Raw genomic sequence first — 57,671 nt, forward strand, 5'->3', positions numbered from 1 at the left:
GGTAGCCCAGAAAAACAGCGTAGTGCATGTATTGTAGTGGGTGTATATGAACCACGTAGGTTATCCCCCATTGGCGAACAACTCGATAAAATAAGCGATGGCTATATTTCTAATTTATTGCGCCGTGGCGACTTAGAAGGTAAGCCTGGCCAAGTTTTATTATTACACCATGTACCTAACGTACTTAGCGAACGTATTTTATTAGTTGGTTGTGGTAAAGAACGTGAGTTAGATGACAAGCAATATAAACAAATTATTTCAAAAACAATCAATACCTTAAATGACACAGGCTCAATGGAAGCGGTGTGCTTTTTAACAGAGCAACATGTTAAAGGTCGTGATACTTACTGGAAAGTACGCCAGGCAGTAGAAACAACACAAGATTGTTTATATACGTTTAATCAATTAAAAAGTAAAAAAGTAGACCCTCGCCGTCCGCTTCGAAAAATTGTATTTAATGTGCCCACTCGCCGCGAATTAACCATTGGCGAAAACGCGATTGAGCATGGTTTAGCAATTGCTGCCGGTAGCAAGTTATGTAAAGACGTTGCCAACATGCCTCCTAACATTTGTAACCCTGCTTATTTGGGCGAGCAAGCACAAACCTTAGAAAGCCAATTCGATAATGTCAGCGTTGATATCATTGGCGAAGAAAAAATGGCTGAGTTAGGTATGAATTCATACTTAGCTGTGGGTCGTGGTAGTGATAACGAATCAGTTATGTCGGTAATTAATTACCAAGGTGGCGCCAGCGATCAGCCCCCTATTGTCTTAGTTGGTAAAGGGTTAACGTTCGACTCGGGCGGTATTTCAATTAAACCTGGTGAAGCCATGGATGAAATGAAATACGATATGGGTGGAGCCGCAGGTGTACTTGGAGCTATGCGCTCATTAGTACAAATGCAATTGCCTATTAATGTGATTGGTGTACTGGCTGGCTGTGAAAATATGCCAAGCTCAAATGCTTACCGCCCGGGTGATATTTTAACAACCATGTCTGGGCAAACGGTTGAAGTACTTAACACCGATGCTGAAGGGCGCTTAGTTTTATGTGATGCACTTACTTATGTTGAACGCTTTGAACCCGATGCAGTTATTGATGTGGCGACTTTAACAGGTGCATGTATTGTGGCTCTTGGCGCTCATGCAACTGGCTTACTATCAAACCATAACCCGTTAGCTCATGACTTACTCAAAGCTTCGGAGCAAAGTGGCGACCGTGCATGGCAGTTACCGCTATGGGATGATTATCAAGACCAACTAGAGAGCCCATTTGCCGATTTCACTAACTTAGGCGGACGCTCTGCGGGCACAATTACGGCGGCCTGCTTTTTATCTAAGTTTACTAAAAAGTATAATTGGGCTCACCTTGACGTAGCTGGTACGGCTTGGCGCAGTGGGGCTAAAAAAGGAGCTACGGGTCGTCCCGTTCCTATGCTAACTCAATATTTGTTAAACCGTGCTGGTATTAATGATACATCACACGATTAACAAAAAAAATAATTGAATAAGGCGCCTTTTGGCGCCTTATTTTTTAGCACATTACACACGTTTAAATTGAAGCAAACCCCGTTGTATGGCAAAATCTCTCCCTTACTTTATGTATCTATACTAACCGCTCATTTTGGGTAATAGGAAACCTCTGTACCATGGCTATGAATGCGCAATTTTTTGTTCTAAAGCAAGAAGATGAGTCTAACGCACGTGCCGACGATCATTTTGCTTTGGCAGCAGACATAGCAGCACAGCAATATCGCCAAGGTCAACGAGTTTTTATATTTGTAGATAACAATGAAGACGCCTTCGCGATAGACGAAACTATTTGGACTTTTGATCCTAACAGTTTTGTTCCACACAATTTACAAGGCGAAGGCCCAAAAGGTGGCGCGCCGGTAGAAATAGGCACCACGCCACCCGTTGGCAATCGTAAAGTTTTAATTAATTTGGCAACAAACTTACCGGATTTCATTCGCAGGTTTCACCAAGTTTTCGATTTTGTACCAGTAGAGCCAAATGCTAAACAAGCAGCTCGCGAGCGTTTTAAAATGCTGCGTCAACTCGGTGCAAATATCAGCACTCAAGATATAAATAACTAACCCCTTAGTGGTGAGTTAATTAACTAATTTAAGTACTTATTTAAGGTTCTGTGTAATGGATAAAACCTACAATCCGCAAGATATTGAACAGTCGCTATACCAAGACTGGGAAGAAAAAGGCTACTTTAAACCAACGGGCAAAGGCGATGCATATTCAATTATGATCCCACCACCAAATGTTACTGGTAGCTTACACATGGGCCACGCGTTCCAAGATACCATTATGGACACTTTAACGCGCTTTAAACGCATGCAAGGTAACAACACCTTATGGCAAGTAGGTACAGATCACGCCGGTATTGCGACTCAAATGCTAGTCGAGCGTAAGCTTGCTGCAGAAGAAGGTAAAACACGTCACGATTTAGGCCGCGACGCATTTATTGATAAAATTTGGGATTGGAAAAACCAATCAGGTGGCACAATTACCAAACAATTACGTCGCTTAGGGGCGTCGGTTGATTGGGATCGCGAACGCTTTACGATGGATGACGGCTTATCTGAAGCTGTGAAAGAAGTGTTTGTTCGTTTACATAAAGAAAACCTAATTTACCGTGGTAAACGCTTAGTAAACTGGGATCCTAAATTACACACCGCAATTTCTGATCTTGAAGTAGAAAACAAAGATAAAAAAGGCCACATGTGGAATTTACGCTACCCACTCGCTGATGGCGTAAAAACGGCCGACGGAAAAGACTACATTATCGTGGCAACGACACGCCCAGAAACCATGCTAGGCGACTCAGGTGTTGCAGTTAATCCAGACGATGAACGCTACCAAAGCTTAATTGGTAAAGAAATTTTACTGCCTATCGTGAATCGCCGTATCCCTATTGTGGCCGATGAACATGCCGATAAAGATAAAGGCACGGGTTGTGTAAAAATCACCCCAGCTCACGACTTTAATGATAATGAAGTCGGCAAACGCCATAAAATGCCGATGATTAATATCTTTGATAAAGACGCAGCAATCTTAACTCAGGGCGAAACTTACACCTTTGATGGTAAAGAACTGGCATTTGATGCGCCCATTCCTGAGCGTTTACACGGCCTTGAGCGTTTTGCTGCACGTAAAGCCATTGTTGCCGAATTTGAACAACTTGGCTTACTTGAAAAAATTGAAGACCACGACTTAACTGTCCCATACGGCGACCGCTCTGGTGTAGTAATAGAACCTTTACTTACCGACCAATGGTACGTACGTGTTGCTCCACTTGCAGAGCCGGCAAAAGATGCAGTTAAAAATGGTGATATTAAATTTGTACCTCAACAGTACGAAAACATGTATTTTTCGTGGATGAATGATGTACAAGATTGGTGTATTTCACGCCAACTTTGGTGGGGACACCGTATCCCTGCTTGGTACGACAACGAAGGCAATGTATTCGTTGGTCGCGATGAAGCTGAAGTGCGTCGTGATAATAATATTGCCGATGACGTTGTATTAAACCAAGACGAAGACGTACTTGATACCTGGTTCTCCTCGGCACTTTGGACGTTCTCAACACAAGGCTGGCCTGCTAATACTAATGACTTAAAAGTATTTCATCCATCGGACGTACTGGTCACTGGTTTTGATATTATCTTTTTCTGGGTTGCGCGCATGATCATGATGACCCTACATTTTGTAAAAGATGATAACGGTAAGCCACAAGTCCCTTTTAAAACAGTGTATGTTACTGGCCTAATTCGTGATGAAAATGGCGACAAAATGTCAAAATCGAAAGGTAATGTACTTGACCCTATCGATATGATTGATGGTATTGATCTTGAAAGCTTAGTCACCAAACGTACTAGCAACTTAATGCAAGAAAAAGTAGCTAAAAAGATTGAAAAAAACACCCGTAAAACATTCGATAATGGCATTGAAGCACATGGTACCGATGCATTACGCTTTACCCTAGCGGCAATGGCAACAACAGGGCGTGATATCAATTGGGATATGAGCCGTCTTGAAGGTTACCGTAACTTCTGTAATAAATTATGGAACGCAAGCCGTTACGTATTAATGAACACAGAAGAACAAGATTGTGGCTTTAACGGTGCTGAAAAAACGCTATCATTAGCTGACCGTTGGGTATTAGGGCAATTTGAATCAACCATTCAAACCTATACTGAGCACTTAGATAATTATCGCTTTGACCTTGCTGCTAATACACTTTACGAATTCACATGGAACCAATTCTGTGATTGGTATTTAGAGCTTACTAAGCCTGTATTATTTAAAGGTACAGAGGCACAACAGCGCGGTACACGTAATACACTAATTACAGTACTTGAAAGCTTACTACGCTTAATGCACCCAATGATGCCATATATTACCGAAACTATTTGGCAACGCGTTGCTCCGCTTGCAGGGCTTAACACCGAAAACACCAGCATTATGGTGCAAGGCTTCCCTGTGTTTAACGATGCCAATGTTGATGCGCAAGCGATGGACGATTTAGAGTGGGTTAAGCAATTTATTTTAGCTATTCGTGTTATTCGTGGTGAAATGGACATTAGTCCGAGTAAGCCGCTTAGTGTATTACTTGCTAATGCATCAAGTGACGATGAGCGCCGCATTGCTGAGAATAAATCATTTTTAGCATCACTGGCTAAAATTGAAGAGTTTACTTTATTAGCAAGTAAAGATGATGCGCCAGCATGTGCAACATCGTATGTTGGCAACCTTGAGATCATGATCCCAATGGCGGGCTTAATTGATGTTGAAGCTGAACTTGCTCGTATTAATAAGCAGCTAGAAAAAGCAGAAAAGGGCTTAGCGCAGGTACAAAACAAACTCGCTAACGAAAAGTTTGTTAACAACGCACCTGAAGCGGTACTTGCTAAAGAGAACGCTAAACTTGCTGAGTTCACTGACGCTAAAACCAAGCTACTAGAGCAAAAGACTAAAATAGAAAGTTTATAAGCTTTCATAAAATGCCTATTAAAACTATTTAATAGGCATTAAAAAAGCCGCTCATATATTAAAATGAGCGGCTTTTTTGTACCTTGCAATTAACTACAAGGTATCACGATATTAAAATCTGTAGTTGTATTGTGCACCAACAAGTACAGCATGGCCTTTAGATTCAAATGACCATTGGCTACCCGCTTCATCTGTTTCAGTGAAGTTTTGTGTTTTACCACGGATAATACTAACACCTAAATCGACATTCGATTGCTTGTCGATGGCGTAATTACCACCAAATGAGAACCAAAAACGATCGGTATCTGGGATAGAAATTGATAAATGCTGTTGCGATACTGGCGACTCATCAAATGCAACGCCGGCACGTAATAATAAGTTTTCGTTGTATTGGTAATCGGTTCCAATTGAATAACGAAATGCATCATCAAAGCTTTCATTTTTATCAAATGCTGAGAACTGAGCGCCAGAAGGTGCTGTAACTTGCGCTTCAAGTGACTCAAAGCTACTCCAACCAGTCCATAAAACACTGTAATGTAGACCTAGTTTTTCATCTAATTGATGTGAACCAGAAAACTCAGCGATCGCTGGTAAGGTAATCTCTACAGAGCCCGGAAGTTGAGTACCTTGTAAGCCACCCACTGCTGCAGGTAGTTCATTAGAGAACTCACCCTCGAAAGTAATGTCTGTTTCGCTGCGGTAGTTAAAACCAAAACGGCTGTTGTCGTCTAATTGGTACATTACACCGACATTTAAACCTAAACCAGTATCATCACCTTGAAGATTTACTGCATCAGTACCAAATGCTAGGCTCTCATTAGCACCCACTTTACGAATTACCGTTGCATCGGCATAGATATAATTTAAGCCAACACCAAAGCTAAACTGTTCGCTAACTTTATAAGCAACACTGGCATTTAAGTTTACGGTAAATATCTCAGTCTCACCCGCAATTAAACCAGCAGCGTAATCATCGTCAAATTTAGTTGATAAGCCAAAGTTAGAAAAAGCACCAAAACCAAGTGATACTTTATCGTTATATGGCATAGTAAAGTATGCAGCAGGTACCACGGCACTTGGGGCAATACTGTCATCATCTAGCGCGCTTGGATCAACACCGTTATTAGTCTCAGTGCCTTCTAAACTAACATCGGGTATTACCGCGATAGCCGCAATACTTAGTTGCTTGTCTTTAAATAAAGTCATTAATGCTGGGTTGCGTGCAACAACCGATGCATCATCGGCAATCGAAGCTTCACCGGCATAAGCTCGGCCTAAGCCCGATGCATTTTGTTCTGCTAATTGAAAAGCTGCAGCAAACGTATCTGCAGAGATAACTGCAAGCGAAGCTGCAATTAACGTTTTTGAAAATTTCATTATGTGTCCTTAGCCCAACGCACTATGTGGGAGGTTGTCTGTTTACTATTTAGTAATACCAATTCAATTTATAAAATAAGTACATTATGGCAATGCCAAGCAAGTTTATTGCGCGGCACTGTGGGTTACACATAGTAGTGACTATTTATTTGTTCTATAACACATGCATTTATGCACTTTTTTAATAGCCAAAAACTTATTTTTATACAATTGGTAATATTTAACTGCGCTACATTACCTTAAAAAAAAATAAAAAACTGTAATAAAACATCAAATAATCGTAAAAAACATGTTTTTTAACTACATTTTAACAACTATTTAATACTCATCGGATGAGAAATGTGTTATTAGAGTATATACTCTAAATGTAATTAATTATCATTTAGATTGACTTGGTTAAAATTGCAAATTACACTCGCTATAAAGTTATAAAGGAAGCTTCATTGTGTTCATTACTTTTATTATTTTTGCACTTTTGTTTTGTGGTGCCAGTGTATATTGCTTTTTTAAGGCCAACTATTGTGCCTGCACTAAAGAAGGTGACTGTGATAATCCCGTCACTCATTACTGGTTGAGTGCAATCACAAGTGCATTTGCATCACTGGCATTATGCTGTATTGCATTACATTCTCAATACGGCACATTATTGTGGCTTACATTAATGATAAGTTGTTTTTTAGGTGGGTATATTTCAGCAAAAACCAATAAAATTAAACGCAAAAAAAACACTAAACCAACAAGTGCTCTTTTAACAAACGAGCTAAATTAATTTGATAATCAAGTGGTTTAATCGTAGTAATAATTTTAATATCCTCTCGCTCATTTAAATGAATGTCTTTTGGCGTAACACTATGATGGTGTTTCGCATTATAAAACTGTTTTACTTTAGGCTTTATAGGGTTATCTAGGTTACCTTCTAATACAATAGCAAGGCGTTCATTAGTTAGTTTTACCAATGTGCCAACCGGGTGTACTCCTAAACACTTAATAAAACGCTGCACTAACTCGCTATCAAACAGTTCTTTGTTTGCTAATAAATAACGTAAGGCATTAATCGGTTCATCACCATCTTGATGCGCTTTATCGGCTGTTAATGCATCGAACACATCAACGATTGCCATAATACGTGCGGGAGTGCTAATTTTGTTTGCATTTAAACCACGAGGATAACCCGAACCATCAAGACGTTCATGATGATTTACAATCATATCTAACATAATGGGGGTAATACCTTCCTCCCCTTTTACAAGCCCCAAACTCAATGCTACATGCTTTTTAATCGTGACCATTTCATTGGCAGTCACTTTACTCGGTTTAGAAAAAATACCTTGAGGCAACTTAGTTTGGCCAATATCATGTAGCAATGCGCCCATAGCAAATTCATAGCATTTGCTTTTATCGTAGCCTAAGAATTTAGAAAAGGCAGATACATAAATTGCGCAATTAATCATATGCCGCCAATTATAGCTCTGCTTATCTTTGATCCGAGTAAGCATACTCATCGCATTTTGATTACGAAATACCGAATCAACAACTTCTTGAGCAATGGCATCAAAACAACTTAGCTTAAGTGCAAGCCCTTTTGTTAAATCGTTGTAGGCGTTATTTAATACGCGTTGATGCAGTTCATGGTCGGCACTTGCTTTGGCAAACTCTTGCTCTATAACCACGGCACTTTTTTCGGCTTTGGTTGCTTTGTTATTTTTTTTAGCTAACTGAGTATCTGCTTTTGCAGAAGGTTGAGCGGTTTTATACTTTGCGGGAATAGCAGTCTTACTTTTATTAAAATCAATAAGCAGCTCAAGTACACCTTCTTTATATAAGCGACTTATCAATGCTTTATCATGGACAAAGCCACGAGTTTTAATTTTTATTCCATTGACGGTTTCTTGCTGTTTAGACACGCTGTCAACATACATTCCTGGTACTAATTCTGATATAGGCAAATTAATTTGCATAACAACGCACTTTAAATATTTTTTAATAATAGATTTAGAACAAATATCACTTTTACCTATAAAAGTCTAATCTATAAATACAAAAGGATTACAATTATTTTGATATGACAGTGAGCACTACCACAAAGGTTTAGTTCAAATGGCGCTCTCGGTAGGGATCGAACCTACAACTCAGCCTCCGGAGGGCCACGTGATATCCATTTCACCACGAGAGCACATTTGTGCCGCCACACCAACTCGCGATATCAGTGCTTTAGCATCGGCAATGATAAAGCTATACAAGACTAAATGCTAGCCTAGCCTGTTTATATGCTTATATTTTCAGCATAAATCTGTTTTTTTTGTACTTTAAGCTAAAATAGATAAACTAATTAATTAAAGTTGCACTTACTCTTGAAACAAATGAGTATTAGCTTACTATGAGAATAAATAAAAAAAGGAAAAAACTATGAGTTTAATGTCGACCGAACAGGTTGCCGATTTTTTAGGTGTAAAAGTAGAACGTGTTAAACGCTTAGCGCGCGAAAGCTTGTTAATAGCGAAATCTAAAGATGAAAATGGCGAACTACAATTTGATGGCGATGAAGTTGCTAAATACAAAGAGCTTGCTGCACGATTTGGTGGCTTATAAAGCCCCTATTTTATTAAGTTGCGCGTGTAATTCTGCTGCCTTGTCAGTAATTCCACGCTCTTCATACCAAGCAATACTAAGTATTAAATAAAATAACTGAAAATACTTAAGCTTTTCTATTGAGCAATAAAAACGGTTTTCGATAGACTTAAAATAACGTGTAAGCAACTGCTCCTGCGCTTCATTATTTAAATTAAAACTCACCGATAACGCCGCTAAATCAAAGTAAACATCGTTACTTTGTGCATATTCAAAATCAATAAAATATGTCCCATTTTCGTTATCAATAATATTTTCTTTTACTAAATCATTGTGACAAAAAGCAATATCAGTAGGCATAACCGACACTTTATATAGTGCTTGTTTGAGCTGACTTTTATATTGCTGATAAACCGCACTCTTGTCGTATGCACTTAATGCTTGAGCAATATCTAACACTTGTGTTTTAACAGGATATAAATGGAGGGAGACTAATTTTTCGAGTAACTCATTCGATACAGTGTGCTTGGTTGTTTCATGGCCTGTAATATAATCAAATACCGCCCATTTATTTATTTCGTCGAACCAAATAGGCGCAGAACAAATATGTGATTCGCTCAGCTGCTGCTGTGCACTGAGCGCAACATAAGGCCAATGCTCTTTATAGCATTTAAGTAAGTATTGCTTATCAGTGCAATTAAGTAAGTAATTGTCATTACTGAGGCCGTTGTTAAGCTTGTTGTAGTTAAGCAGCTTGCTTTCGCCAATAAATTTACTGCATATCGCATTAATACGTTGGCGGGTTAGCATAACTTAAGCTTGCGCCAAACTTGCGTTTTTAGTTTGTGCGTATTCTTCGTACCACGTTTTAAAACCCCACGCGGCCATAATGGTATAAAATATAAATAACGCCAAGGTTGGGTAGTAGCCTTTTTCAAAGTATAAGTACATTGAAGCTGCGTCAATCACTATCCAATAAAGCCAGTTTTCTAGTACTTTTTTAGCCACTAAGTAGGTCGTTACTACAGCAAAACAGGTTGTAAAACTATCTAGGTAAGCAAAATCAGCATGTGTAAATTCAGCCATAAAATAACCAATACTGGCGGCACTAATCGTCGTGAATATAATTAACGTAATATGCTTTTTAATTGGCCAAGAGGTAATTTTTAAATCACTATTAGATTTGTTTTTTCGCCATGCCAGCCAACCGTATACCGCCATGTACATATAATAGAAGTTTAGCAACGACTCCATTAATAACGCCCCATTCCAATACAAAATTGTATAAATAAGCGTGCTAAAAAAAGCGGCTGGCCAACACCACAAACTTTCTTTTATTGCGAGTAGCAAATAAGCCATTGATAAGCCAACGGCTATATACTCCCAATGCGACATGGCTGTAAAGCCACTTAAAGTTTGTGTTAAAAAATCCATAATAATATTTACCGTCAAGTGAGGTGTTATTCAGGTGATAAATCACCACAAAGGAATTTACATACAAAAATAGCTTTACCAAATTCTTCGTACGAGCGCTTTATTTCGGTGTTAATCACTTTCATCACTAAATCATAGTCGCCAAATATTTGCGTAGATAACGTATTTGTTATTACTTTTAAGTTATCGTATTCGTTTAAACGCTCGATAAACCCTTTAATAAATGGAATATAATCTTGGTGAAGTGGGTACTTACTAATCTCTACAGATAATTTCATTATTTTCTCTTTTTACTTATCGTTACAATACAGTGTAAAATCGCTGTATTAGGCAATTTAACTGAGCAAACTATGGCGCGCAGAATAACGTACAAATTTAAAAACCAACCACGTGAAATTAATTTCGCTAAAGACAAATACCACGACATGTATCAAGCAATTGCTGCAGCCGAAGGAATTGATTTAACAAATTATTTAAGCATGATACAACAAATAGAGATGACCTCAAAAGGCTCATCTGCATCGCGTAATTTTCGCGATCAAGAGTTTGCACGCATGGGCTTTAGTGACATCTATTTTATTAAAGAATAAATAACGTTAACGACGTTATATTAACTATAACCCCATTAACGCTGGTACTGATAACTTACGCGCGGTGTAATATTGCACAATAACTCGTAGGGAATTGTATCAGCGCATTTAGCGATTTCTTCTACGGGTAACTCATCACCCCACATAATCACTTCATCTCCGACTCTTACATTATGGAGATTGTTACCAATATCGATACTAATCATATCCATCGAAACACTACCTACTATGGCGTATCGCTGTCCTGCAATCATAACCGGAGTCCCTTCTTTAGCATGACGAGGATAGCCATCACCATAACCCATTGCAACCACAGCTAATTGTGTCGGTTTTTCGCTTTGCCAGCGACCGCCATAACCTACCGCCTCGTGTGCTGCAACCTCACGCACAGCAATCACTTTCGTTGTTAAACGCATCACCGGCTTTAAACCATGCTGTTGACCTACTTGATTCGCCATAGGTGATACACCATACAACATTAAACCTGGGCGTACCCAATCGCCATGTCCGCTTGGCCAAGCAATAATACCCGCTGAGTTAGATAAGCAATGAGCTTGATCAATATTACCAACCAGTGATTGAAATAAGCTAACTTGCTGCGCAGTTTTATGATTATTAATGTCGTCAGCGCACGAAAAATGAGTCATTAAATTAACCGTATTATGGGCATTTTTTGTTGTTTGTAATCGGTTATAAAACGCATTAAATTGCGCTGGTGCAATGCCTAAACGGTGCATCCCTGTATTGACCTTTAACCAGCAGCGTATTGGAGCTTCAAGCTGTGCTGACTCTATCGCTGCGAGTTGGTTTTCATCGTGAATAATCGTTTGAAAATTATTCGCTAATAAAAGAGGTAAATCAGCTTTATTAAAAAAGCCTTCGAGTAAAACAATCGGTTTAGTAAGTCCCCCTGCCCGTAATGCAAGTGCTTCGTCAATTCGCGCGACAGCAAATGCATCAGCATCATTTAAATGCTGAGCAATTTTTACTAATCCATGGCCGTATGCATTCGCTTTTAATACCGCCATTACCTTACATTTTGGCGCAAAAAATTTAACTTGTTTTAAATTATGCGCCAAGGCAGATAAATTTATTTCAGCAGTCGCTAAACGCATTAGTAATCGTCATCTACTGCAGGGCCCGCATAATTATCAAAGCGAGAAAACTGACCTTGGAATGTCAATCTAACTTTACCAATAGGGCCATTACGCTGCTTACCAATGATAATTTCAGCAATCCCTTTTTCGGTACTCTCTTCGTTGTATACTTCATCGCGATAGATAAACATGATTAAATCGGCATCTTGCTCTATCGACCCAGACTCACGCAAATCGGAGTTAATTGGTCGTTTATCAGCACGCTGCTCTAGCGTACGGTTTAGCTGCGAAAGCGCCACAACCGGACACTGTAATTCTTTTGCGAGTGCTTTTAATGAGCGAGAAATTTCTGCAATTTCTAAGGTACGATTATCAGATAAACTCGGTACTCGCATTAATTGAAGATAGTCGACCATGATCATACTAATCCCCCCATGATCCCGAGCTATACGTCGTGCTCGTGAGCGCACATCAGTAGGGGTTAGGCCTGAGGCATCATCAACATACATCTTACCTTTATCCATCAACAAGCCCATAGTAGAAGAAAGGCGAGCCCAATCATCATCATCAAGTTGGCCTGTACGTACTTTAGTTTGATTAATACGCCCAAGTGAGGCCAACATTCTCATCATAATTTGCTCAGAAGGCATCTCTAATGAGTAAATAAGCACAGGCTTATCTTGTGTCATAGCGGCATGCTCGGCAAGGTTCATTGCAAACGTGGTTTTACCCATTGATGGACGCGCGGCAACAATGATTAAATCAGAAGGCTGTAAACCGGTCGTCATTTTATCTAGGTCGGCATAACCGGTACTTACACCCGTAACACCATCTTGTGGTTGCGAGTATAACTCTTCGATTTTATCAATTGTTTTTTCAAGAATATTGTGAATACTTTGCGGGCCTTCGCTACTTTTGGTACGTTGCTCGGCAATTTTAAATACGCGGCTTTCAGCTAAATCCAAAAGTTCGTGGCTCGTACGTCCTTCGGGGTTAAAACCTGCTTCAGCAATTTCATTTGCAACCCCGATCATTTCGCGAACAACGGCGCGTTCACGAACAATGTCGGCATATGCATCAATATTGGCGGCACTTGGGGTATTTTTTGCTATTTCAGCTAAATAAGCAAAACCACCAATACCGGCAAGTTGATCATTTTTTTCTAGGTTTTCAGAAATAGTGATCAAATCGATAGGATCGCCAATTTCGGCAAGCGCTGTCATGGCTTCAAAAATAAGTTTATGCGTGCGAGTATAAAAGTCCTGCGACACCACGCGCTCAGCGACGCGGTCAAACGCTTGATTATCAAGCATTAAGCCACCTAAAACTGATTGTTCAGCTTCGATTGAATGGGGAGGAACTTTAAGAGTATCGACTTGCTTATCTGGTTTGGCCATAACTTCACAGTACTAAATTTGAATGGCTCTATTCTATCGACTTGATGGGGCTGTGAAAATAGCAAAGCAGGAAATCTTTTCCTGCTTTTTAGTGAATATTTATCGGCTACTGCTTGCGAAGTGAAATATGGCCACTAATTGTGTCCATTTCAATATCAGCATGGCCACCATTAACATTAAACTCAAGGTCACTTGACGGTCCGTATTTAGCTTTGTTTACTTTATCGCTAGTAATCTTATTTACAATTTTCCCACCAGCATGCGCCTCGATTTCAAATTTAGCAGACACCTCAGCTGGAAAATAAAAATCGGCATTACCACTTACCGATTCATAACGTACATCACTGCCATTTAGAAGTTCTTTAATATGTATTTCGGCTTCACCGTTTACGGTATTAATACGTAAATTTTTAATACTCGAGAGTTTAAAATCGATATCGCCATTTACATTTTCAAGGCGTACATCGTTTGCAGTCGAACTTGATTTTATATCACCATTGACTGCGCTAAAACGCAGTTCTCCACTTGACTCATTATCGTTAATTTCACCATTTACGGTACTAAACTGTATGTTGCCATTTAAATTAAGCGCATTGACATCACCATTTACAGTGGTCAGTTTAATATTACCTATCAGGTTACCTGCGGTTATTTCACCATTAACAACATCCACTTCAGCACCATTTTCAAGTATTTCTGCAGTGACTGATACATTAACACCTTCAAATTCTAAACGACTTTGCTTAGGCATAAAAATGGTTAAATTAGAGCCATCACCATTGTTACCCCAGCCAAGCTTACGCGGCATTTTTACAATAAATTGCGTGGTATTACCCTCAGTGTTAAGCTCAAACCCTTCAGCTTTATCATCTAACTCGCCCGATACCTTAAGCTCATTTTTATCCCAACCAGTGATACTTACATCACCACGCTGATTTTCAATAAATATGGTACCACCGCTAGGCACTTCTATTTGCTTATCTATTTTTTCACCGGCAAATACGCTCAATGGTAATATGCTTAATCCAAATATAATTACTTTCATGTCATTCCCCTAAATATGCTGCCAACGCGGTGCATGCACCTTGTTAATTAAATCGAGTTGTTGCTGATAAACTTGCGCTAACATGGTTAATAGCGCTTGATTGTGTGGTTCATTCTCAAGTGCTTTATTAATAGCTTGTGCTGCTTGTTCAAGCTCTTGTAATTGAATTTGCCAATTATCGGTTAAAGCATCTTGGCCTTTGTACTGCACTAACAAAGTACTTTTTTGTTTACTAAAGTAGTCATTCATTGCGATAACATCGTTCGTATTTTCATTTAAAACTAATACATTAAATGTTAAAACTGACGCAATAATACACGCTGCCATTGCCGTTAACTTTGGCCATGTTGCCTTGTTTTCACTATCAGAAGAGGTGTTAACAATCGCGTGTTCCACACCACTCCAAAGTACTTTATTAGGTTCTATTTCTTTATCTAAACTCGCTAACGAATCATTTAAATAGTTATCAAAATCGGGCTTATTCATAGTCGTACCACTGTTGTAATAATTGCTTTGCGCGATGGTATTGCGATTTACTAGAGCCAACAGCCATACCTAATTTATTGGCTATTTCTTCATGGCGATAACCTTCAATTGCATATAAAACAAATACCATTCGAGCGCGTTCGGGTAAGCGTACAATTAATTTGTCGAGGCCATTTAACCCTTGGCAAGCCTCTGCCGTTTGCTCATCCATTCCACTTTGTTCAAGGCTGATCACTTTATTTAACCAGTTTTTATGCTTGCGCACATAACTAATCGTAATGTTACTTGCAACACTATATAGCCAAGTAGAAAACTGTGAGCGTTCATCAAACTGTTTAAGTTTATGCCAGACCTGGACAAACACCTCTTGTGTTGCATCTTCTGCATGTGTTTCATCGGCTAATAAACGCAAACATAAGCCATACACCCGCTTTATATGCAGGTCATAAAGTGCCTTATATGCTTTTTGATCACCCGATTTAGCTCGCTCTATTAATGCACTATCGCATAATGGCGTTTGCTCGGGCTTAGTGTGTAACATCCGTGATGTCGCCTTTTAATTATTTTAGTTAGGGGCTGTTTACTTTTAAGGTAAAACAATCAAATCCTAGTGTATTGATTAGTTAGACGCAAAAACAGTAGAGAAAGGTTTAAACAAAATAATAAAAAGTTAAATAATTTTTTACAGGTGTACTTGAGAGGATTTTTGATACAAAAAAGCCGTGCAAATTGCACGGCTTTTTGGGCTTAATTAAAAATTAAGCTTCAGCAATAACGATTACTTTAATAGTAGCTGTTACTTCTGAGTGTACTGCGATTGCAACGTCAAATTCGCCAGTCTCACGGATAGTACCTAGAGGTAAACGAACTTCTGATTTTGCAACTTCAACACCAACAGCTGAGATAGCGTCAGCGATGTCACGAGTACCGATTGAACCGAATAGCTTACCTTCGTCACCAGCTTTAGATACTAATGTAACTTCAGCTAGAGCTTCAAGTTTGTCAGCGCGTGCTTGTGCAGCAGTTAACTGTTCAGCGATTTTCGCTTCTAAGTCTGCGCGACGAGCATCAAACGTTTCAATGTTTGCTTTAGTTGCAGGAACTGCCTTACCTTGCGGGAAAAGGAAGTTACGTGCGAAGCCAGATTTAACATCAACCTGGTCACCTAGGCCACCTAGGTTAGCGATCTTATCTAGTAGAATAACTTGCATGTTTCTACACCTTTTAAAAACTGTTAATCCGCTGCTTACTTATGTAAGTCAGTGTATGGAAGAAGGGCTAAGTAGCGAGCACGCTTAATAGCAGTTGCTAGCTGGCGCTGGTATTTAGCGCTAGTACCTGTAATACGGCTAGGTACGATTTTGCCACTTTCTGTAACATAGTTTCTAAGAGTAGCTAGATCTTTGTAATCGATTTGTTGTACGCCTTCCGCTTTAAAGCGGCAGAACTTACGACGTCTGAAATAACGTGCCATGAGATAAATTCCTCAATTAATTCTTTCTATATGCTGAGCATGCAAAACCAATTGGCTAAGGCCGTTACGACCTTCGTGGCGATTTAAAAAACCACTCACTTGCAATGCCTGCCCAACGTGCAAATGTTGAGTCTGTTGTTGCATTTGCTTACCGCTTGCAACTACTTGAAGCCGAACATAACTATTACGGTTAAGATCTGCTTCAACTTGCATTGATTTATGTTCTACAACAAAAATACAATGCGGGATGCCTGCGGGGCTTTGATTATACTTAGGTGTTTTACATACAACACCCGATATAACCAGCTGATTCATATATGGGCTAACCATTATAGTCATCTGCCATGCTAGGACTCAAAACAATTAAGCAGCTGGTGCTTCTTTCTTCTCTTCTCTTGCAAGAGGAGACGCTTCAGTTACAGCATTTTTAGTACGCATAACTAAGTTACGAAGCACTGCATCGTTGTAGCGGAAAGTAGTTTCTAGCTCGCTGATTACTTCAGTTGGTGCTTCAACGTTCATAAGAACATAATGAGCTTTATGAAGTTTGTTGATTGGGTAAGCCAGTTGACGACGGCCCCAGTCTTCAAGACGGTGGATTGAACCACCTGCTTCAGTGATAGAACCAGTATAACGTTCGATCATACCAGCAACTTGCTCACTCTGATCAGGGTGAACCATGAATACGATTTCGTAATGACGCATGGATATTCCTTACGGTTAATAGAGCCTTCTACCGTTTCGGCCGGTCGGTTTAAGGCAAGGAATTAATAGTATAAAAGCCGAAATGAGCGCGCATTTTACGCTTAGTTTGATAATTAAGCAAGTAAGTTTTATGAAAACAATGTACTTCGCCGTAAATAAAAAAAGGGCCTTAATTAAGGCCCTTTTGATAAACTCGTTAAAAGCTTATTTAATACTCTTTCTTCTTAGCATAACAAGGCTTGCTAGCAGTGCCATTATCCACGCCATAGAGCCTGAACTCTTCGACTCACCAGGACTAACGCTCACAGCATCTTCACTCACATTTACTGTCACATCCATTTCCATGGTTTCAATGTTGTCACTCACTGTTAGTGTAAATACATGCTCTCCAAGGGCTAAGTCACTCACCGACGTTACCGCTTCGTATGGAGATGAAATTGTACCTGGACCAGTCCATTCAAAACTTAACGTATCACCATCTTCATCGAATGTTCCCGATGCATCTAATGTCACGCTAGTCCCTGGTGCTGCACTAATGTTATCGCTTTTTACAATAACAGTTGGTGCATCATTTACATTTTCTACCGTTAACATAAATGAAGTACTTGCTGCATCCGTTGGCGTTTCAATATCAGCCACTGTCACTGTAATTTCAGTGTCACCAACAAAGCCTGCATCAGGTGTAATAACCAATGAATCACCTTCAATGACAATCGCAACATTTTCGCCCATTGCAGTCATTTGATTCGCTGTATTTAGCTCATCAGCATAGGCGACATCAACAGTAATTGCAGTGTCTTCCATCGTGGTTTTATCACCAATAGTACCCACGGTGATATTGCTAGCTACAGATAGCGTATGTGACAGAGTCATATCATCTTGTCCATCCATTGCTGCAACAGCAGTGAATTCAAATGATTTACCTGCACTTGATTGATCAATATCAGCCCATATTGTTACTTCAAATTGCGATGACTCAGGGCCGTTGTAATCCATACAAATAACAAGGTCATCAGTAATTACGTCAGCTAAGTTATCGTATGCAATGCTTTGCCCTAAATATTGCTCAAGTGGTCCATAAATATATAATGCACCTCTATAACCCTGTATACCGATGCTGCCACGGTCGCCCGTTGTACCAAAATCTAAATTGTCATAAGCAAAATAGATTTCATGCTCATTTTCACCAAAACGTGTTTTAGCATTTAAAATGATTTCAAAATCAAAACTATTATCTCGCTTAGTATAATCAAACAGTTTGGTATCTGTATCATAAGTAACATCACCGTAGTCAGCCGCGTTATCCCACTCGATAATCCCCCAGCCACTCTGTGTTGAGGCTAAAGAAATACCTTCAACTGTGCTTAAACCTGTACTCAAGATATCTTTTGATGAATTATCAATAGGTGTACCACGCCAAAGCGGTGCAAGACTTTCGTATGGAAAGCTATTATATGGCATTTTATAGTGCCATGATGCAAACACAGGCCCGTTCATAAGGTCAACTAAACCGTTACCACGAATATTTAATATACCAAAGTTAACATTATTGTTATCTGCATTGTTATACAGTGCATATTCGTCAGTAACGCCACCAAAGAAGGTGCTAACCGGTATTACATTACCATATCGAGATTGAACAGCGCCATTTTCATCCATGCCCGATAAAGCTGGGTAAATACCGAATTCAGATAAATTAATGTATCCTCCAGGATTACTGTTACCTAAATCTGGCGTTCGACACATCTCATCAGTAATGCTATCGGTAACAATGTAGTTAGCGACAATATCAGAGGTATCGGGTTGAATACCTGAAATAGTCAAGGTTTGCCCTTCTAAGCTTATCGACGTTAAATCATTATTTGAAGATAAAACATCCTCAACACCCACGCTCATTCCTTCAGGTAGCTCAGTGGTAATAGTAAAGCTTCTATCTGCACCAGAGTTATTAGCAAGCACTTCAAAAGTGTAAGGGACTGAATCACCTGCATTAGCTTTTTCTTGTGTTACATCTAAATGAATACGGTCACTGCCACGCTCTAACTTTAACGGTGTAGTACCATATACTCCGGCATTCACTTCTGAAGAGCCTAAGTCAACTAAAGTGTAATAAACATCACCTTCTTCCATAGGCATGTCCCAGTTTAGGGTCATACTAACTTCATTTTCACCATCACTAGGGCCTGCTTGTACTGTCATTTCAGTACTAATATCACCTGTAACAACGGCGCTTGTATAAGCAAACGTTTCTTCTTCGCCTTCTAGGCCCGCATCTTTTGAATTGTATATTATTGCCCAATAGGTTCCCGGCTCAGGATTATTTACATTACAGTAATTGTTGTAAATAATATGGTTAGACACACATAAAATCTCTTCTTGTGGATCAGGCTGACCATTTCCATTGTAGTCTTTACCTACGTATACGATCGGGCTACCAACATCTAATGTGCCTGTATAGTCTGACTCTACAACACCTTGAATTTCAACGATTAAGCGTTTCGCGCCCTCTGGCACTTCAATCATCTCAGTATGTGTTGCTTCATCAATACGATCTGCGTAGATATATTCTTCGCTAGACGATGTCCAAGGGAAGTCACTCTCATCATCTTTAGGTAAAGTAATGGTTTTAACTTGTGCATGAACAGGTTGATACACTCGACCATAAGGTGCTTCTGTGGCTGGGAACATTAAACCGTTAACTTGGTAGCTTCCGGTATTTTCATGTGCAGTAACTTCAAGTTTATCTGGCAATGTACCACGATCATATTTAAAGACTATTGGCCAACTTGCATCAGGCACCGTCTCATCTGCTGATTCAAATAATAAGTGAGAGTGTAGCTCTACCTCGGAATTACTAAACCACTCTTGCGTATCCATAATAGATGCAGTAACAACAACTGATTGGGTTTCACCTGCTTTTAAGCTAAATGTGCTTGGAGTAACTTCAATATTGACACCATTTTGAGCATATTGCTGGCGCATATCGTAGTTCCAGTTTAATACATCACCATGGGATACGTTCCAAGTACCATCTTTTGTTGCTTTAACTGTTCTTACCCACTGACACTCTGGAGCACATGAAAAATCAACCAGGTTTGGCATATTCAATTTATGCGGTGTTCCGCCGTTATATGGATTAGCCGCCATAAAGTTTTCTGCGGTTTCATCCATGATCAAACCAGATTTTGCTGCATTAGCAACATTTATGCGCCCAGTACCCGCACGATAAATCTCAGCTAAACCAATATCACCTGTATCTGAATTTAATCGACGGTATTGCACTACATTATCAGCAGTCATCGATAAAGCAGATTGAATTTCTGCAGGCGTCCAAGTTGGATGAGTTTGACGTAATAATGCCATCGCACCGGCAATATGTGGAGATGCCATTGAAGTACCACTTATAGAAACATAGTCGGCACCATGTGCAGCTGTAAATGGGTGTTCATCTGAATATGCTGCATAAATATTAACACCTGGGGCCGCCATTGCTGGTGCTAAAATTTCATCATTTGAGAAAGAAGGACCGCGTGAAGAAAAAGTGGCCAACCAATCAGCATCGTCTTCATTAATACGACGCTCAACAACTGTCGGCTTTATAGTGATCATATGACCTAATTCAGAATACGAATCAACCCAGTCTTCTAAACCTTCATCTGGGTATACGCCATTCCATTGATTATATGTAAAATGAACACCTGGTATTTCGTACGCTTCAGAAGTGGTTGATTGTGTTGTATCTTTATTATACAAAATAAATGCATCAGCACCACCAGCGACCACATTGGCAACCTTAGCTGTACGCGCATTTGCATTAGCATCGTCTGGGTCATGGCGTTGACAAATTACAATAACATTTGTACTTCCATCAGCCGCACCCGCAATTTCGCTACCATCTTTATAATAATTGAAGGTATTTTCTGGATATTCATCAACACAGTAACCATAGCTGTCTTTGCTACCTGATGCATCTACATAATCTTTAGCCCATACAACCACACCTGTAATTTCAGTGTTATTAATTGCACCACCCACTAATCCAGTGTCAGACCAAGCAGGCACTTCCGAGCCTAACTCAGGGTCACTAAAACCGGCATATTCGATGGATGTTTCTACCGCTATTTCACGTGCATGTGTGGTCGCAGCAACTTGTGCTAACCAAGGCGAAGAATTATCTAAATAACCAAAACACTCACTACCACATGAACCTGTACCATCATTACCGGCTGCTGCTGCAACATTAATTCCGGCTTCACGTGCTGATAAAAATGCAAGCTGTACAGCATCTGACCATACATCAGAGTCAGCGCCACCAATTGAAAAGTTAATGACATCAACACCATCTTCAATAGCATCTTCAATACCTGCTACTAGCGCTTCACCTGGACAACCTGAATACCCACTGTCATTAGTTGGGTAACACACTTGATATGCAACAATATTTGCATGAGGTGCAACACCTGAAATTTCAGGGAATAAAGCCTCTTTGATAACACGACCATCTGTATCATCGCCATAGCTGGCAACCATATATGGCACATCATATAATACGTTACCACCAGCTGTTGAAGCTACGTGGCTACCATGCCCTTGGTAATCTTCACCAATAGCAGGCCAACCCGCAACCATTGCATCATAAGATTCAGTAATAACATCGTACGAACGTACGCCGATTAACTTATCATTACATTGAATATCTTCGCTATCTTCTACACAGTCACCAACATAAGCTCCAGCTCCCCATGGGTTAGTATGGTCATACCCATCACCCCCTACATCAGCAAAAGAAGGGTGATCAGAATTGATACCGGTATCGATAATACCAATAATTTGACCTTCACCTTTATTATTAACACCTGATTCGACTGCACTGCCATCCCAAATTTCATCGGCTTTTATTGTTTTAGGGCCTTCATCTGAGAGCAGTTCATAATTTTTTGAGCGCATTACAGAAGATACGCGATCTAATTGACTAACTTTTTTAGCTTGGCTTTCGCTCATTTTTATTGAAAAGCCATTGATCGCTTTTGTAAATTGACGACGTACTTCACTTTTACCAATAGCACTACTAACTTCTTGAATAACTTCTTCTTGTTGAGTTAATAACGCTTTTTGGTAAGTATTAATTGCATCAACAACAGGCTCACCTTTAGAAAATAATTTAGTTGCCCCTGCGCTTTTTAATGCCATTGCGACTTGACTGTTTGTATCACGAGCAGCAACCGTAACAGGGCTACCATATAAGCGCACAATATAAACATTCTCTCCAGTTAGTCCTTCTTCAACAAATTGTTTACTTTTAGATGGTAACTGAACATTCAAGCCATCATTTTTCATCATGCTTCGCGAGCTAACCACTTCCTTTTGGAATGCTTTTAAGCCTTCCTGTGTAAAGTTTAATGGTTTAAGAACATCCTTATCAGACATAGTTGATGCAACAGCCGCATTTGCAGCTGCTGCGCTGTACAGCGCGACACCAATGGCTGAGACTAAGTTTTTTATTTTCATGATTCGCCTCGTTATAGTTTTTTAACCAAGTAGTGTGAATATTTATTCACTCTACTCTTGAATTTATTATTCAAACATATAACCTAAAGGCATACCTCATACTCAAATGTAGCATTTTGTACGTACAGTTAACTTCATTTAAATAATAGTTAACAATACATGTAATCTTCCCGCGTCTAAAAGACGAAAAACTAAGTTAGTAAATGAAATATATATTTAAAAAATTTGTAGTTTTAATTTTAGTTACGTTCGCCGCTTCTCTACATTTAAGCGTATATTCTCAAGACAATGTACACCTTGTAGAAACAAATGAATTAAATTTGAGTGTATCCGTGGGATTTGGTGGTTTAGAAAATCCGCTCATTGATGCTAAAAACACCTTATTGCCTGTAATACCGCATCTAAGTTATTACGGTGATAAATGGTACATAGAAGACTTTTCTATTGGCTATAGCTTAATTGAAGAACCTGGGCTGATTATTGACCTATTTACCGACTTTAATGAGGATGGCTTTTTCTTTGAACTTAATGGATTAGAAAATTTTTTTATAACCTCTCAAATACCTTCGGGGCCAGGTAAAAATGGAGGATTACCTAGCTATGCAAAACCGATTGAGCGCAAAGTATCCTACCTTGCCGGAGTGAGTATTTTGATACCTAATGAATTTGCCACACTAAAATTCTCTCATCTGCGAGATATATCAGGTGTACACAATGGTTACGAAACGCATATTTCATTATCAAAGGTATATAGCCTTTTTTCAGGAGATTTAGCGCTTGAGCTAGGTGCAAAATCTAAGGATGATAAAATTGCTAATTATTATTACATGGTTCGTCCTGGCGAATTTTTAACTCGAATCTCTTCTTACTCAATAAATACGATTTATAACTCTCACATGAAATTAGCCTATTGGCGAAAAATCACAAATGACTGGGCACTTGATTTACAACTAACGCGAACACGTTTAGATAGCGAACTTGCTGCTACGCCTTTTATTAAGCAGCAGTACTATTATTCTGGATTCATAGGGTTTCACTACAGGTTTTAATATGCAAATTTACAAAATGCTTATTTTACTAATGCTAGTTGCAGCCCCAGGGTATGCAAAGCAACGACAACCGTTAGATCTTAGAACATCACCAACTACCTGTATTTACGAACCTGCTGATGCATTTTGCGAATTTGATCTTAATATCAATTTTGATACCAGTGACTACGATGAATTATGTTTAGAAATTCCTCAGCATCCTAAATTTACGCAATGTTTTAACAATAAAAATAGAGTCAGCAAACGCCTTCACTTTCAAACAATAAGTAACATAACTATAAAAGTCGTTGACCCAAAAGCACAAAAAATTGTGGCTAAAAAGACAGTCACAGTAGGCCAATACCAACAAAAAAGTTACCGTGTAAAGCGCCGGTTTGGTTGGAGTTTGTAATGAACCACATTTATTTAATTGAAGATGACGTTAAATTAGCAAAATTAATTCAAATGTTTTTACTAAAACATGGTTACACGTTAGATGTGTTTAATAGTGTAACGGCTTATCAAGATCACCAAGCGACGTTTATTCCTTCGCTCATTATATGCGATGTTATGCTACCCGATGGCAACGGCTTTGAGTTATTTAAGCAACTACAAAATGAACACACCTGCCCTATTATATTTTTAACCGCTTTAGATTCAAATCAATCGCAAATAAAAGGATTAAATTTAGGCGCTTGTGATTACTTAGTTAAACCTATTATGCCTAATTTACTATTGGCAAAAGTGAATGCTATTTTACGACAAAGTACAATAAATAATCAGCATATTAGTGAGTACAAACAACTTACGTTAGATCATCAAAATAAAACCATAAGCTTTGCAAAGCTCGATCTTAATTTAAACGAAAATGAATATGAAATAGTGGCATTTTTAGTTAAAAACGCCCCTCACCCAGTATCACGTGAAGTGCTATTTCAACATGTTATTGGCCGAGAGTACGATGGCTTAGACCGAGCAATCGATTTAAAGGTGAGTAGATTGCGTAAAAAGCTAACGGCCTTATTTAATGCAAGCTACGAGCTCAACTGCCGATTAGATATAAAATCGGTAAGAGGAAAAGGTTATTGCTTAGATATACAAACAGCTAGTGACCAATAAATGAACCAGCAATTTCTTAGACTTTATATACTTTTTACTGCCAGTTTAATTATACTTGTTATGGTATTTGGCCAGCTATACAACCAGCTTTTTTATAATGATGTTCCAACAATTCAATTAAAAGTAAAAGATTTTCAGCAGTTTATTGAGAACAGCGATAATAAAATTCAAAATACTTCACTTAGCACCCTAGCAATGCCAAAATCACTTAAAGAACAGCTGTTAAACGATGGCATTTTAAGTGTGAAGCATAATAACCAAGAACTAATCTATTTAATTAACCAAGTAACTCAGCAAGTTCATATTGTTGGCCCTTTAGATATTTATCAACCACAAGATAATAATATTATTGGCTTTTTAGCGTTTTATAGCCTACTTGGTTTAGTTGTTTTACTGCTTATTCGTCCAGTATTTAGGGATTTAAGTAAATTACAAAAAGCAGCAAAATCGTTTGCTGAGCACCCACGAAAAATCAACGTACATTTACCTAAAAAGTCATCGATTACTCCGTTGTCAGATACTTTTACCAGCATGTCTGAGCGCATTGAACAATTTATTGGCCTACACCAGGATTTATCTCGGATTATATCGCACGAAATACGCACTCCGCTTACGCGTATGCGCTTTGCTTTATCATTATCTGATGAACCTACATGCGATCAGCTTGAACACGATATAAACGAAATAGAAAGCCGCCTTGAGCAATATTTAAGCTTTGCGAGAATAGAACATCAAAATGAGTTATTTCAACAACAAAGGATTAATTTAGGTGCTATTGTTAAAGCCGAAATAGATAAATTTTCATTGTACGATACGATCACCTTCAATTTTAAAAATAACGTGCAATGGGTGAATTGCGAATCTACTTATATGGCAATTGCAATACAAAATTTATTAATTAATGCGACAAAATACGCAAAAAATACAATCACGTTATGTAATCAACTGACTTACGATGGTTATGAGTTAAGTGTAGAAGATGATGGCATGGGCTTGCCGGTAAATGCCGATGCACTAATCAATCCATTTCAGCAAGGGCAAGATGATAACCTAGCCAGTGGCTATGGCTTAGGGTTGTACATAGTAAAACGCATTATTACTTGGCATGGCGGTACTATTACACTTAAAAATAGCCCACAAACAGGCGGTGCACTGATTATACTTCGCTGGCCTAGAATAAAAAGTACCTAAACGTTAAGCTGCTTCCTAAGGTATGTTGAGCTTAGTAGGTTATGAGTTCCCCCCCATAATTTAATAGTGACGTACTGAAATATTAATAATGTGCAAATTTGGGATTCATCGCTATTTGTTAACGACTCAATAAAACACTCTCTTCCCTTTCTCAAGCTCGATAATCATTTACTCAATAATTAAAAACGTCTTGTTAATATTTCAAATAAGTTATTAAAAACTAAACGCCCCTCCCTTGTCGTTCGTATTAAATCAACATAGCCACTTTTAATAGTTATTAGCTAATTAACAGTGCGTATTTCAGTAAAAGGTTTGTTTTAAATATGAAAAATAAAATTAATATTGTTTGGTTTAAACGTGATTTACGACTCTCCGATCACCCGCCTTTAAAGCATGCTTTTGCAAGCTCACTTCCTACACTGTTAATTTATAACTTTGAACCAATTTTACTCCAAGACCCTCACTATAGTGCACGTCATTGGCGTTTTGTGTATCAATCTATTAAAGATATGAACAACCAATTAGCTCGCTTTAATACCAAGGTGTATTACTTTAATTGTGATATGCAAATGTTGCTTAATAATATAAGTGAACAATTTGATATTGATACGATCTTTAGCCATCAAGAAATAGGTTTAGAGATTACGTTTAAACGCGATATAGCAATAAAAAAATGGTGTAACAAGCAACAAATAAAATGGTACGAATTTCCCACGGGCGCAGTGATCAGGGGCAGCAAAAACCGAGACGACTGGGCTAATAAATGGCATAAAACCATGCAAAGTGAATTGGCAGTGCCAAATTGGCATGCAGTTAATAGCCTACCGTTACAACACTACCAAGCACCGTTACTCCCGTTAGAGTTCACGCAAATCAACGATAACTTTCAAATAGGTGGAGCCAAGCATGCACGCAATTTATTACATAGCTTTTTTAATGAACGAGGAAAAGGATATCAAAAAGGCATCTCTAGCCCCAGTTTAAGCCAAGTTCATTGCTCGCGCCTTTCACCGCATTTAGCGTGGGGAAATATAAGTATAAAACAAGTTTATCAGCAAGCTATTGAGCATTATCAAACTAAAAAAAGTGGTTGGCGACGCCCGTTGTCAGCATTTATTTCTAGGTTGCATTGGCATTGTCATTTTATGCAAAAATTTGAAAGTGAATGTTCAATGCAGTTTTCCCCTTTAAACAGTGCTTACCAACACTTTCCTTATCGACAAGATAAACAGGTTGAATTGGATTTACAGCGCTTTGCCAATGGACAAACGGGCATTCCTATTATCGATGCATGTATGCGTTGCTTAAAACACACCGGTTATATTAACTTTCGTATGCGAGCGATGTTAGTTAGCTTCGTTACACATCATTTAAATATTAGCTGGCAACAAGTAAGTTTAATTCTTGCTCGCTATTTTTTAGACTTCGAACCCGGTATTCATTACCCTCAAATACAAATGCAAGCATCGGTAACAGGCATTAATACGATAAGGCATTACAACCCTATTAAACAATCTCAAGATCAAGATACACAGGGCCTATTTATCAAAACTTGGTGCCGTGAACTGACTAAACTCCCTGTTGAATACTTGCACCAACCATGGCAACAAACGCCTATGGAAGCATTGTTTAATGATTTTAAATTAGGTGAAGACTACCCTCTTCCTATGATTGACTTAACTCAGGCATCTAAAAAAGCAAAACAAAGGTTATGGCAATACCGTGAACGTCCCGATGTCATATCTGCTATTGCTCAGATATTAAAAAAACATGTCAATATGCATAATTCAAAACAACAACTTAAGCTCGATGAATAATGGCCCATAAAAAATGTAACTTACCCCATAAAATATGCCCAATTTGTCATCGCCTTTTTATGTGGCGAAAAAATGGCATCGCGATTGGGAGAATGTTGTTTACTGCAGTCAACGTTGTAAAAAGCACCAAATTAACAACCGGTAAATGTGAGTGTCTGCTTAAGTTTTCTTTATTGATGTGCCTAAAAAAGAAACATTTACCCAATCTATAAACCATGCCATTATAAAGTAACACATTATTAAATAAGGATATTTATGAAAACTATACTATCGCTTATATTTATACTTACGTTTAGCACGCCATTTTTAAGTCATGCAAAAATCAATACAACCGGCATATCCATTGGTAAAAAAGTTATTTTACAATCCAAAATACTTAACGAAGAAAGGCCTATCAGTATATTTATACCTGACACGGTAAAAGATGATCAGCCCCTGTATGTTATTTATTTACTTGATGGTGTTGAACATTTTCATACAGCATCCGGTGTTATTAAATCCCTTGTTGATTACGAGCAGATACCTAACGCAATGTTGGTTGGTATTGATACAACCCACCGTGTGCGCGATTATTTACCCAAAGTACAAGGTGAGCCTAAAACTGAGTTTCAAACCTTTGTTAAAAATAAATGGCCTGAGGCTGGGCAAACCGACAATTTTTTAAAGTTTGTGTCTGACGAACTCATGCCCTATATAAACAGTAATTACTCTACTAACGGCTACAACACCTTAATTGGTCACTCTAACGCAGGGACTTTAGCGCTTTATACTTTAGTTAATCAGCCGGAATTATTTAACAACTACATAGCTATAAGCCCAAACAGTTGGTGGAGTGATGAAGAGTTAAAAAATAATATTATTAAATACACTAAAAACCCTAAAGGCGCTCAAGAGTTATTTATTAGTGTCGCAAGCGAAGGTGCACGTTTTTATACTGGTGTACTCAATACTTTAGTAAATTTAGAGCAGCAAACGCCATCGCAGCTAACATGGGAATATAAACATTACCCTGCTTTTACTCATATGGGCACCATACTTCCAGCCCTTAGCGATAGCTTAATTCACTTATTTCGTGATTTAATATTTAAAGTGACTGACGAGCACGGAAAATTTTCAGATGTGTCGCTTATTACAGGTTACTACCAAGCACTGAATGATAAATACGGTTTTGACGTTAAAATTCCACAAGATGTATTTGTAGAATTTGCCCATAACCAGCAAAAATTTGGTAACACAGCTAAAGCTATCGCCACCCTAAAACGCTTTACTCGCGATTACCCTAATGCTGCATACTCTCACATGCGATTATCGCAAGGATACACGGCTAACAAACAGTTTAAAGAAGCGGTGACCAGTATGAAACACGCACTAGAGCTGGCTAAGAAAAACTCACGCGACCCACTGCTAATTGATGCACTACAAGATATGGTGAAAAAAGCCCAAGCCAATTTGTAAACTAACGGCCTCTCAAAATAAAAAACCGATGCTTAAACTAAGCATCGGTTTTTCTTTGCTGAAAGCTAAAAACTAACCACTTTACTTTACCTGTTAGGTTTCACTTCGCTTTTCCCAACCTACGTTATTTTCCTATCGCTTCTTTGGCGAATAGATGCTTTATTGGGCCGAGATTATCAACGAGTGACAGCCCGACTCCACGAATAAGTTTTTTAACAGGGTTTGCCCCTTCAAATAACTCTTTTAACCCTTGCATCATGGCGATGTGTTTTTGTGCGTCAAGCTTACGGGTACGCTCGTAATCGCGAAGTGTGCGGGTGCTTGCAAACTCTTTATTATCACTTGTCAGTAACTCGATTAAATACGCGGCGTCTTTTAGGCCTAGGTTCATCCCCAATCCTGCAAGCGGATGGATGGTATGCGCTGCATCGCCCATTAACACGACTTTGCCGTTAACCCATTGTTGGGCGTAGCGCATTTTAAGTGGAAATGCTGCGCGTTTGCTTTGTACCTCACACAAACCACATTGACCATCTATTGCGGCCATCACGGCTTTATTGAAATCAGTGTCATTCATCGCTAATAACTCATCACAGTGCGTGGGGCTAGTAGACCACACTATCGAATGGGTATTTGCATCACTTAGCGGTAAAAACGCCAGTGGCCCGGTAGGTAAAAATACTTGGCGTGCAGTGTTTGTGTGCACTTCTTTGGTTTTAACCGTAGCAACGAGTGCATGGTGGTCATAATCTTTAAAGCTCAGCGCCATATTAAATTGTTTACGAATAGCCGAGTTAGCGCCATCGGCTGCCACCAGCAACTTAGCAATAATTGGCTCACCGCTTTTAAGCGTTATAAATACATCAGACTCACTTTGATGTATTTGCTGGTACTGGGTATCAAACATCAGTGTTGCACTGCTTTGCTGCTCTAACTCTTTTATTAAGGCAAAACGAATAATATCGTTTTCAACTATATGACCTAAATGTTCAAGCTCAAGCTGTTCGTTATTAAAGGTTATTTTGCCAAAGCTGTCGGCATCGCGTACATCCATATGCGTATATGCACAGCTTCGTTGTGCCATTATATGTGGCCATACATTTAATTGCTCAAACAAGGTTTGGCTTGCAATGCTCAACGCACTCACTCGTAGTGCATATTCATCCGCAGGTGGGGCTTGCTTGGAGGCAGCATCAATTACAACAACGCTTACATTGGCTTTTGCCAGTCCTAGCGCGAGGGTTAAACCTACGCAGCCTCCACCCACTATACAAACCTGTACTTGCTTCATAACCGTGTACCTTGTTTTACTTGTCCCATTAGCTGTTTGGCCAATGGGGCTTTTAATGCCGGAAATAAATCCATTGAAAGAAGGCCTAAGCTACGCCCTAACGCAAGAACGCGTGACGAATTTGAAAAAAGCCTAACTAAAGAGTCTGTCAGCATCATTACCGTATTAATATCGCGGCTGCGCTTTTGTGAATACTCACGGGTAAACGCATAACAGCCTAACTCATTTTTACTTGTAGCCACTAAATCACTCAAAGCTTGTACATCTCTTAACCCTAAATTAAAGCCCTGTCCTGCGATTGGATGGATTGCATGCGCGGCGTTACCAATCACAACCGTTCGATGTGCCGTTAATGCATCAGCTTGGCCGTAAACTAAAGGATAATTAGCGCGTTTTCCTACTTTTTTAAAAATGCCAGCACGAAAACCAAATGCCTGTTGAAATGCATTTATAAATAGCGCATCGTTTAATGCCATATACTCAGCTATTTTTTGCTCTGCCATACACCACACTAGCGAGTAACGATTATTACTCATTGGCAATAAAGCCATTGGTCCATACTCGGTAAAGCGTTCGAAGGCATGGTTATTATGGCCATTTTCTACTTCAATATTAGCGATGATCGCCCCTTGTTTATAAGGCGCTGTTTTAAAGGAAAGCCCAAGTAATTCACGTGTTTTTGAATGAGCGCCATCGGCAATAACGACCAACTTCGCACTAAGTTGTTCATGGCTATTAAGGGTCAATGTATTATTATCTGCACTTTGTTTTATCGCTATGACACTGTCAGGACAATACAAAGTAACGCGAGAGTCTTCTAATCGCTGATACAATAAGCGCCCAAGAGGGTTTACTTCAACCACATAACCCAGCGCAGATTTTGCAAACTCGTCACTGTTAATTTGCGCTTTACCAAAATGACCTCTATCAGATACATTAACGTGCTTTATAGCTGCGCTATAAGAGGCATTCGCTTGAAATAGATTGAGGCTTTGTAAGTACTCTACCGATTGCTGTGCAAGCGCAATACTACGATCATCAAAGCTTGGGTGGCATTGCTGTGTCACCTCATTGGCTTCAACAAGGGCAATACTCACCGATGGATTTGCTTTTAATATACTCAAAGCACAGCTTGCCCCTGCTAACCCACCACCAATAATCACTATATCAAACGGCTTCGCCACTTTATTCTCCACACTTTAACTCTTATTGGCGCTATTCATAAGCGCTTCTATTTCGGCAATGGTTTTTGGTACATGATGTGTTAAATTTTCATACCCAGTGGCACAAACCACTAAGTTATCTTCAATACGAATACCTATGCCTTTGTAATGTTCTGGCACATTGGCATCTTTACTAATATATAAACCCGGCTCTATGGTTAATACCATGCCTTGCGCCAACGCACGTTCTTGGTTTTCTTGTTTATAATCACCCACATCATGCACATCTAAGCCAAGCCAATGACCTATTCCATGCATGTAAAATTGTTTACATGCTTGCTGTGCCATCAGGTCTTCAAAGTTCCCCTTTAGAATACCCAATTTAAGCAAGCCTTGGGTTAGCACTTGCATAGCTAACATATTCGCTTGTGATAAATAACCACCGGGTTTTATTGCACTAAATGCAGCTAACTGCGCATTTAACACCACCTCATAAAGTGCAGCTTGCCAAGGGTTAAACTGTCCATTAATGGGAAAGGTCCGCGTAATATCGGCCGCATAGCCTTGAAACTCACAACCAGAGTCAATCAAAACCAAATCACCGCTGTTTAATACATCACTGTTATTTGTGTAATGCAAAATATTGGCATTATCGCCCGCTCCCACAATGCTCGCATAAGCGGTTTGTGGTGCACCATGCATTGCATAATGGTGGTGTAACTCAGCGGCTAACTGAAATTCACTTGCACCAGGGTGTGCAAAACACATAGCGCGTTTATGCCCATTAGCAGCTATTTCACAACTTAATCGCATGATGCTGATTTCATTTGGTGATTTAATCAACCGCATTGGGTGAATTAAAGTACGTATATCTTTTAAAGTGCTCGGTGCATTCGCTGTTTTTTTATCTTTATTACGTAGTTCGGCAAGTAAGGTAAAAACTTGCTTATCGCACGCGGCACTTTCGCCTTGTGCAAAATACAATACCTGTTTTGCACTCACTAATTCGAGTAGTTTGTCATTTATTGAACTCAAACCATGCGCTGCATCAAACAAATAATCTGTTTTAGCTTTTTTAGAGCCAATACGCCGGCCATGCCAAATTTCGGCTTGAGGGTCTTTATCTAAACAAAATAAAATGCTTGTGCTGTGTTGCTTATCTTTAATAAGTAGTAACACAGCATCGGGTTCATTAAAGCCAGTTAAATAATAAAAATCACTATTTTGTCGAAACGTAAATTCGGTATCACGGCTACGTGTTACCTCATTAGCCGCAAAAACGATAGCCACACTATTGCTATCCATTTGCGATAATAAACGTTCACGACGCGCTTTAAATTCAGACTTTGCTATTTCCAGCATTTAATAAATCACTTTATTATTAATGGAGTGTTTTCTTATCGTGCTCAGTCGTTTGCTCTTTACCTAACTCAGCAAAACACAATAAAGCCGATACTCTTACGTATTCAATGACTTCGTGCAGCGCATTACTGTCTTCATCGGTTTCTTCAAAAGTTGTATCTAAGCGTGTTATTTCGCTAAAATCACTAATAACTTCTTTTACATCACCGGATAATTTACCGTAATCTTTTTGCTTTAAACCAAAACCAAGCATAAAGCCTGCAACCCAAGATACTAAACCATTGGCTTGATCAATAAGAGTTTCGTCATCACTTGGTAAAAATAAATCAAAGGCAAAGGCGTCATCGTTAAAGCTTGCTACAACTTGTTTATATATAGTGCCAAAAAATAATTTCAGATCATGACTAAATGATTCACCATCATTAAATACATCGCTTAATAAGCCTAAATACTCTTTATCATCTATGTTTAAGCCACAAGCTAATAGACCACTGATAACACCGTGAGCTTCAGCTGGCGAAACAAATATTTCGTTTTTCTCTAACAGTAATTGTGCTTTTTGATACTCTGGAAGTTCGTTCATTTTAAGGCCTTCGCTTAAATAATTACGACAATGCTACCACTGGCTAAATGGCAACTCCAATTAATTTACGACTGAGCAACTAAGTTAGTGTAAACAAGGTTTGAAAAGTAAGCGAAAAAGTAAATATTGCGTTAAAGCTGCAGAAAAACTAGCCGAACAAGCTGTTTTTTTGTATTTAAGGTTTAACCCTTGGCATAGGTCTTATATACTGTTTGTGTTCCCTGGGGTGCTGGAGCTTGGTTAAGTCCCTGAGCCGATAAATTTTATACTAGGGTTTCTGTTCGTCTACTATTGTGCAAGCTTGGCATGTACCGAGAAGCCTACGGTAAACCGCAGATCCCCGCCCTGAGACCTTCTGGTTTCAGGACTGAAACCGGGTACCGCATACTTGGGGAACACTCATCAAAAAGCCTACATTTACTTTTTTTAAGCAAAAAAAAACCGATAAACAACGTTATCGGCTTTCATTATTTAAGTTATCTTACTTTTTTAGCAAAATATCATGGATATTCACTAAGTCAGACTTACCCGAAATAATTTCATCTGGTGTTAAACCTGATAATTCATGTGGGAATACTAACCATTCTTCAGACTCATGGATAAAGTAATCTGGCACCATTTCAACTTTTGAGTTTTTAGGTTTGTAGTACGGACATGCAACACGGATATCTTTTGGTAAATTCAATCGCATTAATTCAGACAATTTTTCTTTTAATGCTGCAATGCTACGACCAGAATCAAATACATCATCAACTATAAGTAGTGAATCACCCGCGTTGGCGTTTTCTACAATATAGTGAAGACCATGCACTTTAATTTCTTTTGATTGCTTACCAATTCCGTAATAAGAAGAAGTACGAACGGCAATATGATCGGTTTCGATCCCTTTATAATCGTAATATTCTTGTACTGCAATCCCTATTGGAGCACCACCACGCCAAATACCAATTATAAAATCAGGACGAAAACCATCATCATATACTTGTGCCGCAACACGAAATGAATCTTCAAGAAGTTGTTGCGCTGTGATGTAACACTTATCAGACATAATAAAAAACCCCAATATAAATGAATCGTTCAAGTAGAGCTAAAATCTAGCCTCACCTGACTAACGAGTGGGGCAGGATTTTAGCGCAAATTCATACAAAAAGCTTGCACCATAAACAAAAAGAGATGCTCAAAGGCATCTCTTTTATCGTATTTACGTTATGCTTTTTCTAATAAAGTACGAGCAACAGTACGCATACCTTGGGTTGTGGCGCCCGCAGCCCATTGGCTCGTGCTGCTCATATTAAATGCAGCGGCTAAGTCAATATGCACCCAACCGGCCCCTTCATTTGGTACAAAACGTGATAAAAAGCCAGCAGCATTAGAAGCGCCACCGTAGCCGCCTCCTTTTTGTGCACGACTATTGGCTGTATCAGCATAAGGCGATGGACAGTTTTGTTGATGCCACTTTTCAAGCGGTAAAGGCCACGCGGCTTCCATTTCTTGTGCGGCAAAGTCTTCTACTTCACGCGCAAGTGCTTTATCTAAAGCAAAGAGTGCATTATATTCTTGCCCAACAGCAACCAAAGCGGCACCGGTTAATGTAGCGGCATCTATGATTAATGGCGCGCCAGTTTCACCCGCAGCCATTAGGCCATCAGCCAACACCAAGCGCCCTTCAGCATCCGTGTTTACAATTTCTACTGTGGTGCCATTTTTATAAGTAAGAATGTCGCCTAATTTGTATGCATGACCCGAGATAAGGTTCTCAGCACAACATAAAAACAGCTTAATGCGCTTATCGCTACCGCTATTTATTGCTAATGCTAAGCCTGCGGTAACTGTTGCAGCTCCTCCCATATCGCATTTCATACCTAGCATACCTTCGCTAGATTTTATTGAGTAACCACCAGAATCAAATGTGATCCCTTTACCGACTAATGCGGCACTGACTGGCGCATTTTCATCACCTGTTGGGTTGTAATCAAGCTCAAGTAATACTGGTGGACGCTCACTACCACGCCCTACAGCATGAATACCAATCCATTGCTGCTCTAATAATGCATCACCTTTTATAATTTGGTAACTAACATGCTCAGGGGCTAACGACTGAATAAATTCAGCTGCTTTTTCTGCTAAGCTTTCTGGAAAAATGTTATCAGCAGTGCCATTAATCATTTCACGCGCCCAAGTAGCTGATGTTTTCAAATGGCTAAGTTGCGCTAAATCAGATTGTGCATTATCAACAAACTCAACACCGTCTAACACTTTTGGTGAAACAAACCCTTGATAAAACGCCCACTGGCTCTCAGTACACCATGTGTCACCTGCTAGCTTAACGTTTTTAATACCTTGATTTGCAATAGTGCGGGCTGCTTTTTGTACGCCTTTTAGCGTCTCTTGCTCAGATAAATGAATTAACGCCCCCTGTGCATTGAAAGACAACGCTGCATTTTCACCCCAAGGGCTTGATGCGGCTTGCTCACTTAGTTCAACAACAAATTTTTCACTCATGTTAGAATACTCTCACTCTTAAATGTGTCAGGGAGTTTACTATAGGGCGTTGCAAGTTCCCAACCTCTTGAGATAAATAACATAAAACCCTGATTAAAATTGGAAATTATCATGCTGTACACCCCTGCATTACAAAGCGCGACATTAATTAAACGCTACAAGCGTTTTTTAGCTGACTTACAGCCAGAGCATGGCGCTATGTTTACCGCCCATTGTGCAAACACAGGTAAAATGACCGGCTGTGCAGAACAAGGGTTTCGTGCTTTTTATTCAACTAGCGATAATAAAAAGCGTAAATATCCCCATTCATTAGAGCTAACTAAAAATCATTTATCACACTTCATCTGTGTTAATACTGCCATGGCAAATAAGGTTGTTGAAGAAGCGATAAGCAATAATATAATCAGCGAATTAACCGGTTATCAGCATGTGCAAAGTGAAGTTAAATATGGTGATGAAAATAGCCGAATCGATTTTTTACTTAGCGATCCGAACCGCGCTAATTGCTACGTTGAGGTTAAGTCGGTGACTTTATTATCAAATGACGCTGAGCAAGGCCAAGGTTATTTCCCCGATGCAGAAACTGTACGTGGGCAAAAGCATATTCGAGAGCTTATTAGCATGGTTGAGCTTGGCCACCGTGCTGTTTTATTATTTGCTGTTTTACATCAAGGTATTGAGCGCGTCGCATGTGCAGCCCATATTGATCCAACGTATAATCAGTTACTTCGCTTAGCTATAAGCAAAGGAGTTGAAGTCTATGCCTACAAAGCAAACATAACTGAAAAAGAAGTAACGTTAATAAAAAAAATACCATTTATAAGTTAAATACGTTTTTAATAATGTTAAAAAAGAGTAAAAAACAACTTGTATTAATTTTTATTGCCCCCATTAAAAGCCCAGCTAAAAATAAAAGTGCCTAATTAATAACGTAAAATAGTTATCAATAAAGGTTTTGGCTAACTCAATTAATTAAAAATAAATTTGCCTACTGTAAGAGATTCTGCTATTTATACGGCCGCCTAATGCGAGGGCATTAAATTAAGGATTTAGGAGAGAGTAATGCCAGACCAAAAAAGACTCGGTTTATTGGCTCAAGCTGGATTAGAACCATATCAAGAAAAGCCAGGTGAAGAATACATGAATGACGCACAACGTGCTCATTTTAAAGAAATTTTAGAAGCTTGGCGCAACGACCTACGAAATGAAGTAGATCGTACAAAGTCACATATGCAAGACGAAGCAGCTAATTTTCCAGATCCAGTTGACCGCGCAGCACAAGAAGAAGAGTTCTCTTTAGAACTTCGTACTCGTGACCGTGAACGCAAACTTATCAAAAAAATCGAAAAAACAATCAACTTAATTAAAGAAGATGATTTCGGTTATTGTGAGTCTTGCGGTATCGAAATTGGTATTCGTCGATTAGAAGCTCGTCCTACTGCCGATTTATGTGTAGATTGTAAAACGCTTGCTGAAATTAAAGAAAAGCAATCTGGGCGTGGCTAATTAAGTCATCTTAATTAGTAATGTACCCTACAGCCGTTTCTGCGCCTATGCGTAATTATCGCGGTCGCTTTGCGCCGTCGCCATCAGGGCCATTACATTTTGGTTCTCTTGTTGCGGCTGTAGGAAGTTTTCTTGATGCTAAAATAAATCAGGGAAAATGGCTCGTTCGCATCGAAGATATCGATACGACCCGCATTGTGAAAGGTGCAGATAGCGATATCCTCCACACCTTAGAGCGCTTTGCACTGCATTGGGATGAAGAGGTTGTGTATCAAACACAGCGTCTTAACCTATACCAAAGCTATGTTGACTCACTGCTTTCAAAACAACTTGTTTATGGTTGTCGTTGTACTCGAAAACAGATCAAAGCAGCAGGTGGCTTATACCTTGGCCACTGCAAACACCTAAACCATAACATTGAGCATGGTGCAATTAGGTTAATGCAATGTCATGCTACAAATCAATTTACCGACCTGATTCAGGGTCAAATAAATATTGATGATGCACTTGCCAAAGAAGATTACTTAATTAAACGCAGCGATGGACTATTTGCTTATCAGTTAGTGGTTGTTATTGACGATATAGAACAACAAATAAACCGTGTTGTGCGCGGTGCCGACTTAATTAATCCCACTGCACGTCAAATTAGTCTATTTAAACAATTTGATAATGCTGTGCCACAATATGCTCATCTTCCATTAGCAGTGGCCGAGCCGGGATTTAAGTTATCAAAGCAAAATCATGCACAATCCATCGCAAACCAACATCCGCAACAAACATTAATGCAAGCACTGGCATTTTTAGGCTTACCAACACCCCCTCAGTTACTTGATTTAACCACCGAACAAATGATTGGTTGGGCAACCGAACACTTTTCGTTATCGCGTGTGCCAAAGGTCGCAGAAATCCAAATTTAAGCCATAACGTACAAAAACAGTGGATTTTTCTTCATTTGTACAAATAAAAGCATTAAAAATCACTTAATTTCATGACTTCAACTTAATTTTTAGCCCCTGCTGTTATATGATAGCCGCCTAATTGTATGGTATGTACCCACACATTTGGCTAACTAAAAATACAATTGCGAGCACGCTTATTTTCTGTAGGAGACAGGTTATTATTTCCAAGCTTTTTCAATTTTGCCGACAAATTATCGGCCCTAATGGCAATAACGAAAGTGCCTCAGTAAGTGGCGAACCGTTAGTGATCACTCGTGGCGAACATGGTATTTCTCGCAAGCAATTTAGCCCTAATGCGATTAAAGTACTTTATCGATTAAAAGATGGCGGCTTTGACGCTTATTTGGTCGGTGGGTGCGTACGCGATATTTTACTTGGCCAACAACCAAAAGACTTTGATGTAGTTACCAACGCAACGCCAGAGCAAGTTAAAAAGTTATTTCGCAATTGCCGCTTAATTGGTCGTCGTTTTCGCTTAGCTCATATTGTGTTTGGCCGCGAGATAATTGAAGTGGCAACAATGCGTGGCCACCATGAAGCACAAGAAGATAAAAACCAAACAAGTCAATCAAGTAAACAAGGGCAACTGCTACGCGATAACGTGTTTGGCAGTATTGAAGAAGACGCTGAGCGTCGTGATTTTTCTATCAATGCACTGTATTACTCAATAAATGACTTTTGTATATACGACTACGCCAATGGTCTAGCAGCGATTAATGCCAAGCAAATCGAATTAATAGGTGATCCTGAGACTCGCTACCGAGAAGATCCTGTGCGTATGTTACGTGCGGTACGTTTTGCTACCAAGCTTGATATGAAAATAGCCCCAGGCAGTGAGAAACCAATTAATCACCTTGCTAGTTTGCTTGATAACATTCCACCAGCACGTTTATACGAAGAAACCCTAAAGCTGTTTTTAAACGGCAAAGCGCACGCCAACTTTATAATGTTACGCCAGTATGGTTTATTTAAATCGTTATTTCCTGCGTTAGATGCCATTTTAGATAAAAATCCTCAAGGGCTTGAAACCGCATTCATTGAGCAAATGTTTAAAAACACAGATGCTCGTATTAATGCCGATAAAAAAGTCACACCGGCCTTTATATTCGCAGCCTTATTATGGTTCCCGCTAATTGAGCGCACCAAAAAAATTCAACAACAAGAACAAATCTCTGAATTTGATGCCTTTGCCGCTGCTATGAATAAAGTACTAAGCGAAAATGCACAGCATGTTGCCGTACCAAAACGCTTTACATTAGGTGCACGCGATATTTGGCATATTCAGCAGCGCTTAGATAAACGTGCTGGGCAACGTGCTTATAGATTAACGCAACAACCTCGCTTTAAAGCCGCGTACGACTTTTTATTATTACGTGTTGATGCCGGTGAGCAAGAACATACAGAGTTATCACAATGGTGGACTCAATATTTAGCCAAAGATATTAATGGCCAAAAAGACATGGTAAAAGAGCTTGGCCATCAAGGTGGACCAAAGCCACGCAAACGTTCGCGTCGTCGAGCGCCAAAAAAGCCGGCTGAATAACGTGTTCGATGTTTATTTAGGCTTAGGTGCTAATTTAAATTCACCTAAGCTACAACTCGATAACGCCATCGCGGCACTTAAACAATTACCAAAGTGTGAGTTTGTTAAAGCCTCGCATTATTATGCTAGTAAGCCCATGGGGCCGCAAGACCAGCCAGATTATATAAATGCTGTTGCGTATATAAAAACTAATTTACCGCCAGAGCAGTTACTCGATTTAACGCAACAAATTGAACTGCAACATGGTCGAGTAAGAAAAGCTGAGCGTTGGGGAGCCCGCACACTTGATATCGACACCCTATTATTTGGCGATAAAATCATAAACACGCCTCGCTTAACAGTCCCCCATTATGGTTTAAGCGAGCGCGAATTTGTTATTTTTCCACTATTAGAAATAGCCCCACAGCTTGTTTTACCAAGCGGTGTAGCAATAAAAGATATAGCAAAAAACTTACCACTAAACGACTTACAACAATTACCTCTGTAATTAACTGAGGCTTTTGCTCTTGAGGATATTATGTCTAAAATAACTGTTTCGACTTTAAATAAAATGAAAGCCGAAAAAAACAAAATTACCGCTTTAACAGCCTACGATGCCAGTTTTGCGAAGTTATTTCATGATAACGGCGTTGACGTTATTTTAGTTGGCGATTCGCTAGGTATGGTATTACAAGGCGGTGATGATACTTTAGCTGTGACTAATCAAGATATTGCATATCATACACGATGTGTACGTGGCGGTAGTCGCGAGTTATTTATAATTGCCGATATGCCTTTTATGACCTATTCAAGTGTTAGCGAAACTTGTAAAAATGCAGCGCAGTTAATGAGAGCCGGTGCAAACATGGTAAAGCTTGAAGGTGGAGAGTGGCTATACGACAGTATTAAAACACTTACCCAACAAGGTATTCCAGTGTGTGGGCATTTAGGTCTTACTCCACAATCAGTGCATGTTTTTGGTGGCTTTAAAGTACAAGGACGCGAAGAAATAAAAGCACTTGAAATGATAGCCGACGCGCAAGCACTCGAAGCGGCCGGCGCACAAATGATAGTATTGGAATGTATTCCTAGCGAGCTTGCAAAACGCATTACCGATGCAATCAATATTCCAACCATTGGTATTGGTGCAGGAACACAAACAGATGGGCAAATTCTTGTTATGCATGATTTGGTCGGGATTTCTGCAGGCTATATTCCTAAGTTTTCGAAAAACTTTTTACTCGAAACAGGCAATATGCCTGATGCCGTAAAAAAATACTGTCGCGATGTGAAAAGTGGCGCATTTCCAAGTGCTGAACACGAGTTTAAATAATGCAATCAATCACTGAAATTAAATCTTTACGTAGCCAAATAAAAGCATGGCGACAAGCGGGTCTGAGCATCGCATTTGTACCAACGATGGGAAATTTGCATCAAGGTCATTTCTCTTTAGTTGAAAAAGCAAAAACGTTAGCCGACAAAGTGGTTGTCAGTATTTTTGTTAACCCTATGCAATTTGGTGCAAATGAAGACTTAGACAACTACCCTCGTACATTAAATGAAGACAAACAAGGATTAGCTGAGCTTAATACCGACATTGTATTCACTCCTACAGTTGATACCATTTATCCTAATGGGTTGGGTGAACAAAGCTTTGTTGATGTCCCTGGTGTGTCTTTAGGCTATTGTGGCGGCACTCGCCCTGGTCACTTTAAAGGTGTGGCTACAGTTGTCACAAAACTCTTTAATTTAGTACAGCCCGATTACGCGTGTTTTGGCGAAAAAGATTTTCAACAATTACAGGTTATTAAAACCATGGTACGCGATTTATCAATCCCTATTGAAATCGTTGGCGTACCGACTATGCGTGAAGTAACAGGACTTGCAATGAGTTCGCGTAATGGTTATTTAACCTCGGATCAAAAGCACGCTGCGACAACGCTTTTTAATACACTTAAAACTTGCGTAGACAAAATAAAAGCGGGTGATAACGACTTTGTACGTTTATGTAATGAAGCGAAAAGTACGTTACAACAAGCAGGACTTGAGCCTGACTATTTTGAAATAGCACAACGAGATACCTTAAAAGCAGCGACGCTTAACGACAAACAATTTGTTATTTTAGCGGCCGCCTATTTAGGTACAGTGAGACTGATAGATAACATGCAAGTTGTAATTTAATCATAACCATTTACAGGATAAATAGTATGCGCAGTGATATGAAAATAGGTTTAATAAGTGTAACTTTTTTACTTTTTGCTGGCTGTCAAAACCATGTTGAAAACCCTGAAATGAATCAATGTGCGCAGCAAAATTATCAGTGCGAAAGTGATTGTAAGCAACACTCTACTGAGCAAAGCTTAACCGAGCAAATATGCACAGCTAAATGCACCGAACGCTATAATCAATGTAAAATAAACGCACAAAAACTAAACTAACTAAAAAAGCAGCTCTTTTGAGCTGCTTTTTACTGCTAATAGCTTTTATTCTAATCCCAGCTTAGTTAATTCGGTGTGCGCTAATCGCGTTGAAAGAGGTACATAACCGTCTTTTTCTACAATCGCTTGCCCATCTTTTGATAACACAAAACGCAAAAATTCAGCTTCCACAGGCCTTAACGGTTTATTTGGGTGCTTATTAACATAAACATATAAAAAACGGGCTAATGGGTATTTACCATATGCGACATTTTCCATACTGGCCTCAACGTAATGCGTGCTTTTTTTCGAAATAGGCACCGTACGTACGCCTGAAGTTGTATAGCCAATACCTGAATAGCCAATCGCATTAAGTGAAGACGATATTGATTGCACTACCGATGCAGAGCCCGGTTGTTCATTTACGTTATTACGAAAATCGCCCTTACATAATCCTTTTTGTTTAAAATACCCATATGTACCAGATACTGAATTACGACCATATAGCTGGATATCTTTTTTTGCCCAATCGCCCGTTAAGCCTAACTCTCCCCAGCGAGTGATACCACTGAGTGAACCACATTGACGCGTTGTTGAAAAAATAGCATCAACTTGATCAATTCTTAAACCTTTAATTGGGTTATCTTGATGAACAAATATGGCTAAAGCATCAATCGCCACACGCACTTCTGTTGGTTTATAACCATAGCGCTTTTCAAAGGCTTCGATTTCTTTAGATTTCATTTTTCGGCTCATAGGCCCAATATTCGCGGTCCCTTCAGTCAATGCGGGCGGTGCAGTAGAAGAGCCTGCGGCTTGAATTTGCATATTTAAATTAGGGTAAATACGATTAAACTCTTCAGCCCAAAAGGTCATCATATTGGCAAGCGTATCTGAACCAGTCGATGAAAAGTTTCCAGAGACTCCACTTATCTTATCGTACGGTTGCATATCACTTTCTACTGCTAAGGTATGTTTAGGCAATATACTTAACATGAGCAATACAATACTTGCTATCAGCGTTTTAGTTTTCATAGTCGTTACTCAACTTTTAATAACGATATTTTCATTGACTAAACATGCCTCTATATAGGCAAATACAATGTACTGACAAATATCATCTGTTTAAATTAGTTTTATTATCGGTTTGCTGTTTTGATGTTGTGATCAAACGAGTTTATCTTCATTAAACGTAAACGAAAAACAAGAGCCCTGCCCTACTGTACTGGTTATATTTAAATGGCTATCGTGACGGCTAAGTACATGCTTTGTTATAGCTAACCCTAAGCCAGAGCCTCCCGTTGTACGGCTTCGCGCCTTATCAACTCGGTAAAAGCGCTCTGTTAAGCGGTTAATATGCTCAGGTGCAATACCATCCCCTGTATCTGTAACACTAAAGCATGCTTGCGTTGCATTACGCTGCCAGTTTACTGTCACCTCTCCGCCAGGTTGAGTGTAGTGAATAGCATTAAAAACCAGATTTGAAAAAGCGCTGCGAAGTTCATCTTCAGCTCCTTTTATATCTAAGTTTGGATCAATATTAAAGGTCAGTATATGACCCTTTTCTTGATTCACCGACTGTGCTTCGGTTTCGATATACTTTAGCAACTGCGGCACATTAATCGCTTTATCGTTATCTTGACGACGCGCTCCCTCAATACGCGATAATGAGAGTAGTTGATTCACCAAGCTATCCATACGTTTACACTGTTCAAGCATCGTATTTTGCGCTTTACTCCACATAGCTGGCGGCATCATATCGCCGTCCATCATTTCTAAATAACCTGTAACAACGGTAAGTGGAGTTCTTAATTCGTGGGATACATTGGCAACAAAATCTTTGCGCATCTGCTCTAATTGTTTTAATCGTGTGACGTTTCGTACGACCACCATTAATTGATTGCTGGCATAGGGCATAACCCTAAATTCAAGGACTAACTCTTCGCTATAGCCACTTTCAAGCTCAAGCGGCTCGTCAAATTCACCACGATGCATATACTTAGCAAACTTAGGCTCGCGGATTAAGTTATCGAGTCGCTGTCCATGATCGGTTGGCCATTGCAAACCTAACACTTTTAATGCGAGTTGATTGCACCAAACAATACTTAAATCGTTTTGTAACACAACAACAGCATCAGGGACGGCTTCTGCGCCATCACGAAATCGGCGAATTAAATCTGCTAATTCGTTTCGCTTATTACGATTACGATGCTGTAAATGGTATATTCCCTCAAAAACTTGCTCCCATGCCCCTTCACCTTCAGGCGGGTTAAAACTACGTTGATTTAATAACCAATCGCTTAAACGATACAGTTGATGATAGTGCCAAACTAATAAAGAAAAAGAGCCTAGGAATAACAATAAAAAAGGGGCACCAATGAGCACACCAATGAGTAATAAGGGTAAAAAATAGATAAACAGACGTTTAACTAACGCCCGTTTATTGACAACTCTATACATAAACTCATTTTACCATTAACAGGTTAAAACTCAGCATTGATACACCTTTTAACAATTCATTTATAGCTTACTTGAAAATCGATAACCCGCACCACGTACCGTTTGCACTAAGCGATCATGCCCTAAAGGTGCAATTGCTTTGCGTAAACGTCGAATATGTACATCTACCGTACGATCTTCGACATAAACGTTAGTACCCCAAACGTGATCAAGTAATTGTTCTCGACTATAAACACGCTCTGGGTGAGTCATAAAAAAGTGTAATAACCTAAATTCTGTAGGGCCCATTTCCAATTCACTATCTTGTGAGGTTACGCGATGAGAAATAGGGTCTAAACGCAAACCATGTACTTCAATAGCTTCTTCAAGTGAAGTCGGTGATACACGACGGATAACGGCTTTAATACGCGCCATTAACTCTTTTGGTGAAAAGGGTTTAGTAACATAATCATCAGCACCCACTTCTAAACCGCGAACTTTATCTTCTTCTTCGCCACGAGCCGTGAGCATAATAATTGGGATTTGGCGCGTGTATTCACTTTGCTTAAATTTTTTCGCTATTTGAATACCACTCCCACCAGGCAACATCCAATCTAACAGTACCATATCAGGATAAGGTTCAACCATAGCAGCAATAGCAGAGTCGTAATCTTCTGCTTCAATGGCTTGAAAACCATTTTGCTCTAAAACAAATACTAACATCTCCCTGATAGGAGCTTCGTCATCTACGACTAATACTTTACGCGACATTCCAATTTATCTCTTACGCTATCAAATTAGTTTTCATTATTATGACTAAGTATGACATTTTTATGAAAATCCACCATGTATATTTAAATCAGTATAAAAATACTTAAAAATAGTAATTTGTTAGTAGCCTAATTAATATTAGTTAAACTCACGTTAGATATATTGATCATATAATTAAGCTTGATTTAATCCAGCTAATCACTCATGTCAGATCATGACAATACCCAGTACACTTTATAAATACTTAAGATCATCATTAAAAAATTAAAGATCATTATTTTACTAAGGCGATCGATAATGGGATCATCGTTTTACCTAGTCGCACTGCTAACATGTTGATCTATTATTCATAACGTTTAATTTTTACACTCTTTAAGCTAAAAAATTGTATTTGATCGCATGAAACTTAGTAAAAATATGATCTTTATAAAAGCTAGTTAGTATTTGCGTGATCTGAGTAAATTAACTTAGTACAACATTGATCCCAACAACCGATCGACATAAAAAAACCCAGCAATACAAGCTGGGTTTTTATTATTAGTGGTAATTACTTGATCTTAGGATCAAGTTCGCCAGTTAAATACTTCAGGTGCATATCATCAAGTGATATCGGTTTAATTTTACCTGCTTGGCCTGCTGTACCAAATGACTCGTAGCGCGCTATACATATTTCGCTCATTGCTTTAGTTGCTTCAGCTAAATATTTACGTGGATCGAAATTTGCTGGGTTTAATGCCATATGACGACGGATAGCACCCGTTGAGGCTAAACGTAGATCAGTATCGATATTAACTTTACGAACACCGTATTTGATCCCTTCAATGATCTGCTCAACTGGCACACCATAAGTTTCTGGAATTTCACCACCGTATTGATTAATGATCTCTAACCATTCTTGTGGTACTGATGAAGAACCATGCATTACTAAATGCGTATCTGGAATACGTGCATGTATTTCTTTAATACGATCAATCGCTAAAATATCATCCGTTGGTGGGCGAGTAAACTTATACGCGCCATGAGACGTACCACAAGCAATTGCGAGTGCATCAACATGGGTTTTATTTACAAAATCAGCCGCTTCTTCTGGATCAGTGAGCATTTGATCTGTTGTTAAGATACCTTCAGCACCTACGCCATCTTCTTCGCCAGCTTCACCTGTTTCAAGTGAACCTAACACCCCTAATTCGCCTTCAACAGAAACACCACACGCATGTGCCATAGCCACTGTTTCGCGGGTAACTTCAACATTATAGTCATAAGTAGACGGGGTTTTACCATCACTCATTAATGAGCCATCCATCATCACTGATGAAAAACCTAATTGAATTGAGCGCTGACATACACCCGGAGAGGTGCCGTGATCTTGGTGCATTACAACGGGTATGTGTGGCCATTCTTCAACGGCTGCTAAAATCATGTGGCGGATAAATGGAGCACCAGCGTAAGCTCGAGCGCCTGCTGATCCTTGAACGATTACTGGGCTGTTCGTTTTGTCAGCCGCTTCCATTATTGCGCGCATTTGCTCTTGGTTATTTACATTAAAAGCAGGCACGCCATAACCGTGTTCAGCTGCATGATCTAAAAGTTGGCGCATACTGATTAAAGCCATTGGGTATTCTCCAATTTATCGATAGCAGTTCCCTGCCATCTAGTTTGAACGGATTTGTTAAGTTTACGCAATCACTGCGTATGGATTATTTGCTAAAACGACAAATAAACCAGTAAGTTAATTATTAAATAAGGGTGAGAGGTATTTAATAACTAACTATGCTGGTGCATTTCACTACACCAGCTGCGGCTAACTTTATTAGTTAGCGCGCGATTCTAGCATTTCAACTGCAGGTAGTTTTTTGCCTTCTAAAAACTCTAAGAAAGCACCGCCACCAGTCGAAATATAAGAAACTTTATCGGCAATACCGTATTTATCAATTGCTGCTAGCGTATCACCACCACCGGCAATTGAAAACGCATTTGAATTTGCAATCGCTTGTGCAATTGCACGTGTGCCATTACCAAACTGATCAAATTCAAATACACCGACTGGACCATTCCACACGACAGTCCCTGCATTTGCAATAATTTTTGCAAGCTGGTCAGCTGTTTCTGGGCCAATATCAAAAATCATATCTTCATCGGTTACTTCGCTAACATCTTTTAATGTAGCAACCGCTGATTCTGAAAACTCATTACCCACTACAACATCGCTAGGGACAGGAATTTCACCATCATTCGCTTTTGCTGCTGCGCATAGACGATTTGCTTCATCCATTAAATCAGCTTCATATAGCGATTTACCAACGGGGTTTCCTGCTGCTGCAATAAATGTATTTGCAATACCGCCACCAGTAACAAGTTGGTCAACTATTTTTGACAATGAATCGAGTACTGTAAGCTTAGTTGATACTTTAGAACCCCCTACAATTGCCACTAATGGGCGAGCGGGTTTATCTAACGCTTTTCCTAATGCATCAAGCTCAGCTGCTAATAATGGACCCGCACACGCTACATCAGCAAATAAACCAACTCCGTGAGTAGAAGCTTGCGCACGATGAGCTGTTCCAAATGCATCCATTACATACACATCACATAGTGCTGCTAGTTGTTTCGATAACGCTTCATCATTTTTCTTTTCACCTTGATTAAAGCGTACATTTTCAAATACAACAATCTCATTTTCTTCAATTTCTACGCCATTTAAATAATCTTTCTCTAAACGTACGGTTTGTTCAAGTGCATCATTTAAGTAATCAACAACAGGCGCTAAAGAAAACTCAGCATTATATTCACCTTCGGTAGGTCGGCCTAAGTGTGACATAACCATCACCTTAGCACCTTTTTCTAGCGCTAATTTGATTGTTGGTAGTGCAGCACGAATACGTGCATCTGACGTCACTTTACCCGCTTTTACTGGCACATTTAAATCTTCACGAATTAATACTCGTTTGCCATTTAAATCTAAATCAGCCATTTTTATTACCGACATGAACATCTCCTAAGTTAACGATACTGAACTGAAAAATTTCAATTTATTGTTTTTAATTTATCTTTAATCATCATAGCACGGGCTGTATCGAGCATTCTATTTGCAAAGCCCCATTCGTTGTCACACCAAACTAATAACTTTATCAGCCTTTTGTGACTTACACGTGTCTGTGTGCCATCAATAATACATGAATGTGGATCGTGATTAAAATCAACCGATACCAGCGGCTCTTCGGTATAACTTAAAATACCATCGAGCCTATCTTTTGCTTGTAATTTTAATGCGTTATTTACTGTATTTAAATCAACATCAGTGTTGACTGTGACACTTAAATCCATCGCTGTCACATTAATTGTCGGTACGCGAACCGCAATCGCTTCAAAACGCCCTTTTAATTTAGGTAATATTCTATCAATACCGCGGGCAAGCTTAGTATCAACCGGAATAATTGATTGGCTTGCTGCTCGGGTACGTCGTAAATCGTGATGATAAGCGTCAATAACTTGTTGATCATTCATTGATGCATGAATCGTGGTAATCGCCCCTGATTCTATTTCAAACGCATCATCGAGTACTTTTATAACGGGAACAATACAATTAGTGGTGCACGACCCATTGGAGACAATTGTATGCTCTGGCTTTAATTCATCATCATTAATGCCATAAACAATTGTGGCATCAACGTCATTATCAGCGGGGTGAGAAAAGAGTACTTTTTTAGCGCCCGCATTTAGATGCAAGTGGGCATCTTCACGCGAGTGATATACCCCCGTACACTCAAGTACAACATCTATATCAAGGGTTTTCCAAGGTAACTCAATAGGGTTTTCTTCACAAAAAAGTGCAATATTATCACCAGCAACACTAATTGTATCTTCCCCTAATTTAACAGGGAAATTAAAGCGACCATGGGAGGTATCGTATTTTAATAGGTGCGCAATCGCGTGAGGATCAGCAAGTTCATTTATAGCGACTATTTTAACTTCATCGCTTAAACCTGATTCGTATAATGCACGGACTATATTTCGACCAATTCGACCAAAACCATTTATTGCAAGCTTGATTGCCATTAAATACTAAATCCACTCTTTTTACATGCAGATAAAGGCACAATGCCTTTTAGATATTTGTATTGTAATCGACCTTACACATGAATATAAGAGGGAAGCATTAGAAACTTTAAATAAACCTAAATGTATACTTTTAAAGCCAATATCCATTTAGGTTTACGATAAAAATTAAATTAATTATTTAATTTTTCTAGCGCTAAAATCATCTCTTGTGGTTCTGCACGGGTACGGTAATCAACATCAACGTAACGCCATACAACCTGCCCCTCTTTATTGAGTATAAACGTTGCAGGAATAGGTAAAATAGTACCATTGCCATTATTAAGTGCTTCTAAATCAAGACCACGGTCATCACGCATATGATCAAGCAAATAATCAGGCACTTTCCAAGCAACACCAAACTGCGCAGCTACGTCAGCATTTTGGTCACTAAGAACTAAAAAATCCATTTTACTGATGTCGCTTTCACTTAGCGAATCGTCTGGCATTTGTGGGCTAATAGCCACCAGCTGAGCACCTAATGCATGTATTTCAGGTAAACGAAGCTGTAGGGCTTTAAGTTGTAAATTACAGTAAGGGCACCAGCTACCACGATAAAAAGTTATAACCACAGGTCCTTTGGCAAGTAAGGTTGCTAATTGAACTTGTTCGCCATGTTGGTTTGGTAGCGAAAAATCTGGCGCTATTTGCATGAGCCCTAATGCACTTGCTCCTTGTTCAATAGCCTTTGCTTTTGCAATTTCGTTATCCACTCCTTGCATAAACTCAGGATTACCTTTACGACCAGCGGCTACTTTAGCCTCTGTTTGTGTTTTTAAATCTTGATAGCTATCACTCATACTACACTGCTCATTAATTAATTTTGAATACAGGTTAGTTTACAGTATAAAATCGTTATTAGTCACTTTTAATACCACAATATTACCGTGTGTATTTAAGCGGCGGTATAAATAAAAAAAGCCCGGCAGATGCCGGGCTTTTGCTGCTTTACACTACATAACCTTAGTGAGCCTGTGCTGCACTAGAGCCTTTAGGATTTCGAATACCTTCTACCATCTCTTGAATTTCAACAGGAGTGGGGTTAGTTAATTTAAGTACGCCCGCTGCCACAGTAAAGTTAATCAGCATACCGACAAGGCCAATACCTTCTGGCGAAATACCTAAGAACCAATTTTCAGGACTGTTGAGCTCTGGGCTAACAAACTTAAAGAAAATGATATAAGCCGCGGTAAAACCAATACCAGTTACCATACCTGCAATAGCACCTTCTTTATTCATGGATTTAGAGAATATCCCCATGATAATTGCAGGGAAGAAACTCGCCGCCGCTAAGCCAAAGGCAAAGGCCACCACCGATGCTACAAAGCCTGGCGGATTAATCCCAAAGTATGCGGATATAACGATAGCGACCATGGCAGCAAAACGCGCCGCTAGTAACTCTTGTTTATCACTTATATCAGGTTTTAGCGTTCGTTTGAGTAAATCATGCGAAACCGAGGTGGAGATAACTAATAATAACCCGGCTGTTGTTGATAATGCAGCGGCAATACCACCTGCAGCAACCAAAGCAACAACCCATGCTGGCAAGTCAGCTATTTCGGGGTTAGCAAGTACCATTATATCGCGATCGACTTTCACTTCATTGGCACTGCTTGGGTCATCAATTTTACCTGCCGAATAAAACATTTTTCCGTCGCCGTTTTTATCGTTAAATGTAATTAAGCCGGTACGTTCCCAATTTTTAATCCACGCAGGGGCTTGAGCATATTCAGTCCCACTGCCATCTTTACCATTAATTGTGTCGATCATATTTACACGAGCAAACGAAGCCACGGCAGGGGCTGTGGTATATACAATCGCAATAAATACTAACGTCCAAGCAGCAGAAATACGTGTATCTTTAACCCGAGGAACCGTGAAAAAGCGAACAATAACATGCGGCAAGCCCGCTGTACCGACCATCAATGCCCCTGTAATTGCAAATACGTCAATCATGCTCTTTGAGCCTTCAGTGTATTGTGCAAAACCTAACTCTGCACTTAAGCCATCGAGCTTATCAAGTACATACATACCTGAGCCATCACTCAATGTGGCACCAAAGCCCGTTTGTGGGAAGAAATGCCCTGTCATCATCATTGAAATAAAAATTGCAGGAACTAAGTATGCAAATACGAGTACACAATATTGCGCAACTTGCGTATAAGTAATGCCTTTCATTCCGCCTAAAACAGCATAAAAGAATACGATTACCATACCAATGTAAACGCCGGTTTCAATTTCTACTTCTAAAAAGCGAGAAAATACCACACCGACACCGCGCATCTGTCCGGCAATGTATGTAAAACAAATGAATATTGCACATAAAATTGCAACAACACGTGCTGTTTGAGAGTAGTAACGGTCACCAATAAAATCAGGCACAGTAAATTTTCCAAATTTACGTAGATAAGGGGCTAGGCACATAGCAAGTAATACATAGCCACCGGTCCAACCCATTAGATAAACACCGCCATCGTAACCGGCAAACGAAATAATCCCTGCCATTGAGATAAACGACGCTGCGCTCATCCAGTCAGCGGCTGTTGCCATACCATTAGCTAAAGGAGGAACCCCGCCTCCAGCGACATAAAACTCTTTCGTTGAACCTGCACGCGCCCATATTGCGATACCGATATAAAGCGCAAAGCTTAAACCAACAATTATAAATGTGAGTGTTTGAACATCCATTACTTAGCTCCTATTCGTCTACGCCATATTTTTTATCTAACGCATTCATTTTGAAAACGTAAACAAAAATCAAAGCTACAAAAGTGTAAATAGCACCTTGCTGTGAAAACCAAAAACCCAATTTAAAACCTAAAAAACGCACTTCATTCAGTACATCAACCAGTAATATGCCAAAGCCAAATGAGACCACAAACCATACTGTTAGTAACTTAAACAGTAGTGAGATGTTTTCTGCCCAATATGCTTTTGCTTGTTCTTCATCTTTAAAAGCCATTTTTATTTTCCCCTTTAAGCACCGTGTTATTACGATGGGTGGTTTTTTATACTCGTTAATAAATGTAGCAACACTGATTAAAATAAGAATTGAGACCATAGTCGTAACACCAATATAACGTTTACGTAAGCTGCAAATAGATGATAAAAACACAATTGTTAACTTAATGTTTTTAAATGAATTATTTTATTAACATTATCTTTTTTATATATTTATTAATGTTTTAATTATTTATGCGACTTTAGTCTAAAGCGACCGTCTTTAAAAAATAATCAAGTACATTCAATATGTTACAAATGGTATGAGAATATTTAAAAAATCATTACTACCGCTGTTTCATAGTTCTGGTATGGTGTTAATGAGTAAAATATAGTGACATTATTATAATTTTTAATTGTGAGATAAGGCTAAATAACAACATGACAGTAGTATTGATTTTAGTGGCATTGGGATACATTGGAATGCTGTTTTGGTTAGCTAATTGGGGAGATAAAACGACTGCGCTGGCAAAAAAAATAAGCCATCATCCGTTTGTATATTCTCTTTCACTTGGAATTTACTGTACCTCATGGACTTATTATGGTTCGGTGGGCACCGCAGCAACAAGTAGCTGGAGCTATTTACCTATTTTATTAGGCCCTGCTTTATTATTTTTCTTTGGTCAACGCTTTTTACGCAAGCTGGTGTTGGTAAGTAAAAAACAAAATATAACAACCATCGCTGATTTTATTTCTGCACGCTACGGCAAGCGCCAAACCACTGCAATTATGGTTACTATTATTGCGCTGCTTGCGACTATCCCCTATATCGCTTTACAGTTGAAAGCACTAAGCACTAGCTTTTTATTATTACAAAATAGTAACCAAATATCGGGCGATATGTTGGCCTTATCAGCAACATTGATTATGGCATTGTTTGCTATCTTTTTTGGTACTCGCAAAGTGGATGTGACAGAGTACCGTTCTGGATTAATGCTAGCCGTTGCCTTTGAATCACTTATTAAGCTGATTGCTTTAGTGGCTGTTGCTGGGCTGGGTCTTTATAGTTTAATGAGCTTATCTGAGAGTGAATCACTCACATCAACAAGTATGCTACATTGGGGTGAATTTAACTTTTTTAGTTTTAACTTCATTGGCCAATCACTCATGGCCGCTGCAGCAATTATTTGCTTGCCTCGCCAGTTTCATGTCACCGTGGTCGACAACCAAGACAAACGTCACTTATTTACTGCTCGTTGGGCTTTTCCATTATATTTGTTACTCACTGCGGTGATGATATTACCCATCGCCACTGCAGCCATTCACCCAAGCATAGGTGATGGCTTTTCACCTGACAGCTTTGTACTCGCACTGCCACTGTTACATGACAATGCTATTTTAACGACATTTGTTTTTATTGGTGGCCTATCGGCTGCGACGGCCATGATTGTGGTCGCAACGCTGACACTCAGTACCATGATTTCAAATGATGTTGTCCTTCCGTTAATTTTACGCCGAAAGTTTAAGCGTAATTTAATAACCTCTAGTTATAAATCACAAATATTATTAGTACGACGTTTTAGTATTGCTGGGATTTTAATACTGTCTTATCTTTACCAGCAATGGTTTAGTCATAATAGTGCGTTAGCGAGTATGGGATTGGTGGCCTTTTCTTTAGTCACGCAATTATTACCCGCTATTGTTGGTGGATTATATTGGCGAAAAGGTCACGCTTACGGAGTATATGCGGGTTTATTAGCAGGCTTTATATGTTGGGTATTATTTTTAATGTTCCCAATTTTAGATGCCGGTAATTCGTTAACTACCGAGCTACAACAAACATTAATAACTCGTGGGACTTTAATTGCTTTATTTGCCAATATTGGTTGTTACATTAGCTTTTCACTCGGTGCTGATGAGCGCTTAATTGATAAAATTCAAGCTGCCGCCTTTGTCGATCCTAAAGATCAAACGTTATTGTCAAAGCATTCAAATAAAGATGTAAAAGCAACGGTTTATGATTTTAAAATTTTATTACAAACCTTTTTAGGCATACAACGAAGTCAGCAAGTACTTGCTCACTTTGCTTTAAACCATGCCATTAATGATAATAACGCCCACCCTAAGGCTGAGTTTATCGCTTATTGCGAGCGCGCATTAACCGGTGTACTTGGAGCATCCTCAGCACAAGCATTAATTCGTACTGTATCGTCGGGCAAACGTATGGCTTTTGAAGAGGTCGTAAACTTTTTTGATGAAACGACACAAGCTTTACAATTTAATCAAAATTTACTTTTCACCTCATTAGAAAACCTCAGTCATGGTATTTCGGTTGTCGATAAAGATTTGAAGTTAGTGGCATGGAATAAACGCTATGCAGAGATGTTTGGTTATCCTGAAGGTTTCTTAGAAGTAGGCCAAGCAATACAGGATATTATACGTTACAACGCTAAACGAGGTGAATGTGGCCCAGGTGAAATTGAGCGACAAGTAGAAAAACGTGTACAACATTTAAAAAATGGTAGCTCTCATCACTTCATCAGACATCGTCGTAATGGCCAAGTTTACGAAATGATTGGCAACCCACTTCCTGATGGCGGCTTTGTTACCAGTTTTTCTGATATCACTACGCATATCAACACACAAAATGCGTTAGAAGAAATCAATATGGATTTAGAAAACCGCATAGAAGCACGTACTCAAGAAGTACAAACGATCAACAGAGATTTACATGCACAAATACAAAGCAGGGTTAAAACAGAACAAGCGCTCACTTTGGCAAAAAGAGAAGCTGAGCATGCCAATGATAGTAAAACGCGATTTTTAGCTTTAGCCAGTCACGATATATTACAGCCATTAAATGCAGCGCGCTTATACCTTGCAGCCATTGATGAAAATCAACTAAGTAGTAATAACAAAAATAATTTTGATAAGTTAGGAGATAGCTTAGATTCGACCGTACATTTAATGTCGGCTTTACTAGAAATTGCAAAATTAGAACAAGGCGCAATGACCCCCACTCCTCGTCATTTCAGTATTGATGACATATTGTTACCATTGCAAAGCGAGTACGCCATTTTATCTAGTGATAAAGGACTCACACTTAATGTACGCTCACAACAGCAAATTGTGCACAGCGATATTACTTATTTACGCCGTATTATTCAAAACCTCGTGTCTAACGCGGTTAAATATACCGATACCGGTCGTGTACTTATTGCATGTCGTAATCGTAAACATAACTTACGTATCGAAGTATGGGATACCGGACCGGGTATTAGTGATGTTGAACAAGCAAAAATATTTAATGACTTTTATCGCATTCAAAGCAAAGATAATAAAGGTGTAGGCCTAGGTTTAGGAGTCGTCAAACGAATGGTCGATTTACTCAGTTTAGAGTTATTTGTTGATTCGCAGTTACATAAAGGAAGTCGCTTTAGTATTGAGGTGCCTTATGGGGATGCCATGCTTGTACAACAAAAAGACACCACAAACAGTTTAATAGAAAATCGAGCCACGGTGAATATTATTGCTGTTGACGATGATCCTAAAAACCTCGCGGCAATGGCGAGTTTATTAAATAAATGGCAGGCCAATTATACACTATTTGAAAATGTTGATAACGTCCTTAACCACGCACATAACCACAGTGCCCCCAATGTAATTTTAATGGATTATCAGTTAGGTCATTCGCTAGATGGGATTGATGTAATTAATAAGCTTCGTGAAATTTGGCAAAGTGAAATTCCAGCTATTTTAATAACCGCGGTGCGCGATAACGAATTAAAACAACAAACAAAAGCACAAAAAATTCACTATTTAAGTAAGCCTATCAAACCCGGTAAACTTAAAGCATTATTAAATCACAGTAGTTAAGGTATTTATACCCGTTCGTTTTATGGCGGGTTACGGCTGTGTAGTTAAAAATGTAGTGAACATGAGTGAGTATGATTCATTTGCTACGGATTATCCTTGGACTTCCCATCGTTTGCTAGACACTCAATGAGTTAGAATTTGACCCTCAAGCGCTCAAAGAGTGGTACAAATTAGGTGCAACCGTACGAGATCAATTCAAAAAGAAATTGTCAGAAGTCTTAAAGCACCCTCAGATTGAAGCGAGCCAACTGAGAGAGAGCTGCCAGATTGCTACACAATTAAGCGGCGTAAAGCAGGGTATCATCTACGATGTCACAGCATCGTTCTCAATTTACTTAAGGGCACTGAGTTAAAAAGCTTTAGTTTATAAACTCACAAAATAAAAAACCCCGAACATAAGCTGTTCGGGGTTTTATATTTTATAACGCAATTATAAATTTATAATTAAGCGCTTAAAGGTTATCAGTTACGGTACGACTTAGCGTCATTTTGTAACCAGTATCCGTTGTTTCATCTTCTTCTAAGATTAATATGTAGTTACCTTCTTCGGTAAAGTCCATATCGCTTTGTTGAAGTAAAACAATTTGTTGGTCATTATCTTCAAATACCACATATACCGTGTATATTTCATTATCTACAACTTCTTCTTCTTGGTCGTAGATATTAACACCATCAACTACATTCGTTGCTTCATCAACTGTTTCACCGTCAAGCGTGAAGAAAACATCAACTTCAGCAACATCTTGACCTGCGTAAGTTTCAATTAAGTTAACAACAGTAACAGCATGGCTGTAGCTACTTGGTGTTAAGTTCTCTTCTACCGTCATCATACGAATGCCGTTATCTTGGTCATAGTAGAAGATACCTGCCGCACTTTGCTCACGCTCAAGTGTAATTAGGAAATTATCCGCTACTTTTTCTTCGCTTTCGTCGTACATTGCAACACTGTA

Annotated in this window: 52 protein-coding genes, 1 tRNA gene, 1 other RNA gene and 1 pseudogene (2 of these 55 only partly in view); 23 read left to right on the forward strand and 32 right to left on the reverse strand. The window is 39.2% G+C overall.

Annotated features, from left to right (window positions below; all coding sequences use genetic code 11):
* The 3 genes from pepA to J8L70_RS02640 form a co-directional block, all read left to right on the forward strand.
* Positions 1-1,491 carry the 3' portion of a leucyl aminopeptidase gene (gene pepA, locus J8L70_RS02630; RefSeq protein WP_211053916.1) on the forward strand. 21 nt of this gene lie to the left of the window's left edge, so only the last 1,491 of its 1,512 coding nucleotides appear in the window; the start codon falls outside the window, past its left edge; it ends in the stop codon at positions 1,489-1,491.
* A gap of 158 nt (positions 1,492-1,649) precedes the next feature.
* The gene (locus J8L70_RS02635) at positions 1,650-2,096 is read left to right on the forward strand and encodes a DNA polymerase III subunit chi (protein ID WP_211053917.1); all 447 of its coding nucleotides are present in this window, start codon (positions 1,650-1,652) and stop codon (positions 2,094-2,096) included.
* A gap of 55 nt (positions 2,097-2,151) precedes the next feature.
* Positions 2,152-5,004 carry a valine--tRNA ligase gene (locus tag J8L70_RS02640; RefSeq protein WP_211053918.1) on the forward strand — a complete coding sequence of 951 codons (2,853 nt, stop codon included), beginning with the start codon at positions 2,152-2,154 and terminating at the stop codon, positions 5,002-5,004.
* A 111-nt stretch (positions 5,005-5,115) separates the two neighbouring features.
* Here the strand turns inward: J8L70_RS02640 and J8L70_RS02645 are convergent, their stop codons facing one another.
* Positions 5,116-6,381, reverse strand: a complete 1,266-nt coding sequence (locus tag J8L70_RS02645; RefSeq protein WP_211053919.1) for an outer membrane protein transport protein — start codon at positions 6,379-6,381, stop codon at positions 5,116-5,118.
* Positions 6,382-6,826: 445 nt separating this feature from the next.
* Between J8L70_RS02645 and J8L70_RS16020 the strand changes: the two genes are divergently transcribed.
* Positions 6,827-7,150 carry a hypothetical protein gene (locus J8L70_RS16020; protein ID WP_348772120.1) on the forward strand — a complete coding sequence of 108 codons (324 nt, stop codon included), beginning with the start codon at positions 6,827-6,829 and terminating at the stop codon, positions 7,148-7,150.
* On the opposite strand, the gene J8L70_RS02650 is transcribed toward J8L70_RS16020, so the two are convergent.
* The gene (locus J8L70_RS02650; protein WP_211053920.1) at positions 7,110-8,339 is read right to left on the reverse strand and encodes an HD domain-containing phosphohydrolase; all 1,230 of its coding nucleotides are present in this window, start codon (positions 8,337-8,339) and stop codon (positions 7,110-7,112) included. The genes J8L70_RS16020 and J8L70_RS02650 overlap by 41 nt on opposite strands.
* Positions 8,340-8,479: 140 nt before the next feature.
* A tRNA-Arg gene (locus tag J8L70_RS02655) sits at positions 8,480-8,554 on the reverse strand.
* 233 nt (positions 8,555-8,787) lie between these two features.
* Here J8L70_RS02655 and J8L70_RS02660 point away from each other — a divergent pair.
* Entirely contained in the window at positions 8,788-8,970 is a 183-nt protein-coding gene (locus tag J8L70_RS02660) for a helix-turn-helix domain-containing protein (RefSeq protein ID WP_211053921.1), read from the forward strand.
* Here J8L70_RS02660 and J8L70_RS02665 read toward each other — a convergent pair.
* The 3 genes from J8L70_RS02665 to J8L70_RS02675 are packed head-to-tail and all read right to left on the reverse strand — an operon-like array spanning position 8,965 to position 10,661.
* Complete coding sequence (locus J8L70_RS02665) at positions 8,965-9,759, reverse strand: phosphotransferase (protein ID WP_211053922.1); 795 nt, start codon at positions 9,757-9,759, stop codon at positions 8,965-8,967. The two genes, J8L70_RS02660 and J8L70_RS02665, sit on opposite strands and share 6 nt — an antisense overlap.
* 3 nt (positions 9,760-9,762) lie before the next feature.
* On the reverse strand, positions 9,763-10,383 hold the full coding sequence (gene pnuC / locus J8L70_RS02670) for a nicotinamide riboside transporter PnuC (protein ID WP_211053923.1): 621 nt from the start codon (positions 10,381-10,383) through the stop codon (positions 9,763-9,765).
* 26 nt (positions 10,384-10,409) lie between these two features.
* Complete coding sequence (locus J8L70_RS02675) at positions 10,410-10,661, reverse strand: hypothetical protein (protein WP_211053924.1); 252 nt, start codon at positions 10,659-10,661, stop codon at positions 10,410-10,412.
* 72 nt (positions 10,662-10,733) lie between these two features.
* Here J8L70_RS02675 and J8L70_RS02680 point away from each other — a divergent pair, with 72 nt between their 5' ends.
* Positions 10,734-10,973, forward strand: coding sequence for a DUF2960 domain-containing protein (locus J8L70_RS02680; RefSeq protein WP_211053925.1), 240 nt, complete (start codon positions 10,734-10,736; stop codon positions 10,971-10,973).
* Between the two features lie 35 nt (positions 10,974-11,008).
* Here J8L70_RS02680 and alr read toward each other — a convergent pair whose 3' ends face one another.
* The 10 genes from alr to J8L70_RS02730 form a co-directional block, all read right to left on the reverse strand.
* Complete coding sequence (gene alr, locus J8L70_RS02685) at positions 11,009-12,088, reverse strand: alanine racemase (RefSeq protein WP_211053926.1); 1,080 nt, start codon at positions 12,086-12,088, stop codon at positions 11,009-11,011.
* Complete coding sequence (gene dnaB, locus J8L70_RS02690) at positions 12,088-13,467, reverse strand: replicative DNA helicase (RefSeq protein ID WP_211053927.1); 1,380 nt, start codon at positions 13,465-13,467, stop codon at positions 12,088-12,090. The genes alr and dnaB overlap by 1 nt, the downstream gene beginning before the upstream one ends.
* A 106-nt stretch (positions 13,468-13,573) precedes the next feature.
* Positions 13,574-14,512 carry a DUF4097 family beta strand repeat-containing protein gene (locus J8L70_RS02695; protein ID WP_211053928.1) on the reverse strand — a complete coding sequence of 313 codons (939 nt, stop codon included), beginning with the start codon at positions 14,510-14,512 and terminating at the stop codon, positions 13,574-13,576.
* Between the two features lie 9 nt (positions 14,513-14,521).
* Complete coding sequence (locus tag J8L70_RS02700; RefSeq protein WP_211053929.1) at positions 14,522-14,998, reverse strand: hypothetical protein; 477 nt, start codon at positions 14,996-14,998, stop codon at positions 14,522-14,524.
* Positions 14,991-15,539, reverse strand: a complete 549-nt coding sequence (locus J8L70_RS02705) for a sigma-70 family RNA polymerase sigma factor (RefSeq protein ID WP_211053930.1) — start codon at positions 15,537-15,539, stop codon at positions 14,991-14,993. The genes J8L70_RS02700 and J8L70_RS02705 overlap by 8 nt, the downstream gene beginning before the upstream one ends.
* A 217-nt stretch (positions 15,540-15,756) precedes the next feature.
* A complete protein-coding gene (gene rplI / locus J8L70_RS02710) occupies positions 15,757-16,209 on the reverse strand; it encodes a 50S ribosomal protein L9 (RefSeq protein WP_211053931.1) in 453 nt (150 codons plus the stop codon).
* 35 nt (positions 16,210-16,244) lie between these two features.
* A complete protein-coding gene (gene rpsR, locus J8L70_RS02715) occupies positions 16,245-16,472 on the reverse strand; it encodes a 30S ribosomal protein S18 (protein WP_002962753.1) in 228 nt (75 codons plus the stop codon).
* A gap of 12 nt (positions 16,473-16,484) precedes the next feature.
* Positions 16,485-16,802: a primosomal replication protein N gene (gene priB / locus J8L70_RS02720; protein ID WP_211053932.1), complete on the reverse strand. Its 318-nt coding sequence runs from the start codon at positions 16,800-16,802 to the stop codon at positions 16,485-16,487.
* A gap of 33 nt (positions 16,803-16,835) precedes the next feature.
* Positions 16,836-17,177 (reverse strand): 30S ribosomal protein S6, encoded by a 342-nt coding sequence (rpsF, locus tag J8L70_RS02725; protein ID WP_211053933.1) that lies wholly within the window; start codon positions 17,175-17,177, stop codon positions 16,836-16,838.
* A gap of 204 nt (positions 17,178-17,381) precedes the next feature.
* The gene (locus J8L70_RS02730) at positions 17,382-22,685 is read right to left on the reverse strand and encodes a S8 family serine peptidase (RefSeq protein ID WP_211053934.1); all 5,304 of its coding nucleotides are present in this window, start codon (positions 22,683-22,685) and stop codon (positions 17,382-17,384) included.
* A gap of 203 nt (positions 22,686-22,888) precedes the next feature.
* Between J8L70_RS02730 and J8L70_RS02735 the strand changes: the two genes are divergently transcribed.
* The 7 genes and pseudogenes from J8L70_RS02735 (at position 22,889) to J8L70_RS02765 (ending at position 29,295) form a co-directional block, all read left to right on the forward strand.
* Positions 22,889-23,734, forward strand: coding sequence for a MipA/OmpV family protein (locus J8L70_RS02735; RefSeq protein ID WP_211053935.1), 846 nt, complete (start codon positions 22,889-22,891; stop codon positions 23,732-23,734).
* A 1-nt stretch (position 23,735) separates the two neighbouring features.
* The gene (locus J8L70_RS02740; RefSeq protein ID WP_211053936.1) at positions 23,736-24,125 is read left to right on the forward strand and encodes a DUF3019 domain-containing protein; all 390 of its coding nucleotides are present in this window, start codon (positions 23,736-23,738) and stop codon (positions 24,123-24,125) included.
* Positions 24,125-24,832, forward strand: coding sequence for a response regulator transcription factor (locus J8L70_RS02745; protein WP_211053937.1), 708 nt, complete (start codon positions 24,125-24,127; stop codon positions 24,830-24,832). Before J8L70_RS02740 ends, J8L70_RS02745 begins: the two co-directional genes overlap by 1 nt.
* Entirely contained in the window at positions 24,833-26,023 is a 1,191-nt protein-coding gene (locus tag J8L70_RS02750; protein ID WP_211053938.1) for an ATP-binding protein, read from the forward strand.
* A 323-nt stretch (positions 26,024-26,346) separates the two neighbouring features.
* Entirely contained in the window at positions 26,347-27,840 is a 1,494-nt protein-coding gene (locus J8L70_RS02755; RefSeq protein ID WP_211053939.1) for a deoxyribodipyrimidine photo-lyase, read from the forward strand.
* Positions 27,840-27,985: pseudogene (locus J8L70_RS02760) on the forward strand (DUF2256 domain-containing protein). Before J8L70_RS02755 ends, J8L70_RS02760 begins: the two are co-directional and overlap by 1 nt.
* 110 nt (positions 27,986-28,095) lie before the next feature.
* Positions 28,096-29,295 (forward strand): alpha/beta hydrolase-fold protein, encoded by a 1,200-nt coding sequence (locus J8L70_RS02765; protein WP_211053940.1) that lies wholly within the window; start codon positions 28,096-28,098, stop codon positions 29,293-29,295.
* Positions 29,296-29,419: 124 nt separating this feature from the next.
* Here J8L70_RS02765 and J8L70_RS02770 read toward each other — a convergent pair whose 3' ends face one another.
* From J8L70_RS02770 to J8L70_RS02785, 4 genes are read right to left on the reverse strand one after another with little or no spacing between them, the layout of a single operon-like run.
* A complete protein-coding gene (locus J8L70_RS02770; RefSeq protein WP_211053941.1) occupies positions 29,420-30,586 on the reverse strand; it encodes an FAD-dependent monooxygenase in 1,167 nt (388 codons plus the stop codon).
* Positions 30,583-31,770: a 2-octaprenyl-6-methoxyphenyl hydroxylase gene (gene ubiH / locus J8L70_RS02775; RefSeq protein WP_211053942.1), complete on the reverse strand. Its 1,188-nt coding sequence runs from the start codon at positions 31,768-31,770 to the stop codon at positions 30,583-30,585. Before ubiH ends, J8L70_RS02770 begins: the two co-directional genes overlap by 4 nt.
* Positions 31,771-31,785: 15 nt before the next feature.
* Positions 31,786-33,111: a Xaa-Pro aminopeptidase gene (pepP, locus tag J8L70_RS02780; RefSeq protein ID WP_211053943.1), complete on the reverse strand. Its 1,326-nt coding sequence runs from the start codon at positions 33,109-33,111 to the stop codon at positions 31,786-31,788.
* Between the two features lie 19 nt (positions 33,112-33,130).
* Positions 33,131-33,694, reverse strand: coding sequence for a UPF0149 family protein (locus J8L70_RS02785; protein ID WP_211053944.1), 564 nt, complete (start codon positions 33,692-33,694; stop codon positions 33,131-33,133).
* A gap of 215 nt (positions 33,695-33,909) precedes the next feature.
* Here J8L70_RS02785 and ssrS point away from each other — a divergent pair.
* Positions 33,910-34,093, forward strand: a non-coding RNA gene (gene ssrS, locus J8L70_RS02790) — 6S RNA.
* 82 nt (positions 34,094-34,175) lie between these two features.
* Here the strand turns inward: ssrS and J8L70_RS02795 are convergent.
* Both J8L70_RS02795 and pepB read right to left on the reverse strand, forming a co-directional pair.
* Positions 34,176-34,742: a phosphoribosyltransferase family protein gene (locus J8L70_RS02795; RefSeq protein WP_211053945.1), complete on the reverse strand. Its 567-nt coding sequence runs from the start codon at positions 34,740-34,742 to the stop codon at positions 34,176-34,178.
* 158 nt (positions 34,743-34,900) lie between these two features.
* Positions 34,901-36,196 (reverse strand): aminopeptidase PepB, encoded by a 1,296-nt coding sequence (gene pepB / locus J8L70_RS02800; RefSeq protein WP_211053946.1) that lies wholly within the window; start codon positions 36,194-36,196, stop codon positions 34,901-34,903.
* Positions 36,197-36,307: 111 nt separating this feature from the next.
* Here pepB and sfsA point away from each other — a divergent pair, with 111 nt between their 5' ends.
* The 8 genes from sfsA to J8L70_RS02840 all read left to right on the forward strand — a co-directional run bounded on the left by sfsA (position 36,308) and on the right by J8L70_RS02840 (position 42,621).
* Entirely contained in the window at positions 36,308-37,024 is a 717-nt protein-coding gene (gene sfsA, locus J8L70_RS02805; protein WP_211053947.1) for a DNA/RNA nuclease SfsA, read from the forward strand.
* Between the two features lie 234 nt (positions 37,025-37,258).
* On the forward strand, positions 37,259-37,702 hold the full coding sequence (gene dksA / locus J8L70_RS02810) for an RNA polymerase-binding protein DksA (protein ID WP_211053948.1): 444 nt from the start codon (positions 37,259-37,261) through the stop codon (positions 37,700-37,702).
* Positions 37,703-37,722: 20 nt separating this feature from the next.
* A complete protein-coding gene (gluQRS, locus tag J8L70_RS02815) occupies positions 37,723-38,619 on the forward strand; it encodes a tRNA glutamyl-Q(34) synthetase GluQRS (protein WP_211053949.1) in 897 nt (298 codons plus the stop codon).
* A 130-nt stretch (positions 38,620-38,749) separates the two neighbouring features.
* Positions 38,750-40,204, forward strand: a complete 1,455-nt coding sequence (pcnB, locus tag J8L70_RS02820) for a polynucleotide adenylyltransferase PcnB (RefSeq protein ID WP_247664654.1) — start codon at positions 38,750-38,752, stop codon at positions 40,202-40,204.
* A 1-nt stretch (position 40,205) separates the two neighbouring features.
* The gene (gene folK, locus J8L70_RS02825) at positions 40,206-40,691 is read left to right on the forward strand and encodes a 2-amino-4-hydroxy-6-hydroxymethyldihydropteridine diphosphokinase (RefSeq protein WP_211053950.1); all 486 of its coding nucleotides are present in this window, start codon (positions 40,206-40,208) and stop codon (positions 40,689-40,691) included.
* A 30-nt stretch (positions 40,692-40,721) separates the two neighbouring features.
* Positions 40,722-41,516, forward strand: a complete 795-nt coding sequence (gene panB / locus J8L70_RS02830) for a 3-methyl-2-oxobutanoate hydroxymethyltransferase (RefSeq protein WP_211053951.1) — start codon at positions 40,722-40,724, stop codon at positions 41,514-41,516.
* Positions 41,516-42,364 (forward strand): pantoate--beta-alanine ligase, encoded by an 849-nt coding sequence (gene panC, locus J8L70_RS02835; protein ID WP_211053952.1) that lies wholly within the window; start codon positions 41,516-41,518, stop codon positions 42,362-42,364. Before panB ends, panC begins: the two co-directional genes overlap by 1 nt.
* Positions 42,365-42,390: 26 nt before the next feature.
* Positions 42,391-42,621 carry a hypothetical protein gene (locus J8L70_RS02840; RefSeq protein WP_211053953.1) on the forward strand — a complete coding sequence of 77 codons (231 nt, stop codon included), beginning with the start codon at positions 42,391-42,393 and terminating at the stop codon, positions 42,619-42,621.
* A 45-nt stretch (positions 42,622-42,666) separates the two neighbouring features.
* Here J8L70_RS02840 and J8L70_RS02845 read toward each other — a convergent pair whose 3' ends face one another.
* From J8L70_RS02845 to J8L70_RS02885, 9 genes are all read right to left on the reverse strand, one after another.
* Positions 42,667-43,635, reverse strand: a complete 969-nt coding sequence (locus J8L70_RS02845; protein WP_211053954.1) for a phosphate ABC transporter substrate-binding protein PstS family protein — start codon at positions 43,633-43,635, stop codon at positions 42,667-42,669.
* A 132-nt stretch (positions 43,636-43,767) separates the two neighbouring features.
* Positions 43,768-45,060 (reverse strand): phosphate regulon sensor histidine kinase PhoR, encoded by a 1,293-nt coding sequence (gene phoR, locus J8L70_RS02850; RefSeq protein ID WP_211053955.1) that lies wholly within the window; start codon positions 45,058-45,060, stop codon positions 43,768-43,770.
* A gap of 60 nt (positions 45,061-45,120) precedes the next feature.
* Positions 45,121-45,810, reverse strand: coding sequence for a phosphate regulon transcriptional regulator PhoB (gene phoB / locus J8L70_RS02855; RefSeq protein ID WP_211053956.1), 690 nt, complete (start codon positions 45,808-45,810; stop codon positions 45,121-45,123).
* A 547-nt stretch (positions 45,811-46,357) separates the two neighbouring features.
* Positions 46,358-47,422 carry a class II fructose-bisphosphate aldolase gene (gene fba / locus J8L70_RS02860; RefSeq protein ID WP_211053957.1) on the reverse strand — a complete coding sequence of 355 codons (1,065 nt, stop codon included), beginning with the start codon at positions 47,420-47,422 and terminating at the stop codon, positions 46,358-46,360.
* Between the two features lie 198 nt (positions 47,423-47,620).
* Positions 47,621-48,796, reverse strand: a complete 1,176-nt coding sequence (locus tag J8L70_RS02865) for a phosphoglycerate kinase (RefSeq protein ID WP_211053958.1) — start codon at positions 48,794-48,796, stop codon at positions 47,621-47,623.
* Positions 48,797-48,834: 38 nt separating this feature from the next.
* Positions 48,835-49,866, reverse strand: a complete 1,032-nt coding sequence (gene epd / locus J8L70_RS02870; protein WP_211053959.1) for an erythrose-4-phosphate dehydrogenase — start codon at positions 49,864-49,866, stop codon at positions 48,835-48,837.
* Positions 49,867-50,039: 173 nt separating this feature from the next.
* Positions 50,040-50,705 (reverse strand): peroxiredoxin-like family protein, encoded by a 666-nt coding sequence (locus J8L70_RS02875; protein WP_211053960.1) that lies wholly within the window; start codon positions 50,703-50,705, stop codon positions 50,040-50,042.
* 163 nt (positions 50,706-50,868) lie between these two features.
* The gene (locus tag J8L70_RS02880) at positions 50,869-52,593 is read right to left on the reverse strand and encodes a sodium:solute symporter family protein (protein ID WP_211053961.1); all 1,725 of its coding nucleotides are present in this window, start codon (positions 52,591-52,593) and stop codon (positions 50,869-50,871) included.
* A gap of 10 nt (positions 52,594-52,603) precedes the next feature.
* A complete protein-coding gene (locus J8L70_RS02885) occupies positions 52,604-52,867 on the reverse strand; it encodes a DUF4212 domain-containing protein (protein ID WP_211053962.1) in 264 nt (87 codons plus the stop codon).
* Between the two features lie 419 nt (positions 52,868-53,286).
* On the opposite strand from J8L70_RS02885, the gene J8L70_RS02890 reads away from it, so the two are divergent.
* Entirely contained in the window at positions 53,287-56,721 is a 3,435-nt protein-coding gene (locus tag J8L70_RS02890; RefSeq protein WP_211053963.1) for a PAS-domain containing protein, read from the forward strand.
* Between the two features lie 452 nt (positions 56,722-57,173).
* Here J8L70_RS02890 and J8L70_RS02895 read toward each other — a convergent pair whose 3' ends face one another.
* A protein-coding gene (locus tag J8L70_RS02895) for a hypothetical protein (protein WP_211053964.1) crosses the window boundary here: on the reverse strand, positions 57,174-57,671 show its 3' portion. The gene runs 861 nt beyond the window's last position; only the last 498 of its 1,359 coding nucleotides appear in the window; its start codon lies beyond the right edge, outside the window; it ends in the stop codon at positions 57,174-57,176.

Origin of the sequence: Pseudoalteromonas sp. MMG010 (genome assembly GCF_018100905.1) — a bacterium.
In the GTDB taxonomy this organism is placed as follows: domain Bacteria; phylum Pseudomonadota; class Gammaproteobacteria; order Enterobacterales; family Alteromonadaceae; genus Pseudoalteromonas.

Excerpts from the sequence above, each read along its gene's own strand:
- J8L70_RS02675 (WP_211053924.1), bottom strand. The coding sequence starts at position 10,661 with ATGAAATTATCTGTAGAGATTAGTAAGTACCCACTTCACCAAGATTAT.
- J8L70_RS02795 (WP_211053945.1), bottom strand. The coding sequence starts at position 34,742 with ATGTCTGATAAGTGTTACATCACAGCGCAACAACTTCTTGAAGATTCA.
- J8L70_RS02665 (WP_211053922.1), bottom strand. The coding sequence starts at position 9,759 with ATGCTAACCCGCCAACGTATTAATGCGATATGCAGTAAATTTATTGGC.
- J8L70_RS02650 (WP_211053920.1), bottom strand. The coding sequence starts at position 8,339 with ATGCAAATTAATTTGCCTATATCAGAATTAGTACCAGGAATGTATGTT.
- dksA (WP_211053948.1), top strand. The coding sequence starts at position 37,259 with ATGCCAGACCAAAAAAGACTCGGTTTATTGGCTCAAGCTGGATTAGAA.
- J8L70_RS02740 (WP_211053936.1), top strand. The coding sequence starts at position 23,736 with ATGCAAATTTACAAAATGCTTATTTTACTAATGCTAGTTGCAGCCCCA.
- J8L70_RS02730 (WP_211053934.1), bottom strand. The coding sequence starts at position 22,685 with ATGAAAATAAAAAACTTAGTCTCAGCCATTGGTGTCGCGCTGTACAGC.
- panB (WP_211053951.1), top strand. The coding sequence starts at position 40,722 with ATGTCTAAAATAACTGTTTCGACTTTAAATAAAATGAAAGCCGAAAAA.
- dnaB (WP_211053927.1), bottom strand. The coding sequence starts at position 13,467 with ATGGCCAAACCAGATAAGCAAGTCGATACTCTTAAAGTTCCTCCCCAT.
- J8L70_RS02880 (WP_211053961.1), bottom strand. The coding sequence starts at position 52,593 with ATGGATGTTCAAACACTCACATTTATAATTGTTGGTTTAAGCTTTGCG.
- rpsR (WP_002962753.1), bottom strand. The coding sequence starts at position 16,472 with ATGGCACGTTATTTCAGACGTCGTAAGTTCTGCCGCTTTAAAGCGGAA.
- J8L70_RS02865 (WP_211053958.1), bottom strand. The coding sequence starts at position 48,796 with ATGTCGGTAATAAAAATGGCTGATTTAGATTTAAATGGCAAACGAGTA.
- J8L70_RS02750 (WP_211053938.1), top strand. The coding sequence starts at position 24,833 with ATGAACCAGCAATTTCTTAGACTTTATATACTTTTTACTGCCAGTTTA.
- J8L70_RS02765 (WP_211053940.1), top strand. The coding sequence starts at position 28,096 with ATGAAAACTATACTATCGCTTATATTTATACTTACGTTTAGCACGCCA.
- rplI (WP_211053931.1), bottom strand. The coding sequence starts at position 16,209 with ATGCAAGTTATTCTACTAGATAAGATCGCTAACCTAGGTGGCCTAGGT.
- sfsA (WP_211053947.1), top strand. The coding sequence starts at position 36,308 with ATGCTGTACACCCCTGCATTACAAAGCGCGACATTAATTAAACGCTAC.
- pnuC (WP_211053923.1), bottom strand. The coding sequence starts at position 10,383 with ATGGATTTTTTAACACAAACTTTAAGTGGCTTTACAGCCATGTCGCAT.
- J8L70_RS02755 (WP_211053939.1), top strand. The coding sequence starts at position 26,347 with ATGAAAAATAAAATTAATATTGTTTGGTTTAAACGTGATTTACGACTC.
- J8L70_RS02640 (WP_211053918.1), top strand. The coding sequence starts at position 2,152 with ATGGATAAAACCTACAATCCGCAAGATATTGAACAGTCGCTATACCAA.
- J8L70_RS02785 (WP_211053944.1), bottom strand. The coding sequence starts at position 33,694 with ATGAACGAACTTCCAGAGTATCAAAAAGCACAATTACTGTTAGAGAAA.
- J8L70_RS02635 (WP_211053917.1), top strand. The coding sequence starts at position 1,650 with ATGGCTATGAATGCGCAATTTTTTGTTCTAAAGCAAGAAGATGAGTCT.
- J8L70_RS02890 (WP_211053963.1), top strand. The coding sequence starts at position 53,287 with ATGACAGTAGTATTGATTTTAGTGGCATTGGGATACATTGGAATGCTG.
- J8L70_RS02840 (WP_211053953.1), top strand. The coding sequence starts at position 42,391 with ATGCGCAGTGATATGAAAATAGGTTTAATAAGTGTAACTTTTTTACTT.
- J8L70_RS02745 (WP_211053937.1), top strand. The coding sequence starts at position 24,125 with ATGAACCACATTTATTTAATTGAAGATGACGTTAAATTAGCAAAATTA.
- epd (WP_211053959.1), bottom strand. The coding sequence starts at position 49,866 with ATGGCAATCAAGCTTGCAATAAATGGTTTTGGTCGAATTGGTCGAAAT.
- J8L70_RS02680 (WP_211053925.1), top strand. The coding sequence starts at position 10,734 with ATGGCGCGCAGAATAACGTACAAATTTAAAAACCAACCACGTGAAATT.
- phoB (WP_211053956.1), bottom strand. The coding sequence starts at position 45,810 with ATGTCGCGTAAAGTATTAGTCGTAGATGACGAAGCTCCTATCAGGGAG.
- J8L70_RS02705 (WP_211053930.1), bottom strand. The coding sequence starts at position 15,539 with ATGTTACACACTAAGCCCGAGCAAACGCCATTATGCGATAGTGCATTA.
- alr (WP_211053926.1), bottom strand. The coding sequence starts at position 12,088 with ATGCGTTTAGCGACTGCTGAAATAAATTTATCTGCCTTGGCGCATAAT.
- J8L70_RS02770 (WP_211053941.1), bottom strand. The coding sequence starts at position 30,586 with ATGAAGCAAGTACAGGTTTGTATAGTGGGTGGAGGCTGCGTAGGTTTA.
- pcnB (WP_247664654.1), top strand. The coding sequence starts at position 38,750 with ATGTACCCACACATTTGGCTAACTAAAAATACAATTGCGAGCACGCTT.
- rpsF (WP_211053933.1), bottom strand. The coding sequence starts at position 17,177 with ATGCGTCATTACGAAATCGTATTCATGGTTCACCCTGATCAGAGTGAG.
- pepB (WP_211053946.1), bottom strand. The coding sequence starts at position 36,196 with ATGAGTGAAAAATTTGTTGTTGAACTAAGTGAGCAAGCCGCATCAAGC.
- J8L70_RS02885 (WP_211053962.1), bottom strand. The coding sequence starts at position 52,867 with ATGGCTTTTAAAGATGAAGAACAAGCAAAAGCATATTGGGCAGAAAAC.
- priB (WP_211053932.1), bottom strand. The coding sequence starts at position 16,802 with ATGGTTAGCCCATATATGAATCAGCTGGTTATATCGGGTGTTGTATGT.
- J8L70_RS02845 (WP_211053954.1), bottom strand. The coding sequence starts at position 43,635 with ATGAAAACTAAAACGCTGATAGCAAGTATTGTATTGCTCATGTTAAGT.
- J8L70_RS02645 (WP_211053919.1), bottom strand. The coding sequence starts at position 6,381 with ATGAAATTTTCAAAAACGTTAATTGCAGCTTCGCTTGCAGTTATCTCT.
- J8L70_RS02700 (WP_211053929.1), bottom strand. The coding sequence starts at position 14,998 with ATGAATAAGCCCGATTTTGATAACTATTTAAATGATTCGTTAGCGAGT.
- J8L70_RS02660 (WP_211053921.1), top strand. The coding sequence starts at position 8,788 with ATGAGTTTAATGTCGACCGAACAGGTTGCCGATTTTTTAGGTGTAAAA.
- pepP (WP_211053943.1), bottom strand. The coding sequence starts at position 33,111 with ATGCTGGAAATAGCAAAGTCTGAATTTAAAGCGCGTCGTGAACGTTTA.
- J8L70_RS02735 (WP_211053935.1), top strand. The coding sequence starts at position 22,889 with ATGAAATATATATTTAAAAAATTTGTAGTTTTAATTTTAGTTACGTTC.
- fba (WP_211053957.1), bottom strand. The coding sequence starts at position 47,422 with ATGGCTTTAATCAGTATGCGCCAACTTTTAGATCATGCAGCTGAACAC.
- J8L70_RS02875 (WP_211053960.1), bottom strand. The coding sequence starts at position 50,705 with ATGAGTGATAGCTATCAAGATTTAAAAACACAAACAGAGGCTAAAGTA.
- gluQRS (WP_211053949.1), top strand. The coding sequence starts at position 37,723 with ATGTACCCTACAGCCGTTTCTGCGCCTATGCGTAATTATCGCGGTCGC.
- J8L70_RS02695 (WP_211053928.1), bottom strand. The coding sequence starts at position 14,512 with ATGAAAGTAATTATATTTGGATTAAGCATATTACCATTGAGCGTATTT.
- panC (WP_211053952.1), top strand. The coding sequence starts at position 41,516 with ATGCAATCAATCACTGAAATTAAATCTTTACGTAGCCAAATAAAAGCA.
- phoR (WP_211053955.1), bottom strand. The coding sequence starts at position 45,060 with ATGTATAGAGTTGTCAATAAACGGGCGTTAGTTAAACGTCTGTTTATC.